The sequence below is a fragment of the Gilliamella sp. ESL0250 genome (assembly GCF_013345045.1).
GTDB classification, from domain to species: Bacteria; Pseudomonadota; Gammaproteobacteria; order Enterobacterales; family Orbaceae; genus Gilliamella; species Gilliamella apicola_H.
Genome location: NZ_JAAEDV010000012.1, coordinates 1 through 57,671 on the forward strand (window position 1 = coordinate 1; position 57,671 = coordinate 57,671).

General features: G+C 36.3%; 52 protein-coding genes (1 of these 52 running past the window's edge). 15 read left to right on the forward strand and 37 right to left on the reverse strand.

What is annotated here, in order from left to right; all coding sequences use genetic code 11:
- Positions 1-179 precede the first annotated feature (179 nt).
- Entirely contained in the window at positions 180-1,004 is an 825-nt protein-coding gene (murI, locus tag GYY69_RS09625; protein WP_174797480.1) for a glutamate racemase, read from the reverse strand.
- Positions 1,005-1,219: 215 nt separating this feature from the next.
- Here murI and metK point away from each other — a divergent pair, with 215 nt between their 5' ends.
- From metK to GYY69_RS09645, 4 genes are read left to right on the forward strand one after another with little or no spacing between them, the layout of a single operon-like run.
- Complete coding sequence (metK, locus tag GYY69_RS09630) at positions 1,220-2,371, forward strand: methionine adenosyltransferase (protein ID WP_174797481.1); 1,152 nt, start codon at positions 1,220-1,222, stop codon at positions 2,369-2,371.
- Positions 2,355-2,858 carry a SprT family zinc-dependent metalloprotease gene (locus GYY69_RS09635; RefSeq protein WP_174797482.1) on the forward strand — a complete coding sequence of 168 codons (504 nt, stop codon included), beginning with the start codon at positions 2,355-2,357 and terminating at the stop codon, positions 2,856-2,858. The genes metK and GYY69_RS09635 overlap by 17 nt, the downstream gene beginning before the upstream one ends.
- 14 nt (positions 2,859-2,872) lie before the next feature.
- On the forward strand, positions 2,873-3,484 hold the full coding sequence (locus tag GYY69_RS09640) for a hypothetical protein (RefSeq protein WP_174797483.1): 612 nt from the start codon (positions 2,873-2,875) through the stop codon (positions 3,482-3,484).
- Positions 3,484-4,326: a 23S rRNA (adenine(2030)-N(6))-methyltransferase RlmJ gene (locus GYY69_RS09645; RefSeq protein ID WP_174797484.1), complete on the forward strand. Its 843-nt coding sequence runs from the start codon at positions 3,484-3,486 to the stop codon at positions 4,324-4,326. The genes GYY69_RS09640 and GYY69_RS09645 overlap by 1 nt, the downstream gene beginning before the upstream one ends.
- A gap of 57 nt (positions 4,327-4,383) precedes the next feature.
- Here the strand turns inward: GYY69_RS09645 and GYY69_RS09650 are convergent, their stop codons facing one another.
- From GYY69_RS09650 to pgk, 29 genes are all read right to left on the reverse strand, one after another.
- Positions 4,384-4,752, reverse strand: a complete 369-nt coding sequence (locus GYY69_RS09650) for a diacylglycerol kinase (RefSeq protein WP_194240631.1) — start codon at positions 4,750-4,752, stop codon at positions 4,384-4,386.
- Positions 4,753-4,772: 20 nt separating this feature from the next.
- Positions 4,773-5,732, reverse strand: a complete 960-nt coding sequence (gene accA / locus GYY69_RS09655; protein WP_174797485.1) for an acetyl-CoA carboxylase carboxyl transferase subunit alpha — start codon at positions 5,730-5,732, stop codon at positions 4,773-4,775.
- 240 nt (positions 5,733-5,972) lie between these two features.
- Complete coding sequence (gene dnaE / locus GYY69_RS09660; protein ID WP_174797486.1) at positions 5,973-9,452, reverse strand: DNA polymerase III subunit alpha; 3,480 nt, start codon at positions 9,450-9,452, stop codon at positions 5,973-5,975.
- A gap of 189 nt (positions 9,453-9,641) precedes the next feature.
- The gene (fabF, locus tag GYY69_RS09665) at positions 9,642-10,886 is read right to left on the reverse strand and encodes a beta-ketoacyl-ACP synthase II (protein WP_174797487.1); all 1,245 of its coding nucleotides are present in this window, start codon (positions 10,884-10,886) and stop codon (positions 9,642-9,644) included.
- A 160-nt stretch (positions 10,887-11,046) separates the two neighbouring features.
- Entirely contained in the window at positions 11,047-11,280 is a 234-nt protein-coding gene (gene acpP / locus GYY69_RS09670) for an acyl carrier protein (RefSeq protein ID WP_034910452.1), read from the reverse strand.
- 150 nt (positions 11,281-11,430) lie between these two features.
- Positions 11,431-12,165 carry a 3-oxoacyl-ACP reductase FabG gene (gene fabG / locus GYY69_RS09675; RefSeq protein WP_174797488.1) on the reverse strand — a complete coding sequence of 245 codons (735 nt, stop codon included), beginning with the start codon at positions 12,163-12,165 and terminating at the stop codon, positions 11,431-11,433.
- Positions 12,166-12,183: 18 nt separating this feature from the next.
- On the reverse strand, positions 12,184-13,119 hold the full coding sequence (gene fabD / locus GYY69_RS09680; protein ID WP_174797489.1) for an ACP S-malonyltransferase: 936 nt from the start codon (positions 13,117-13,119) through the stop codon (positions 12,184-12,186).
- 36 nt (positions 13,120-13,155) lie between these two features.
- A complete protein-coding gene (locus tag GYY69_RS09685; protein ID WP_174797490.1) occupies positions 13,156-14,109 on the reverse strand; it encodes a beta-ketoacyl-ACP synthase III in 954 nt (317 codons plus the stop codon).
- A gap of 4 nt (positions 14,110-14,113) precedes the next feature.
- Complete coding sequence (gene plsX, locus GYY69_RS09690) at positions 14,114-15,160, reverse strand: phosphate acyltransferase PlsX (protein WP_174797491.1); 1,047 nt, start codon at positions 15,158-15,160, stop codon at positions 14,114-14,116.
- 33 nt (positions 15,161-15,193) lie between these two features.
- Positions 15,194-15,361, reverse strand: a complete 168-nt coding sequence (gene rpmF / locus GYY69_RS09695; protein WP_025316508.1) for a 50S ribosomal protein L32 — start codon at positions 15,359-15,361, stop codon at positions 15,194-15,196.
- Positions 15,362-15,365: 4 nt separating this feature from the next.
- Complete coding sequence (yceD, locus tag GYY69_RS09700) at positions 15,366-15,875, reverse strand: 23S rRNA accumulation protein YceD (protein WP_174797492.1); 510 nt, start codon at positions 15,873-15,875, stop codon at positions 15,366-15,368.
- A gap of 235 nt (positions 15,876-16,110) precedes the next feature.
- Positions 16,111-18,030, reverse strand: coding sequence for a BglG family transcription antiterminator (locus GYY69_RS09705; protein ID WP_194240632.1), 1,920 nt, complete (start codon positions 18,028-18,030; stop codon positions 16,111-16,113).
- Positions 18,030-18,773, reverse strand: a complete 744-nt coding sequence (gene dagF / locus GYY69_RS09710; protein ID WP_174797493.1) for a 2-dehydro-3-deoxy-phosphogluconate aldolase — start codon at positions 18,771-18,773, stop codon at positions 18,030-18,032. The genes GYY69_RS09705 and dagF overlap by 1 nt, the downstream gene beginning before the upstream one ends.
- A complete protein-coding gene (locus GYY69_RS09715; protein WP_174797494.1) occupies positions 18,773-19,912 on the reverse strand; it encodes a DgaE family pyridoxal phosphate-dependent ammonia lyase in 1,140 nt (379 codons plus the stop codon). Before GYY69_RS09715 ends, dagF begins: the two co-directional genes overlap by 1 nt.
- Positions 19,890-21,044, reverse strand: a complete 1,155-nt coding sequence (locus tag GYY69_RS09720) for an amidohydrolase/deacetylase family metallohydrolase (protein ID WP_174797495.1) — start codon at positions 21,042-21,044, stop codon at positions 19,890-19,892. The genes GYY69_RS09715 and GYY69_RS09720 overlap by 23 nt, the downstream gene beginning before the upstream one ends.
- Positions 21,045-21,095: 51 nt before the next feature.
- The gene (locus GYY69_RS09725; protein WP_174797496.1) at positions 21,096-21,749 is read right to left on the reverse strand and encodes a DUF4310 family protein; all 654 of its coding nucleotides are present in this window, start codon (positions 21,747-21,749) and stop codon (positions 21,096-21,098) included.
- A gap of 14 nt (positions 21,750-21,763) precedes the next feature.
- The gene (locus tag GYY69_RS09730; protein ID WP_174797497.1) at positions 21,764-22,516 is read right to left on the reverse strand and encodes a DUF4311 domain-containing protein; all 753 of its coding nucleotides are present in this window, start codon (positions 22,514-22,516) and stop codon (positions 21,764-21,766) included.
- A gap of 20 nt (positions 22,517-22,536) precedes the next feature.
- Positions 22,537-22,833, reverse strand: coding sequence for a DUF4312 family protein (locus GYY69_RS09735; RefSeq protein WP_174797498.1), 297 nt, complete (start codon positions 22,831-22,833; stop codon positions 22,537-22,539).
- Positions 22,834-22,846: 13 nt separating this feature from the next.
- Positions 22,847-23,215, reverse strand: a complete 369-nt coding sequence (locus tag GYY69_RS09740; RefSeq protein ID WP_174797499.1) for an SFCGS family glycine-rich protein — start codon at positions 23,213-23,215, stop codon at positions 22,847-22,849.
- A gap of 46 nt (positions 23,216-23,261) precedes the next feature.
- Positions 23,262-23,591: a transcriptional antiterminator gene (locus tag GYY69_RS09745; RefSeq protein ID WP_174797500.1), complete on the reverse strand. Its 330-nt coding sequence runs from the start codon at positions 23,589-23,591 to the stop codon at positions 23,262-23,264.
- Positions 23,592-24,921: 1,330 nt separating this feature from the next.
- The gene (locus GYY69_RS09750; RefSeq protein ID WP_174797501.1) at positions 24,922-25,236 is read right to left on the reverse strand and encodes an antibiotic biosynthesis monooxygenase family protein; all 315 of its coding nucleotides are present in this window, start codon (positions 25,234-25,236) and stop codon (positions 24,922-24,924) included.
- Between the two features lie 81 nt (positions 25,237-25,317).
- Positions 25,318-29,535, reverse strand: a complete 4,218-nt coding sequence (rpoC, locus tag GYY69_RS09755) for a DNA-directed RNA polymerase subunit beta' (RefSeq protein ID WP_174797502.1) — start codon at positions 29,533-29,535, stop codon at positions 25,318-25,320.
- Positions 29,536-29,625: 90 nt separating this feature from the next.
- Positions 29,626-33,654, reverse strand: coding sequence for a DNA-directed RNA polymerase subunit beta (gene rpoB / locus GYY69_RS09760; RefSeq protein WP_174797503.1), 4,029 nt, complete (start codon positions 33,652-33,654; stop codon positions 29,626-29,628).
- A gap of 246 nt (positions 33,655-33,900) precedes the next feature.
- Entirely contained in the window at positions 33,901-34,269 is a 369-nt protein-coding gene (gene rplL, locus GYY69_RS09765) for a 50S ribosomal protein L7/L12 (protein WP_034884317.1), read from the reverse strand.
- A gap of 59 nt (positions 34,270-34,328) precedes the next feature.
- Positions 34,329-34,826, reverse strand: coding sequence for a 50S ribosomal protein L10 (rplJ, locus tag GYY69_RS09770; RefSeq protein ID WP_065638973.1), 498 nt, complete (start codon positions 34,824-34,826; stop codon positions 34,329-34,331).
- A gap of 231 nt (positions 34,827-35,057) precedes the next feature.
- Positions 35,058-35,759 (reverse strand): 50S ribosomal protein L1, encoded by a 702-nt coding sequence (gene rplA, locus GYY69_RS09775; protein WP_065638974.1) that lies wholly within the window; start codon positions 35,757-35,759, stop codon positions 35,058-35,060.
- Between the two features lie 3 nt (positions 35,760-35,762).
- Positions 35,763-36,191 (reverse strand): 50S ribosomal protein L11, encoded by a 429-nt coding sequence (rplK, locus tag GYY69_RS09780; protein ID WP_034884321.1) that lies wholly within the window; start codon positions 36,189-36,191, stop codon positions 35,763-35,765.
- A 186-nt stretch (positions 36,192-36,377) separates the two neighbouring features.
- Entirely contained in the window at positions 36,378-37,457 is a 1,080-nt protein-coding gene (gene fbaA / locus GYY69_RS09785; protein ID WP_065638975.1) for a class II fructose-bisphosphate aldolase, read from the reverse strand.
- Between the two features lie 73 nt (positions 37,458-37,530).
- Positions 37,531-38,694: a phosphoglycerate kinase gene (pgk, locus tag GYY69_RS09790; RefSeq protein WP_174797504.1), complete on the reverse strand. Its 1,164-nt coding sequence runs from the start codon at positions 38,692-38,694 to the stop codon at positions 37,531-37,533.
- A gap of 224 nt (positions 38,695-38,918) precedes the next feature.
- On the opposite strand from pgk, the gene rpsT reads away from it, so the two are divergent.
- From rpsT to dtd, 4 genes are all read left to right on the forward strand, one after another.
- Positions 38,919-39,182 (forward strand): 30S ribosomal protein S20, encoded by a 264-nt coding sequence (rpsT, locus tag GYY69_RS09795; RefSeq protein WP_065638977.1) that lies wholly within the window; start codon positions 38,919-38,921, stop codon positions 39,180-39,182.
- Between the two features lie 120 nt (positions 39,183-39,302).
- On the forward strand, positions 39,303-39,917 hold the full coding sequence (locus GYY69_RS12970) for an SPOR domain-containing protein (RefSeq protein ID WP_174797505.1): 615 nt from the start codon (positions 39,303-39,305) through the stop codon (positions 39,915-39,917).
- 10 nt (positions 39,918-39,927) lie between these two features.
- Entirely contained in the window at positions 39,928-40,770 is an 843-nt protein-coding gene (locus GYY69_RS09805) for a virulence factor BrkB family protein (protein WP_174797506.1), read from the forward strand.
- A gap of 7 nt (positions 40,771-40,777) precedes the next feature.
- Entirely contained in the window at positions 40,778-41,212 is a 435-nt protein-coding gene (dtd, locus tag GYY69_RS09810; protein WP_174797507.1) for a D-aminoacyl-tRNA deacylase, read from the forward strand.
- A 219-nt stretch (positions 41,213-41,431) separates the two neighbouring features.
- Here dtd and metA read toward each other — a convergent pair whose 3' ends face one another.
- The 6 genes from metA to rne form a co-directional block, all read right to left on the reverse strand.
- Positions 41,432-42,364, reverse strand: a complete 933-nt coding sequence (gene metA, locus GYY69_RS09815; protein WP_174797508.1) for a homoserine O-acetyltransferase MetA — start codon at positions 42,362-42,364, stop codon at positions 41,432-41,434.
- Positions 42,365-42,575: 211 nt separating this feature from the next.
- Positions 42,576-43,388, reverse strand: coding sequence for a peptide ABC transporter ATP-binding protein (locus tag GYY69_RS09820; protein WP_174797509.1), 813 nt, complete (start codon positions 43,386-43,388; stop codon positions 42,576-42,578).
- Positions 43,389-43,403: 15 nt separating this feature from the next.
- A complete protein-coding gene (locus tag GYY69_RS09825; RefSeq protein WP_174797510.1) occupies positions 43,404-44,399 on the reverse strand; it encodes a peptide ABC transporter ATP-binding protein in 996 nt (331 codons plus the stop codon).
- A 2-nt stretch (positions 44,400-44,401) separates the two neighbouring features.
- Positions 44,402-45,262: an ABC transporter permease subunit gene (locus GYY69_RS09830; protein ID WP_174797511.1), complete on the reverse strand. Its 861-nt coding sequence runs from the start codon at positions 45,260-45,262 to the stop codon at positions 44,402-44,404.
- The gene (locus GYY69_RS09835; protein ID WP_174797512.1) at positions 45,255-46,190 is read right to left on the reverse strand and encodes an ABC transporter permease subunit; all 936 of its coding nucleotides are present in this window, start codon (positions 46,188-46,190) and stop codon (positions 45,255-45,257) included. The genes GYY69_RS09830 and GYY69_RS09835 overlap by 8 nt, the downstream gene beginning before the upstream one ends.
- A 71-nt stretch (positions 46,191-46,261) precedes the next feature.
- Positions 46,262-48,940: a ribonuclease E gene (gene rne / locus GYY69_RS09840; protein WP_174797513.1), complete on the reverse strand. Its 2,679-nt coding sequence runs from the start codon at positions 48,938-48,940 to the stop codon at positions 46,262-46,264.
- A 739-nt stretch (positions 48,941-49,679) separates the two neighbouring features.
- Here rne and syd point away from each other — a divergent pair.
- From syd to GYY69_RS09875, 7 genes are all read left to right on the forward strand, one after another.
- A complete protein-coding gene (syd, locus tag GYY69_RS09845) occupies positions 49,680-50,213 on the forward strand; it encodes a SecY-interacting protein (protein ID WP_174797514.1) in 534 nt (177 codons plus the stop codon).
- 129 nt (positions 50,214-50,342) lie between these two features.
- Positions 50,343-51,518: an amino acid aminotransferase gene (locus tag GYY69_RS09850; protein WP_174797515.1), complete on the forward strand. Its 1,176-nt coding sequence runs from the start codon at positions 50,343-50,345 to the stop codon at positions 51,516-51,518.
- Between the two features lie 1,057 nt (positions 51,519-52,575).
- Entirely contained in the window at positions 52,576-53,937 is a 1,362-nt protein-coding gene (gene purB / locus GYY69_RS09855) for an adenylosuccinate lyase (RefSeq protein ID WP_174797567.1), read from the forward strand.
- Complete coding sequence (locus GYY69_RS09860; RefSeq protein WP_174797516.1) at positions 53,934-54,458, forward strand: GNAT family N-acetyltransferase; 525 nt, start codon at positions 53,934-53,936, stop codon at positions 54,456-54,458. The genes purB and GYY69_RS09860 overlap by 4 nt, the downstream gene beginning before the upstream one ends.
- Complete coding sequence (locus GYY69_RS09865) at positions 54,455-55,237, forward strand: amino acid ABC transporter substrate-binding protein (protein ID WP_174797517.1); 783 nt, start codon at positions 54,455-54,457, stop codon at positions 55,235-55,237. Before GYY69_RS09860 ends, GYY69_RS09865 begins: the two co-directional genes overlap by 4 nt.
- Positions 55,234-55,905 (forward strand): amino acid ABC transporter permease, encoded by a 672-nt coding sequence (locus tag GYY69_RS09870; RefSeq protein ID WP_174797518.1) that lies wholly within the window; start codon positions 55,234-55,236, stop codon positions 55,903-55,905. Before GYY69_RS09865 ends, GYY69_RS09870 begins: the two co-directional genes overlap by 4 nt.
- 11 nt (positions 55,906-55,916) lie before the next feature.
- Positions 55,917-56,669, forward strand: a complete 753-nt coding sequence (locus GYY69_RS09875; RefSeq protein ID WP_174797519.1) for an amino acid ABC transporter ATP-binding protein — start codon at positions 55,917-55,919, stop codon at positions 56,667-56,669.
- Between the two features lie 41 nt (positions 56,670-56,710).
- Here the strand turns inward: GYY69_RS09875 and GYY69_RS09880 are convergent, their stop codons facing one another.
- Positions 56,711-57,671: the 3' portion of an MmgE/PrpD family protein gene (locus tag GYY69_RS09880; RefSeq protein ID WP_174797520.1), read on the reverse strand. 398 nt of this gene lie beyond the right edge of the window; the window shows 961 of its 1,359 coding nt (coding positions 399-1,359); the start codon falls outside the window, past its right edge — the gene reads right to left on this strand; it ends in the stop codon at positions 56,711-56,713.

Genomic DNA, 57,671 nt, shown 5'->3' on the forward strand with positions numbered 1-57,671 from the left:
TGCGTATATTACGCTACACTTTTTTATTCGTCAAGATCTTTTTTTCAAATTTTCGATCTTATTTTTAACTCACTCACCGCCTGCTTGTCGCTGACTGCGTGTCAGTGGATGCGCATTATAGGGGCTTCTTTTTTTTTAGCAAGCAAAAAAGATTAAATATTTATTCGTTAGCGCAATATTCAAACATCAGAAACTTTAATAGTATGATATTTATTAAGATTATAATCAGATAATTTTTTAATCAATTTTTCTACAGACTGATTATAGTTGGTACTCAGTACAATATTTTCAGATGCAGATAAAGGTTTTTGATTCAGAACGTATTTATCATTTAACAAATTATAAACTCTTGTTGCAATCGCATTGCCTGAATCTATAAAGGTAGCTTGAGGAAAAATCATCTGTAATTCTTTTTTAATAAAAGGATAATGCGTACAACCAAGCACTATTGTATCGGGGATTGTTTGTAATTCAAGCCAAGGTTGCATTAATTCTTTCAGTTGTTGCATATCTACAGTACCACCTTGTAATTTATTTTCGGCTATAAGTGCTAATTCTGAGAGGCCTAACAACTGAACAGTACAATGCGTTGCAAATTGCCGGATTAAATCTATTATATACGTTCTTTTAATTGTAGCTTTGGTTGCTAATAACCCTATACATTTATTTTTAGTAAGCAAACTAGCTGGTTTAATCGCAGGTACAACACCAATGATAGGAAACGAAAATTTAGAGCGCAAACTAGGCAAACAGATAGTGCTAGCAGTATTACAGGCAATGACCGCTAAATCAATTGAGTAAAATTGAGTAACAGCTTCAATGACCGAATTTACTCTATTAATTAACAATTCTGACGATTTATCTCCATAAGGAAACATTTCATTATCGAATGCATAAATATAATGTACATTAGGTATTTTATTATAGATTTCATTATAAACAGATAAACCACCAATACCTGAATCAAATACTAAAACTGAAGGAAATTGTTTTGTGATGCTCATTTTTAGCTATAGGTTATTAAATAATAAATTAGAAACGCGCAATATCGTAAATTGATTAAAAATTAAAGCAAGTAATTTTAGCTAAACCACAATGCTGCATTTTTTTCGATAAATTATAAGCTAGACGTCTAGATGGTAAAACTGCTAAAATAAATACATTAAAGTTGAATTTTATATTTCAATCATTATGCAAAATTAATTTAAGGAAAGTATCCATGTCAGAATTTTTATTTACTTCAGAATCTGTTTCAGAAGGTCATCCAGATAAAATTGCCGATCAAATATCTGATGCCGTACTTGATGCAATATTAAAGCAAGACCCAAAAGCGCGTGTTGCTTGTGAAACATATGTAAAAACGGGTATGGCTTTAGTTGGTGGTGAAATCACGACTTCAGCTTGGGTAGATATTGAGGAATTAACTCGAAAAACCATTAATGATATTGGTTATACCAGTTCTGAAATGGGATTTGATGCAAATTCATGTGCGGTGCTGAATGCTATTGGCAAACAATCTCCTGACATCAATCAAGGTGTCGATAGAAAAGATCCACTAGAACAAGGGGCGGGCGACCAAGGCATTATGTTTGGTTATGCGACCAATGAAATGCCAAATTTTATGCCTGCAGCCATAAGTTATGCTCATGATTTAATGCGCCGCCAAGCGGAAGTCAGAAAAAATGGCACACTTCCTTGGTTAAGGCCCGATGCAAAAAGCCAAGTCACATTAATTTACCAAGACGGTCAAATAAAAGGGGTTGATACTATCGTTTTATCTACACAGCATTCAGAAGCCATTGAACAAAAAGCATTACATGAAGCTGTTATGGAAGAAATCATTAAACCTACATTACCAACCGAATGGTTAACTTCAAGGACAAAATACTTTATTAATCCAACTGGACGCTTCGTTATTGGCGGTCCAATGGGAGATTGTGGGTTAACTGGCCGCAAAATTATTGTAGATACTTATGGCGGAGCCGCACATCATGGCGGTGGTGCTTTTTCAGGAAAAGATCCGTCAAAAGTTGACCGTTCAGCAGCTTATGCTGCACGCTATGTTGCCAAAAATATTGTTGCGGCTGGACTTGCTGACAGATGTGAATTACAGATATCTTATGCAATTGGTATTGCCAATCCTACATCAATTTATATTAATACTTTTGGCACTGAAAAAATCGAGCACCATAAAATTGTTTCACTTATCAAAGAATTTTTTGACTTAAGACCTTATGGATTGATTCAGATGCTTGACCTCATTCAGCCAATTTACCAACAAACTGCAAGTTATGGTCATTTTGGGCGAGATATCTTCCCTTGGGAAAAAACCGATAAAGCAGCACTACTTCGAGATGCAGCAGGATTATAAACGCATCCCAATTTATTTACATAATCAGGTAATGGCTTGTTTAAGAACTCACTTAATACAAGCCAATCAACTTCTACATACTCAATATAAAGAACCTAAAATTGTCTATAAGCCCAAAGGTAGCATTGCAGGTAGTGCCTTTTTAATACGTTGGGAAATTCAACTTAATTCAATAATGTTGTTAGAAAATGGTACACATTTTATTGAGGAAGTTGTACCTCATGAATTGGCACATCTAATTGTTTTTAAGGAATTTGGAAAAGTAAAGCCACACGGTAAACAATGGCAATATATTATGTCCAAAATATTAGGCAAAATCCCAACTACAACTCATCATTTTACAGTTCAACGCAATACTTATTTATACAACTGCAAGTGTCAACAACATCACCTAACATCTATAAGACACAATAAAATTCAAAATAATAAAGCTAGTTATTTATGTCGTAAATGCGGTACTATACTCAAACTTAAACGTGCTAATTAATATTAAAATATTATATGTGTAAATTAGATTTCCATTTTTACAAAAGTTCCTTATCGATTGTTATTCTTGGTATTATTCTTTATATTATAGGTAATTTCTTTATACCTTTATATAATGGACTTACCGTTACTCTTATTGAACATGTTCAATCACTCTTTTTATTATTTATGTGCTGCTATACCTATTGTTATGCAAAAAAAATAGCTGAACATTCAGAGCGATATAAATTTTGGATTTGGACAATATTTTGGTGGTTGATGCTTTTTGGTCGGGGAATTAGTTGGGGGCGAGACTTTTTTCCTGAAGTACCGCGTTTTTACTATAAAATTATTGCTAGTTTTTTAATAGCACTTCCAATACTCAGTATATTTTTACCTACAATTCGCCGAGAAATTGTTCGTCGCTACAAATTCGAAAAAATTCCAGTTTGGCATATATTTTTAGCTTTTTTATTCTTGGGTATAGCTGATATTGCAGAACACCGCCGCATTGGCCATGAATTATTAGTTATAACAAGGGATCGAAAAGATTTAATAGAAGAATTAATGGAAATTCCCTGCCTTCTTTGTTTAGCTTTAACGACCTTTTATATGCAAAAAAATGAACAAAAGAAGGAGAATTTATAATGTTAAGCTATCGTCATAGTTATCATGCTGGTAATCATGCGGATGTATTAAAACATATTGTTTTAACATTCTGTATTGAATCATTAAAAGAAAAAGAAAAACCTTTTTTATATTTAGATACACATTCAGGCGCTGGCCGATACCTATTAAAGAGTGAACATGCTGCAAAAACAGGTGAATATTTATTAGGAATTAATTTGATTTGGCAACAATCAAATATCCCTCAATTGCTCAATACCTATATATCGGTACTAAGACGATATAATCCTTTTGATGAATTAAAATATTATCCTGGCTCACCATTAATTGCTAAGCAATTATTACGTGAGCAAGACAAGCTCAATCTCACCGAATTACATCCAACCGATTATCCTTTATTAAAACAAGAATTTAATAAAGATAAACGAACAAGAGTATTACGTGAAGATGGCTTTTCTCAATTAAAATCGAAGTTACCACCAAATTCACGCCGTGGGATAATATTGATCGATCCTTCCTATGAAATAAAAGACGATTATCAAAGAATACCTACAGCACTGTTTGAAGCCTATAAGCGTTTTGCTACTGGTATCTATTTAATTTGGTATCCTGTAGTATCTCGTAGTCAAACGCAAAAAATGATTGATGGCATTGTGAATTTAGGTATTAAACGAATTTCACAGTTTGAGCTAGCAATAAAACCAGACAATAACCAAAAAGGCATGACCGCATCAGGGATGATAGTAATTAACCCACCATGGAAATTACATGAACAAATGAGTATAGTTATGCCATGGCTAAAAACAACGTTAGATAGTGAAAAGACTGGAAGTTTTATTATTAAAGAACTCGTTTCTGAATAGTTTTATTAGTTATCTATTGTCAAAAACTTTCAGGAAAGTATATGTTTCAATAAAAAATCACGGAAAAAAGTGACAAGAAAATAAATAAATCCATAAGATCACAGTCAATAATAACGATAAAAATACAGCTGCTGAACCATAATCCTTCGCTCGGCCAGATAGCTCATGTCTTTCATGGCCGATACGATCAACAACACACTCAATTGCACTATTAATTAACTCGGTGATCATCACAACACCGATCGAACCAAGTAATAAGATGCGTTCATAAATAGAAAAATCAACCAGCATTACAATGACATAAGCCAAACCCAATACAATTAACTCTTGACGAAATGCAGCCTCATGTTTAATGGCTGATTTTAAACCTTTTAAAGAGTATTTCGTCGCATTAAAGATACGAAGTAATCCTGTCGATTTTTTCATTATACTGTCCCTGATTTAAATTATCTTACATAACCATAGTTCATCAAACGTTGAAATCTTCTTTCTAGTAATACAGATAAATCCATACTTTCAAGTTCATCAAGATCACTAAGTAGCTGGGTTTTGAGTGAAACAGATATAGCGGTATAATCTCGGTGAGCCCCACCAAGTGGCTCAGGCACGATTGAATCAATCAAATTTAACTTTAATAAATTATCTGCTGTCATATTCATGGCTTCAGCAGCAACAGGAGCTTTATCAGCACTTTTCCACAAAATAGAAGCACAGCCTTCTGGTGAGATCACAGAATAAGTACTATATTGAAGCATGTTTACTTTATCTGCTACACCAATCGCTAGTGCTCCCCCAGATCCACCTTCACCAATGACTGTACAAATGGTGGGCACTTTAAGGCGTGACATTTCTCTTAAATTACGTGCAATAGCTTCTGCTTGACCCCGTTCTTCAGCACCAATACCAGGATACGCCCCAGGAGTATCAATAAAAGTGATAATTGGTAATTTAAAACGTTCGGCTAATTGCATTAACCGTAAAGCTTTACGATACCCCTCTGGGGCTGGCATACCAAAGTTTCGATAAATCTTCTGTTTAGTTTCACGACCTTTTTGATGACCAATAACTACCACTGTCCGTCCATCGATACGTGCAATGCCACCAACAATTGCTTTATCATCAGCATAAGCCCTATCACCGGCTAATTCATCAAAATCAGTAAAAATTTCTTTTATATAATCCAATGTATAAGGACGATTTGGATGTCTAGCTAGTTGTGCAATTTCCCAAGGGGTTAAATTAGCAAATATTTTTTTTGTTAATTCACGGCTTTTTTTATGTAATTGCTTAATCTCTTTATCTAAATTAATATCTAATTCAACTTGTTGTGAATCAATATTCTTTAAGGAATTAATTTTTGCTTCTAATTCCGCGATCGGCTTTTCAAATTCCAAAAAATTGTTCATAACGTTTGTAATTGCCTCTTAATTCATTCGGTACTTTAAAAAATACACTATTCAATAGTATACTGACTAATTCTGAAGATAAAATTAAACCAATTCTACTATGTAATACTCATTGAAGTCACCTATATTTATATTAATAGGCTTCAACTTTTCCAAAATTTAGCTACATAAACTTAATAGAAGCAGTTTTTTTATTCACCAATGTTAATAATCAAACTGCTATTCATAAGTTTATTTAAATTATTCAAAATCAAATTCAATACGGTCAATACCAAGTAATGTCTTTAACTCAACTATCAAAGCATCTTCAGGAATGATCCTCCATGTCGTGCCAAATTGAATCCTAACAACTAAATCATCTCGATGATAATATAAGTTAACTGGCACACTGCCATGCCGATAAGGTTCAAACAATTGTTGTAAACGCTGCAATATTGCTTGATTTGTTTCGCTTTCAGTTAAAGTAATCGACAATCCTTTTACATATTTAGCTCGAGCATCTTTTAGATCAACAATATCGCGCACTGATATTTTAAAACCACCATTAAAATCATCATTACTAACTTGACCGGTAACAATTAAGATCTTATCTTTTACAAGTAAATGCCCGAAATTATCTAAAGACTCCGCAAAAAGCATACCGTCAATACGCCCAGAACGATCGTCCAAGGTGAACAAACCGATTTTTTTACCTTTTTTAGTAATGCGAACCCGAGCATCAGTAACAATACCAGCAAAAGTAACCATCTTACCCCAACCCGTTGGAGAAGCTTCACTAATTCTCAGTCCTCCGGTATAACGGTTTAATTCTTTTAAATATTGTGTTACTGGATGCCCCGTTAAATAAAGTCCTAACGCTTCACGTTCGCCATCAAGCAAAACTTGATCGGGTAATTCGGGAACTGCAGCATAAGCATGCTCAACTTGTTCAGGCTCTTCCGCCAAAACACCAAACATATCTTCTTGACCAATATCTTGCGCTTTAGCATATTGATCTGCCGCTTGCATTGCATCATTAATGCTATGCAATATAGCCGCTCGATGCGGTCCTAATTTATCAAAAGCTCCTGCCATAGTGAGTTTTTCAAGTACTCGACGATTGATCTTCTTCATATCAGTTCGAGCACAAAGTTCGAAAATATTTTTGAAATATCCCCCACTGTTACGTGCTTCAACAATTGCCTCAATAGGCCCTTCACCGACACCTTTTATAGCTCCAATACCGTAAACAATCTCACCTTTATCATTTACATGAAAGTGATACAGGCCACTATTGATATCAGGAGGATTGACTTTTAACCCCATCCGTAAACATTCATCAACCAAACCAACAATTTTATCAGTATTATCCATATCGGCAGTCATAACCGCAGCCATAAATTCGGCAGGATAGTGAGTTTTTAACCATAAAGTTTGATAAGAAACAAGTGCATAAGCTGCCGAGTGAGATTTATTAAAACCATATCCGGCAAATTTTTCAACCAAATCAAATATTCGCATCGACAGCTCACCATCAACGCCTTGTTTTTCAGCACCTTCTTTAAAAATAGAACGTTGCTTTGCCATCTCTTCAGGTTTTTTCTTACCCATAGCTCGGCGCAATAAATCAGCACCTCCCAGTGTATAACCTGAAAGAGTCTGTGCGATTTGCATAACTTGTTCTTGATATAAAATAATACCATAAGTGGGTTCTAAAATAGGTTTTAATGAGTCGTGTTGGTACTTAATATCAGGGTAAGAAACCTCTTCTCGTCCGTGTTTTCGGTCAATAAAATTGTCGACCATACCTGATTGTAGGGGACCTGGACGGAATAATGCGACTAAAGCGATCATATCCTCAAAACAGTCAGGCTTTAAACGTCTTATTAAATCTTTCATGCCACGGGATTCAAGTTGGAACACCGCTGTAGTTTCAGCTTTTAATAATAATTCGAAAGATTTTTCATCATCTAAAGGAATTCGAGTAATATCGACTTTTTCTTTACCCTCTCGCAGCTGACGTTCATTAATCATTTTGATTGCCCAATCAATAATGGTTAATGTCCGTAAGCCTAGAAAGTCAAATTTCACAAGACCTGCATATTCCACATCATTTTTATCAAATTGAGTAACAGGATGATGGCCTTCTGGATCACAATAAATTGGCGAAAAATCAGTAATCTTAGTTGGTGAGATCACAACACCACCGGCATGCTTACCAGCATTTCGAGTTACACCTTCCAATTGCCGTGCGATGTCGATTAATGATTTGACTTCTTCATTATTATCATATAACTCTTGTAACTGAGGCTCAATTTCAAAAGCTTTGGTTAGTGTCATACCTGGATCTAAAGGTATTAATTTTGAAATACGATCGACAAACCCATAAGGATGCCCAAGCACTCTTCCAACATCTCGGATTACTGCTTTAGCTGCCATGGTACCAAAGGTTATAATTTGAGAAACCGCATCTCGTCCATACATATCAGCGACATGATCAATAACCAGATCGCGTTTTTCCATACAGAAATCAACATCAAAGTCTGGCATTGAAACACGTTCTGGATTTAAAAAACGTTCAAAAAGTAAATCAAACTCAAGTGGATCCAAATCGGTAATTTTCAAAGCATACGCAACTAGCGAGCCAGCACCAGAACCTCGCCCTGGCCCTACTGGAATATCATTATCTTTTGACCATTGTATAAACTCCATGACAATCAGAAAGTAACCAGGAAAACCCATTTGGTTAATTACTGTTAATTCGGTTTCTAAGCGCTCGTCATATTCTGGTCGTCTTTGCTTTCTAATTGCTGGATCAGGAAATAAAAACGCTAGCCTTTCTTCTAACCCTTCACGTGATTTATGCACTAAAAAGTCTTCAGTAGACATATCGCCGGTTGGAAATTTAGGTAGAAAATATTCGCCTAATCGGATAGAAACATTACAGCGTTTAGCTATTTCAACACTATTTTCCAGTGCTTCAGGAATATCAGAAAATAGTTCGCACATTTCCTGTTCTGAACGTAGATATTGCTCTGCCGAATAGTTTTTAGGTCTAGAAGGATCTTCTAGCGTATTACCATCATGAATAGCGACACGAATCTCGTGAGCATCAAAATCAGAAGATTTCAAAAATCGAACATCATTAGTTGCAACAACGGGTAACGAATATTGTTCAGCCAAATTCACAGCTCGATGAATAAATAGCTCTTCATTGGTTCGTTTAGTGCGTACTAATTCAAAATAAAAATGCTTACCAAAATTTTCAAGATAAAAATTAATAGCATTATCAACGATTATTTGATTATTACGAACAATACCGATCCCAATATCACTTTCTCGCCCTGCTAATACAATTAATCCAGCTCGGTGCTCAATTAGCCAGTCATTATCAACAACTGGCAAATCACCGACATATCCTCGCTGATAAGCTTTAGAAATCAACAAAGTAAGATTTTGATATCCTTGATTATTAGCTGCTAAAAGAGTTAAACGATAAATATCATCAGGCATTTGAGAACTTCTAATAGCAAGATCTGCACCAATGATCGGTTTAATACCTTTTGACATTGCTGAACCATAAAACTTAACTAATCCACAAAGATTAGTAAAATCTGTGATCGCAAAAGCCGGCATCTGTAACTTGCTCACTTCATTTACTAATGTGCCAACTTTCGCAATTCCATCAACCATCGAGAAATCACTATGCAAATGAAGATGAATAAATTTAGGTTCCGCCATAATTACCAGAAGTGAAGCTATAAAGTGATTGTGAAATTATAACACAAGCAAGTGGGATATTCTTATTCTCTTTAATTGTTAGTTCAAACTGAGAAAAGATAAAGGTTCTTTTCATGATAAGATTTATAAGTGAAAAATCATTTATTAAAGATATTCCGCCAATAGATATTATCGGCGGATAGCAAGAAATTAGATTTTCTTAAATAATACTGAACCATTGGTTCCACCAAAACCAAAAGAATTACAAAGTGCGTATTCTAAATTCTTAACTTGACGTGCTGTATGCGGAACATAATCAAGATCACAACCCTCATCAGGATTATCAAGGTTAATTGTTGGTGGCACAGCTTGATCACGCAGTGCAAGTACAGTGAAAATAGATTCAACCGCTCCAGCAGCACCCAATAAATGACCTATCATTGATTTAGTTGAACTAACCATAACTTTGTTGGCATTTTCTTTAAAAATACTTTTTACGGCTTCAGTTTCAGCTTTATCGCCAGCAGGTGTCGATGTACCATGAGCATTGATATAGCCAACCTGCTCATGGTTAATGCCTGCATCACGCAGTGCACATTGCATTGCTAAAGCCGCACCACTGCCATCAGCTGGAGGTGAAGTCATATGATAAGCATCACCACTCATACCAAATCCAACCAGTTCAGCATAGATTTTAGCTCCTCGCTTTTTGGCGTGTTCATATTCTTCTAAGAACATAATACCAGCACCATCACCAAGCACAAAACCATCACGATCTTTATCCCATGGACGACTTGCACCTTTAGGATCATCATTATTGGTCGATAATGCACGAGCAGCACCAAAACCACCAATACCAAGTGGAGTACTAGCTTTTTCTCCCCCACCAGCTAACATCGCATCTGCATCACCATAAGCAATCATACGTGCAGCATGACCAATATTGTGCACACCAGAAGAACATGCTGTTGCTATAGTAATACTTGGCCCTTTTAATCCATAAATAATGGATAAATGACCAGCAATCATATTAACAATTGTTGATGGTACAAAAAAAGGACTGATTTTACGCGGTCCACCATTGACTAATGCACTGTGGTTCTCTTCAATCAATCCAAGTCCACCAATACCTGAACCTATAGCACAGCCAATACGTTTTGCGTTTTCTTCCGTGATCTCAATGCCAGCATCTTGCATTGCTTGCATACCCGCAGCGATACCATATTGGATAAAATAATCCATTTTACGCGCATCTTTGCGTGAAATATTATAATCTTCGCCATTAAAGTTTTTAACCATCGCTGCGAAGCGCGTTGCGAAAGGGGCAGTATCAAAGTGCTCTATGAGTTCAACGCCACTTTGTCCAGCTAATAAAGCTTGCCAAGTGGATTCAACTGTATTACCTACAGGAGATATCATGCCCATTCCAGTAACAACAACTCTGCGTTTAGACACATTGTCCTCCAGGAAAGGATTGAAATGAAATTTGAATCATTGAAAATTTTATTTCGAGTTTTCTAAGGATTTATATCAAGTTTTCTTTAGTTTAAAAATTATAAACACAAATACAAACTAGGCGATCATTTGACCGCCTATTATGAAAACTCTGCTAACCTTATTGATTTGCAGTAATATAATCGATTGCTGATTGAACAGTTGTAATTTTTTCAGCTTCTTCATCAGGAATTTCAGTATCAAATTCTTCTTCTAAAGCCATAACTAATTCAACCGTATCAAGAGAGTCAGCGCCAAGATCTTCAATGAAAGAAGATTCGTTTTTAACTTCTTCCTCTTTTACACCAAGTTGCTCAACAATAATTTTCTTAACTCGCTCTTCAATAGTGCTCATACTCTTTTTTTTCCTATAAAAATCGCCGAAAGTGGCGGTGAATGTAAGTTTATAAAATGTTGAAAAAGATGCCAATCATTTTTCAACCCAATTGCTTATTTCTTATTCAAAACATCAAAGTGTTGGCTCATTTTACACTATTCTAGCCAATTACACCATATACATGCCACCATTGACATGTAAAGTTTCACCAGTAATGTAAGATGCTTCATCTGAAACCAAAAAGGCAACCGCATTAGCGATTTCTGTTGGCTCACCTAAACGCCCTGCAGGAACTTGCGCTAATGTTAACGCTTTTTGTTCCTCAGTCAATGCATCAGTCATATCAGTTGCAATAAAACCAGGTGCAACAACATTAACCGTAATACCACGAGATGCCACTTCGCGAGCTAATGATTTACTAAAACCAATTAATCCTGCTTTCGCAGCCGCATAGTTAGCTTGGCCGGCATTCCCCATTGTACCAACTACTGAGCCAATAGTAACAATTCTGCCATGGCGTTTTTTCATCATTGCACGCATTAATGCTTTAGATAAACGAAAAACGGATGTTAAATTAGTATCTAAAATATCTTGCCATTCATCTTCTTTCATTCGCATTAATAAATTATCACGCGTAATACCTGCGTTATTGACTAGAATGTCAATATCACCAAATTCAGCTTTTATTGCACTAATCACAGATTCAATTGATGTTTCATCTGTTACATTTAAAGTAAGGCCTTTTCCATTTTTTCCTAAGTATTGGCCAATCGCTTCAGCACCTTTTTCTGTTGTGGCTGTACCTATAACCGTTGCACCACATGCAACTAATTTTTCTGCTATTGCTTTACCAATTCCTCGACTTGCACCGGTAACTAAAGCAATTTTTCCTGATAGATTCATAACTACCTCTTTTATCCTTTACTTTGTGTTTTCTAATGCCATTTCTAATGATGCTTTATCATTAACTGCCAAACCAGAAAGTGTATCTACAATACGTTTAGTTAAGCCAGTTAACACTTTACCTGGCCCCATTTCAACTAAAAGTGTTACATCTTGTTTTGCTATATATTCAACAGTTTCTGTCCAACGTACAGGGCTATAAAGCTGAGAAATCAATGCCGTTTTGATTTTTTCTGCTGATGTTTCAACTTTAACATCGACATTATTAATAACCGCAAACTTTGGCGTGCTAAATGCTATCTCGTTTAACGTCGTTGCTAATTTATCAGCAGCTGGTTTCATCAATGCGCAGTGTGATGGCACACTGACAGCAAGTGGTAATGCACGTTTTGCACCAGCTTCTTTACATAATGCGCCAGCACGTTCAACGGCTTCTTTATTACCTGCAATAACAACTTGCCCCGGAGAATTAAAATTTACAGGAGCAACTATTTGATCTTGTGCTGCTTGTTCACATGCTTTGCTAATGGATGCGTTATCCAATCCAATAATGGCATACATTGCCCCCGTGCCACTTGGTACTGCTTCTTGCATCAGCTTTCCACGTAATTCAACCAATTTAATTGCATCTTTGAAATCAATCACACCAGCGCAAACTAATGCCGAATATTCACCCAAACTATGACCTGCCATAAAATCAGGTTGAGCACCATTAACACTTTGCCACACTCTAAATATTGCAACAGATGAAGCAAGTAGAGCAGGTTGTGTTTGCCAAGTTTTATTTAACTCTTCTGTTGGACCTTTTTGTACTAAATCCCACAAATCATAAGCAAGCATTTCAGAAGCTTCATCAAATGTGGATTTCACAATCGAGAAATCATCAGCAAAATCTTTTAACATGCCGACAGCTTGTGAGCCTTGTCCTGGAAATACCATTGCAAATTTGGTCATTATTTAAATCCTTGATCATTAAAAATACATCGTAAACTAAAATCTAACTAGCGCAGAACCCCAAACAAATCCACCGCCAAAGGCTTCTAATAAAATTAGGTGACCCCGTTGAATTCGACCATCTCGCACGCCAGCATCTAAAGCACAAGGCACAGAAGCAGCAGAGGTGTTACCCTGCTTATCCAATGTGACAATGACCTTACTCATATCCATATCTAGGCGTTTTGCAGTTGCTGAAATAATTCTTAAATTAGCTTGATGTGGTACTAACCAATCTAAATCAGCTTTGTTAAACGCATTCTCAGTTAAAAGTTCATCAACCAAATTTGAAAGCTCTTTAACCGCCACTTTAAACACTTCATTGCCATGCATGGTCATGTAAACTGGATCATTTATATCACGGCGATCAACATATGGATATTTTAATAAGTCACCATAACGACCATCAGCATGAAGATGTGAAGCAATAATACCCGGCTCTTCTGATGCACCAACAACAACCGCTCCTGCACCATCACCAAAAATGATAATAGTCCCTCGGTCATTTGGATCAACACCACGAGTTAACATGTCTGAACCAATAACTAAGGCATTCTTAATTGTACCACTTTTAATATATTTATCGGCAATATCAAGCGCATAAACAAATCCAGAGCAAGCGGCAGATACATCGAATGCAACAACATCACTAATACCTAATTTCGCTTGTAATTCTGTTGCTGAACTTGGAAATGCATTGGCCGAAGTTGCCGTTGCAACAATAATCATACCAATTTCTTCTTTAGCGATATTGGCCATTTCAATTGCATTTATAGCAGCTTCATAAGCCATACTCGTTACAGTTTCATTTAGCTCTGCAATCCGTCTTTCTTTGATACCAGTACGTGTTGTGATCCATTCATCACTAGTATCGACCATTTTTTCAAGATCTGCATTAGTTCTTATCTGTTTTGGAAGATAACTTCCAGTTCCTAATATCTTTGTATACATCTAATTATTCGCTCTTGGGTAGTGCGGAAGAAAGGCTCATTGCTATCTTCTCAGGTATATTTGTTTGTATAGCCAAAATAGCTTGTTCAATTGCTGCAAAAAATGATTTTTGATTGGCACTACCATGACTTTTGATCACAATACTTCGAAGTCCAAGCAAACAAGCACCATTATATCGTCCAGGTTCCAAATAACCAAAATTTTTTGAGAACTTTCTCTGTAACCATTTACTTAATAGTTTCATTAATAATGAATTATTACCAAGGGACAACTTAAATGAAGACATGAAAATTTTAACTAAGCCTTCGACTGTTTTTAACGTCACATTGCCAACAAAGCCATCACATACTAATACATCTGTTTTGCCGGTTAGAAGCTCATTACCTTCTAAATAGCCGATATAATTAATCTGATCATTTGATTTTAAAATAGAAGCAGCTGCACGTATTTTATCCAATCCTTTGATGTCTTCTTCACCTATATTAAGTAAGGCAACCCGAGGAGTTTCAATTTTTAGTACTGTTTTAGCTAATATTTCACCCATTATGGCAAATTGTACTAGCATATCACTATCACATTCAGCATTAGCACCTAAATCCAGCACCACCGTACTTTGATTATTTAATGCAGGAATAGTGGCAACTAAGGCAGGGCGATCAATGCCGGTTAAAGAGTGCAATAAAAGTTTAGACAACCCCATCAATGCGCCAGTATTGCCAGCACTTACACAGGCTTGAGCCTTGTTATCTTTAACCAGTTCAAGCGCTATTCTCATTGATGATCCTTGACTATGGCGAATCGCATAAGCAGGCTTCATATCATTAGCTATAACGGTAGTCGATTCGGTCAAAATTAACCGCCCCTTTTGCTGATATTGAGAGACAAGTTTTACATTTTCTTTTGACAAAAAAAGACTAATTTCTGCTGGATCGCCCACCAGAAAAATAGAAAGGTTTGGATAACAATTTAGCGCTTGTATTGTAGCAGGAACAACAACACGAGGACCGAAGTCCCCGCTCATAGCATCTAACGCAATGGTTAGATTATCCAAAATGTCACCTGAGGATTTCTAATTAGGTAATAATTATTTAGAAATCACTTTACGACCACGATAATAACCATCTGCGGTTACATGATGACGTAAATGTGTTTTACCTGATTCATCAACTGAGATATTAGCAACAGTTAATGCATCATGAGAACGACGCATACCACGTTTTGCACGAGTTTTACGATTCTGTTGAACAGCCATGGATTTACCCCTTATTCTTTAAACTAACTAAAATTGCAAATGGATTCGGTTTTTCATTCTCACTTGGAATGTCACCAAATACCATATCAGCCTCTGACACTTCGCAGTGTTTACTATCATGTACCGGCGCAATTGGCAACGAAAGAATAATTTCGTCCTCAAGTAACGCTAATATATCTACTTCGCCAAACTCGTTGATTAAAACGGGTTCATAATGTTCCGGTAGCGCCTCTGCTTGAGCATCGCTCTTAACAGGACTAAATTTATTCATCACATGAACTTCAGTGATAAAAGGTTTAAAACAACGTTGACAAACTTGCTCTAACGTCATTTTTGCATCAATTGTAATAATACAAAGCCGTTGCTCATCAAATTCAAAAGACAAGCTGCACTCTAGATCACTTTGCGGACTTTCAACCCTAGTTACACTTTTAGCTGGATAATATCCAATATAATCAAGCCTTTTTTGTGCCGCTTTAATTGGATCAATTGTTAATGGCAATTTATTTTGCATAAAATATGCATGCTACCTTAAAAATTTATGTAGTGTAGCTAAAAACTACACAATGCCGTAAGGCGCGCATATTACCTTTAAATCATGATTTCGTCAATGGGCACAAACAAGATAATTCGTTTTACTCATTGATTATTACCCTAATATTCATTCTGAATATTTTTTTACTTTTGTAAAAAAGTTTCGGTAAAAATAAGATTTACGTCTAAAAACAATAAATATGCTTATCCACCAATTATGGCAGTCGACCAAAGCTATCTTTAACGATTGCACAAAAATCATCAAACGTTTTACTATCTAATAAACGCTTAGTTGATCTTTCTTTGACAAAGTTTACAAATAAATTATAAATGCGCATTGCATTTTCATATTCATCTTTACTGATTGCCAATAAAAAAATAACATGAGCGATTTTATTCTTATCCCATACGATACCTTGTGGAGCTAATATAGTCGTTACTATGGTTTTTTTAGCCAGCAACCCGACAGAGTGGGGAATAGCAATATTTTCACCTAATAGTGTGGACACTATTGACTCTCGTTCAATGACTGACGGATAGAAATCTACATCTACATACCCCGCTTGCTTAAGTTTTTTACAAACATTTTTTAAAAGGTCTTTTTGTGTCATTGATTGTTCAATAATGAAAAAAAACTTTTCATTAAAAAAATGCTCAATAATATAAGGCATTGTTCTATCAATCATTGCCAACCGCCCCAATTGTTCAAGCTGATAAGGCGTCGGAAATGGTGAAATTTTAACTATTTGCTTATTTTTTTCTGTTAAACGAATGGTTGAAACAACAAAATCTTCTTTAATGTTTGCCAGTTGCTCGTATTCTCTATAAGAAAGGATTCGATTTATTTTAATATGTGGAAAATCCCGTTTAATTTTTGATTCAATCATACGCAAAGCTGCATTACCAAGTTCACTTACAAGTAAAATTTGTGCATATCTTTCATGTCCTGCACTATAATTACGCTCTAAGGCTACACCAATATGTACAGCTAAATAACTAATTTCGTCTTCCGTCATTTTGGATTCAGTATATTGTTCAGTGTTAGTAAGCGCAGATAACGTAATATCATAAGCAAAAGGATAATATTGTTTTATCTCCCGTAATAAAGGATTCGTTGTGCGGATTTGATATTTAATTCGCGACAACATTGATGAAATATGAATTAATATATCTTGACGTAACTTTTTATCTTCCCATAAATTATAATGATAAGTATTATTAATATAAGATAATATATGATTAATCAATGCCAAGCTTTTTGACTGATTTGGCGAATCCATAATAGTGCGAGAATAAATCTGAGCACATAAATAATTAAACTCCGCATCAGAAAGCACGCCACCTAAAAAATAGGAAATATCTTCAGATATTTCAGTCACTGCGCTGATAACAGTGGTATTAATTTTATCAACTTGATACTCAAGTAACTCATGCCCTTGGGTAATTCGTGTAATTGAAACAGCACAACTATAAAGTAAATACCCTCGCCCTTCTGCACTCAATTTTAATTCAAAACGTTCAAGTTGATTTCGAAGAATTTTTTCAAGATACTCTAAATCAATATTATTTAAAATCGTTTTGCGCAATCTATTAACTGTAATGAGATCTTCAGCCATATAGCGTTGCCATAAAATATCGGTTAAACATGCACGTATAGACGACTCTTCGCCAATTAGCCGCATGCCATAATAAGGTCGATTTTCGAGAAATAAATTATATTTATCTAAATATTGTTTAACTTCAATAATATCATTTTGCAATGTACTACGGCTTAAAAACCATTCGCCGGCTATATCATCTAACTTTACAGAATTAGATTGAGTTAAAAAAGCAATCAATAAAGCCGAAACTCTTTCTTTACTAGTTCGTGGAACTTGTTCAATCACTTGAGTGATAGGTAATGTGGCATAACGAATAGGATCAGTTACCACAAGTTGGTAACCAATATTTTTGGTATAATCAACTTGGGCGCCATAATCACCTAAAATATCGTTAAGTGCTGAAATATCGGTACGAATTGTGCGAGTAGAAACCGAAAAACGATTGGCTAGCTCTCGTTGAGGTAGTGTTTCGTTTTTTATGGTATCAAATAAATACGCTAATCGCTGATAATAAAAAAGCACTTTAGATGCCATTATTTATCCACTAGTTTTTGTGTAATAGCTAACAGTTGTTTGACATCACTAATACGTGTTGCACCTGTTGCTTTATCAATGATAGAACTATAGATATGTGGAATAATTCTCTTCACACCTGCATCTAAAGCAATTTTTAAGATTGCCTCATAATTGTCTAAGTCAATACCGCCTGTTGGTTCAAGATAGAAATCATGCTCAGCACAACATTTAGCCACATACTCAAATTCATCTTTATGCTTTAAACCGCTCATAGGGAAATATTTTATTGAACTTCCTCCCATATCTTTCAATAAAGCAATTGCGGTTTCAACAGGAACGATAGCTGCTGGCAACTTTGAACTTATAGAACCAGTTGCAATATTCACTAAACCTACTTCCCCCGTTGGCGAAACTAATCCATTAATGATAGTTTCTTTTTGACCTAATAATGCGCGACTTGCCGCAACTCCAGTAAACACTTGATTAACATGTTGTGGCTGAAGCACGGCTGATATCTCTGAAACCATTGTTGATTGATTAGGATCACCCGCACCAAGTCCTACAGAGATAGCATTATCAATAGCTGCTGCATATTTTTTCATATCAGCAATCGCTGCTTTATTATCAGAATAGTTTTTAGATAAAATACCCACAACCACATGGGTTTGCGCAGCTTCATAAATTGCTTTTGCATTGTCTATTGAATTCGCAAGTACATTTAAACAAACACGCTCATTATAATAATTTGGACTCAGTTGCATTATTTTGCTCCTTGAATAATATTTTTAATTTTATTGTAAATAATATCAAGTTGTGCTGATGTCACACTACGCACATCGGCATCGACTTTGCCTTCATTGGCTTTATATTCTCTAAAGTACACTGCAATTTCGCCTTGTTTCATCAGGTCAATCATTTCAATGGCGGTTTTACCTATCACGCTTGCATCAAACACTATTTCTGCGCGCGCAATATCGCGTCCTGCTCCATCCCAAACGACTTTGGCCGATATGCCATCAAGTGTATTTAGACTTTCAATAAATGGTGTCATTTTAGTCACCATCTGTTGTCCTGTTTCCGGTTTGGGGCTGCGAACATAAAGCTCAATAGCTTGAGTTAATCCTAAAATGCCTTCTTTACCTACTTTCATAGGGCGGCCAATACCTTGTGACTGTAGTTTTAACCACTCCACCGCTTGATGACGACCAATGACTAAACCACTAGTTGGTCCTTCAATGGCTTTAGCTCCACTATAAATAACTAAATCAGCACCTTGTTGATAATAAATTTGTAAATCTTCTTCCGCTGCTGCATCAACAATCAATGGAATATTATATTTTTTAGCAATTACAGCCGTTTGTGCGACTGATAACATACTTTTTTGTACACAATGATGTGACTTAACATATAAAATTGCGGCAGTATCTGGATTAATTAGTGATTCAATATGCTCAGGTTTACACTCATTGGCATATCCAGCTTCAACCATAGTCCCACCACCTAAAGCAACCATTGTACCAATTGGTGCACCAAAATTAACGTTATGACCTTTAGGAACAATAATTTCACGAGGAACATATTTGTCTGATGAATGTAAATTAAATAACAGTTCACGATCATCTTTGATAATTAAACCTGCAACCGCTTGTACAATGCCAGCAGAAGCGCACGATACTACTACTGCATTTTCAACTTTGAGTAATTTAGCAATATATTGCCCCGTTTTATCCACCAGATCTTTAATTTCAAAATATTCATTTAGTCCATGTAATACTGTGTCAATCACTTCTGGTCTTGGCGTTGAGACACCTAAAATTGTCATTCGCCCTGACGCATTAATTACCCTTTTTAAGTTATATTTAATGTAAACATCTTTTTCAGTTTGAGATTCTGAGCTCATTTTTACTACCTTCTTCTGTTATTTCAATGCTTATTGAATGTTTTGCAGCATCAGCCACAATCGATGCCAAAGGGATAAACTGCTCACCACTTTTCCTAATTCCACCTTCTGAATCTAATAACGAAACAGCCTGCTGTTTGATATCAAAAATAGTCAAATCCGCATCATAACCAACCGATAAAACGCCTTTATTTTTAAGATGCAAAATCTGTGCCGCATTTTGTGTTACACTATCAATAATTCTTTTTCGACTATAACCAAGGCAGATAAACTTTGTCATCACATTGGCCAAACTAAAAACGGGACCTTGTAGTCGATTTTTAGAATAGATATCAGAACTGATCGTGTTAGGATAAACACCTAAACATTTAGCGCGTTCTGCCACGGCAAAACTGAAACTTTCACCGCCATGACCAATATCCAAAATTACCCCTCGCTCGATTGCTCGTTTGATTGATTCTCGCAGATTATTCTCTTTATCCAAGATCTGATTAGGTTTACCATTAAAACAATGTGTAATAATGTCACCTTTAGTTAACAAATTGGCAATTTCATCAAGCTCTGGGGGATTATTACCAACATGAATCATCAAAGGTAAACCACTATTTTTTTGTATTTCTTTGGCTTTCACTAATGGTTCGATGCCATTGTCACCCACCACACTACGACTCATTCGCACTTTGATACCAATAATAAAATCGGGATACTTAGCTAGTGTTGCATCAAATAAAGGCATATCAATATTTTGTATGTCAGCAAGCTCGTTTTGTCTTAATAGCCCGATTTTAGAAATATTTAAAAAAGAATAAACATGCGTATTAGCTTGCTGAGCTAATTGATAAAACTCATCAGCATCAATAGCCCCAACGCTACCGGCATCCACAACAGCGGTAACACCAGCTTTAACCCCAATCAAATCTGGTTCATCATGATAAATGGGCGAATGAGCAAAACAATGCGTATGAGAATCAATCCATCCTGAACTAACATAATGTTTAGTTTTTAGATCCAAAACACGTCGAGATTGCCCCGTAATAGTATTGGCAATCGCAATAAGCTTGCCTTGCTCAATAGCAATATCGGTGACTGATTCATCAATGAGTTTGGCATTTTTTATAATTAAATCATACATAAGTTATTCCACTCCCTATGTAATTTATTAAATTATATAGGGTAATTAATATTATAGAATTGGGAACAAACCACCAAAAATCATAGCGCCTAAAACAGCCCCACCCGTGATAGGCTTTTTCCATACATAAAAAAGTAATGCTCCCAATAACGAACCGATACCAATAGGAATTGAAGCAACCATAGCAGATAAAATAATCATTGGACCAAGGAATCTTCCTGAAGCATTGCCTGCGCCCATCATAACGTCTGCACCAAAAGTTGAACCTGTACCGCTATTAACTGTAAATTTACGGATCAAAATAATCATTAAACCAATTAGCATTCCCAATACTAAACCAGTAATTAATGCAACAAAAAAGTTTTCAACAGGTAATGTATAGCCACCGGCGAGTAATAACGCAGGTACACCTAGTCCAATACCGGTTTGTAGTGCACCACCAATATCCAATATACCAACTAATGAACCTTCAATAACGCGGGCAAATAAAAAGCTAGCACCAAAGGCCGCAACAGCACCATAATCACCAGTCGTCATACCTGATTTAAGCATGGCAACGAATGCGATTTCGTTAAATGCGCCAATACCATACACATAAAAAGTATGCGTTCCTGCAAAAATACCGGCAGATAGCAGTCCACAAATAATAGGGAATGACCAATCACCATACCAAAAACTTTTATTGATTATTGCTTGTGTATTCATAATGTGTTCCCTATTTATTTACACCAATAAGATAGACCATCCCTAAATGAGTTAATCATCTTCATATCAAAACCACGGAAATATCCACTTATTACAAAGAGAATAATGACAGCCGCTAACATGATTTTCATCACACGATTCCAGCCACTATCATCTACGCCTTTTCCAATCAATATACCTAATACTAATCCAGGCACCGCATTGCCCATAATCAACTGCGCAAGCCCACCAAATAACGTGCCCCAAAAGCCACTACGACGCCCTGCATCTAATGCAGCTAACCAAAAAATAACAGGCATCACAGTTGCAACCAGTAAATTTGCCGCTGGAACAAGTACTTTAGTTGCAGTAATTTTTAGCGAATCGGGAATCACTGACGTAGTTGTATTTAAAAACAATACAACAATCACGCCGGTAAATGCGCAAGCAAATGCCATTTTTTTAGGATCATGCAAAGTTTCAGCAAGATGACGATTTTTTATCATCAATAAAGCAGCCCCCCAGTTTGGAATAATTCGATGATCGACATCTTGGGTGAAAGAGCCGGCAGCAACTGATGAAGCCCATGCATTAAAAAAGAACCCTAAACCAAATGAAAAGTGCGCCGCAGGATCACCTTCACACGCGTTAAGCTCACCTAATGTACGAAACGCTCCCATACCTTGATACGTTGGCGCATGAAACATTCGAGCAGCCCCTGTACCAACCCCAAAACCACAAAGTCCACCGATGATAATAGACTTAAATGCAATAATTAAGATTTCCATAACTTCCCTTTCACATTATGTTATTCAGTGAGAAATTTAATATCACTTAAATCAACAAAAGTTACATTAACAGACACATCAAGTGTGATTTCATAAAAAGTCTTTTTTCTTGGCAAAAAAACAAACAAAAAACGTTCTATGGTTGTCTTTTCTATTGCTGATACAACTTGAATATCAATCGGATCAATTCGCAACATAATATTATTGGTATTTTTAAATACCTCTTTCTGAACCTGACTTAACGCAATAGAAAATGCTTGCTGTTTAGCATCACCATGACCTTTAACTCTTACAAGTATCTGCTCTTTTTTTTTCATGCTGATTTTCCGCTTATGAGCGTGGATATTTTTTCAGAAATGCTTTTGCAACACGTTGCCCTAGCTCTTCTGTGTCCATAAAGCCAAAACCGAGAACTTTACACCCATCATTGATGGCTGTTTCGCCCTCTTCAATTGATCGCATACCATGCCGTTGTGAATAACCATATTTATTTTGTGCCGTAATAGCACCAGCTCCACCACTACCGCAAAAAGAAAGCCCTAAATCGGCATTTTCGCTATTCATTACATCGCCTAGCTTCATATCTGCTGCCATACCAGAAATGACAATTGCACGACACCCCTCTACAGAATTAATGCCTTCTGCAATTTTTTGCCCTTTTCCCATTCTATCGCCAATAACAATGACTACGTCAGCCATAATATTTCTCCTATTAATTATTGTTTTTTACTTGTCTAATAAACTTTTAATTTGCTTTAGCAACTTCATAATGAACTGCCAATAAATACGATTCCTCTATCGGTAAATTATCAAATAAATTCACTGTCTTGCGTGCGAGCGCTAAAGATTCTTCTGAAAGCTCATCAAATAATGCAGGGTCAACTTCAGGTAATTTTTCTAACGTTTTTGCCCGCTCAACCATTGCTTTTACATGTGAAAACAGCATCGCTTTTTGAACATCATTTTGAGTAATTTGATGCTGTGCTAACCAGCTATTGATAAGGTTAATGGTTTGTTTTGTGACTAACTCTGGTTCAAGATTATCTTCAATCATTCGAAATTTTATTTGAGTCATAGCAAATACTCATCTCTTATTGTTTTGAATTAGATGTTTTAAGCGTAAATCAAACAAGAGGTAATGTGGATAGAGAATTTTTCCATCAGCAAGAGGAAATTTGTTATAAAATGAGTTAAACGCATTAACAAATTGGGAGTGTGGTTATCAATACAAGGGGGTATTAGTTATAATCCATATTCAATTTTGTGAGTTAGATCATAAAATTCGATCCTGATAAATATATTAAATAAAAATTATTGCTATAAATTTCTTAATTAGATGATGTGTAGGGAAACGCCAATTTGTTGACACTTGATAATTAAAATAAACTTCTAAAAATTCATAAGGTGCTTTATACAAAAGTGTTTTATGCAGTTTAACCATATAATAAACGTTAATAAATCACCAAAACTTTTGTTTTATTTATTTTTAATCTTTGAATATTTGCTGATTATGCCGCATATCCATTAAAGTGCGCATCACTTTTTCTGTTTTACCATTTTTTTGAAGTATTTTTTTAAAAAATTAATTTATAATATTTTTATTGTACTGCTTTAACAAATAGATGTTTGTCTATACCTTAATATTCGTATCCGTTATCTCAATAGGCACATTCAATGGCGTAAAGACATTGGGATAATGCTGCGTTTTGTAGAAACTGTACCGAGCTAAATTGTGATTTATTTGGATAAATACTCGCAGCTGTCGTAAAAAATCATCAATACCGACGAATAAACATTCTATAGTATGCTATCTTCTTTCATTTGTAAGTAACGGTGAATTTTTCGTCTCTACCTATAACATTTTTCCCCGATAGGTTTTGTTATAGTATTTAACTAAATTGATGACGGTTATTTTCTTTATGATGTCATAGCCCTCTCTTGCTAGTGATAAGATGTTAGTTATGTATTTTATGTATATTCATTAGCGTTACTCCTCAAATTACTGTAAATAGTGCGAGTAATTCCTACAGATGATGCCATTATTCAAAGAGCATAATGCCTATTTCTTTAACTTTTATTTTACTCATAGAGATGAACGATAGTTGCGTTTATATCGAGAATGATGATAACGGTAAACTGAGGATGTTAAAAAAGAACTGTTTATTTTCTGCAAAAAACACTCTGATAGGTTATTAATATTATTTAATTCTTATGTTTATATTTTAAACAAAATCAATCCATTATGCGGTAATTATTTTTTTAACTCAGCCAAATTCCAGATATCTTGTATTTTTGTTATTATGCTCTTTACGTTCAAATCGTTTTATTATTGCTCACAATACTTATGAATTATTGAGTGATGAATATTTAGCTTTATTGCTTTTTCATCATACTTAATATCGCATTTATTCAAGTATGACTTCGAAACACTCTAATTGTGCCGGTTCTAAGTAAATATCACTGCTATTTGGTCGGTTATTCGTATTACGGTGGGTATGCTTAAAGTGTTCAGAATTAACCCAAGCTTCAAAATCAGCCTTAGATTGCCACTCAGTAAATGAAGAAAATAGTGTATAATTTTCTTCTGTTTTTCCTTGTAAAAAGTAAAAACGGTTAAACCCTTTCATTTCTTTCAGATGGCTATCACGATTTCGCCATATTTCAATAAATGTATCTTCGCGACCCCGTTTAATTTTAAAACGGTTCATTACAATATACATACCAATCTCCTTTTATAGTTTTAAGCATAGCAAAAAAATAGCACGCCATGCGTGCTATTTTGTAAATTAAACCTAATGAGACTATTGATTCTCTTCAGCAGAGTTTAGTAATTCAGCTAAATTAGCAGTTGCTTCTTCCGCTGAAATTGTTGTTTGAACCTCATCAGTTGATGGCATTGCGCGTTTACGTAAGCGTTCTTTATGGTAAGCATAACCCGTACCAGCTGGAATTAATCGACCTACAATTACGTTTTCTTTTAAACCACGTAATTCGTCATTTTTACCAGCCACAGCTGCTTCGGTTAAGACGCGAGTTGTTTCTTGGAACGAAGCCGCAGAAATAAACGACTCAGTCGTTAGTGATGCTTTAGTAATACCAAGTAAATCGTGTAAATAAACAATTGGTTCTTTACCTTGCGCTTCAAGTTCACGGTTGATAATCTTCAAACGTGAAACTTCAAGTTGTTCACCTTCAAGTAGGCGTGAGCCACCCGGATGAATAACCGTTGCTTTACGTAACATTTGGCGTACGATAACTTCAATGTGTTTATCGTTAATTTTTACACCTTGTAGACGATAAACTTCTTGAACTTCGTTAACAATATATCGAGTTACCGCATTAACGCCACGTAGACGTAAAATATCATGCGCAGATTCAGGACCATCAGAAATCACATCACCACGGCCAACTTGTTCGCCTTCAAACACGTTAAGTTGACGCCATTTTGGAATCATCTCTTCATATGGTTCACTACCATCTAATGGCGTGATAATTAAGCGACGTTTACCTTTTGTCTCTTTACCGAATGAAATGATACCGTCAATTTCAGCCAAGATAGCCGGTTCTTTTGGCTTACGTGCTTCAAATAAATCAGCAACACGAGGTAAACCACCGGTGATATCTTTGGTACCAACAGATGCTTGTGGAATACGAGCAAGTGTATCACCAATATTGATTTCAGCACCATCTTCTAACTGTACTAATGCTTTACCAGGTAAAAAGTATTGCGCAAGCATTTCTGTACCAGCAAGATAGATATCATCACCTTTAGCATCAACAATTTTGATGGCTGGACGTAAATCTTTACCTACACCTGTACGTTCTGCTACATCTAATATTGCAATAGATGATAAACCAGTTAATTCATCAGTTTGACGAGTAATAGTTTGACCATCAACCATATCCACAAAACGAACAAAACCTTTAGTTTCAGAGATAACTGGCATAGTATGTGGATCCCAGTTAGCCACTGTTTCACCCGCATCAACCGCAACACCATTACCTTTACTTAAAATCGAACCATAAGGCACTTTGTAGGTTTCTTTCATTCGACCTAAGTCATCAATAATGGTTAATTCAGCATTACGTGAGGTAATTACCAGTTTCTTGTCTGGGTTAGTTACAAATTTAGCATTAGTTAATTTAATGCTACCTTTGTTTTTAACTTGAACACTTGATTCAGCAGCCGCTCGCGATGCCGCACCACCAATGTGGAACGTACGCATGGTTAACTGTGTACCTGGCTCACCGATTGATTGCGCCGCAATAACACCGATCGCTTCACCTTTATTGACCAAGTGACCGCGTGCTAAGTCACGACCATAACATTTTGCACACACACCAAAATCAGTATCACACGAAACCACTGAACGCACTTTAACGCTATCAACAGATTCTGCTTCAAGTAAGTCACATTTACTTTCATCAAGCAATGTGTTACGTGGGATTAAGATATCTGCACTACCAGGTTTTAATACATCTTCAGCCGCGACTCGACCTAACACTCGTTCACGAAGTGGCTCTTTAACATCACCGCCTTCAATAACAGGTGTCATCACCACACCCTCTAAGGTGCCACAGTCATCTTCAATCACCACTAAATCTTGTGCCACATCAACTAAACGTCGAGTTAAATAACCTGAGTTCGCTGTTTTTAAAGCAGTATCCGCAAGACCTTTACGCGCACCATGCGTAGAGATAAAGTATTGAAGTACGTTTAATCCTTCACGGAAGTTCGCAGTGATAGGCGTTTCGATAATCGAACCATCTGGTTTTGCCATCAAGCCACGCATACCAGCAAGCTGACGAATCTGTGCTGCAGAACCACGCGCACCAGAGTCGGCCATCATGTAAATGCTATTGAAAGAAGATTGAACTTCTTCTTCGCCTTCACGGTTAATTACTTTTTCAGTTGATAAGTTATCCATCATCGCTTTAGCAACGCGTTCATTAGCGGCAGCCCAAATATCGATAACTTTGTTATAACGTTCACCTGCAGTTACTAAACCAGATTGGAATTGCTCTTGAATTTCAGCAACTTCGATTTCAGCTTCGTTGATGATTTGTGATTTCTTCGCTGGAATTTCCATATCATCAATACCAACTGATACACCTGAACGCGCCGCATAAGCAAATCCAGTGTACATGATTTGGTCAGCTAAAATAACCGTATCTTTCATGCCTAACTGGCGATAACAGATATTTAAAATTTTAGAAATCGCTTTTTTACCCAAAGGTTGATTGATAACAGAGAAGCTCATTCCTTTTGGCATAATTAACCATAAAATTGCACGACCAACCGTTGTATCAACAACCGAGGTAGTATCTTCCCACTCGCCTACACTGTTACGTTGGCTTTCAGTAATACGGACTTTAACCTTGGCATGCAATTCAACTAGACCTAAGCGATATAGCTTTTCAGCTTCTTTAGGACCGGTTAATATCATGCCTTCACCTTTGGCATTGACTTTATCACGAGTCATATAGTAAAGACCTAAAACCACGTCCTGTGAAGGAACGATAATAGGCTCACCACTTGCCGGTGAAAGAATATTGTTGGTTGACATCATTAACGCACGAGCTTCTAATTGTGCTTCTAACGTTAATGGAACGTGAACCGCCATCTGGTCACCATCGAAGTCAGCATTAAACGCTGCACAAACTAATGGGTGTAATTGAATGGCTTTACCTTCAATTAGAATCGGCTCAAATGCTTGAATACCTAATCTATGCAATGTTGGTGCACGGTTTAGTAATACTGGATGTTCACGGATAACTTCATCTAAGATATCCCATACAATTGCATCTTCACGCTCAACCATTTTCTTCGCTGCTTTAATGGTTGTTGCATAACCTCGACGCTCTAATTTACCGTAAATAAATGGTTTGAATAATTCAAGAGCCATCTTCTTCGGTAAACCACACTGATGCAAATGTAAGTATGGACCTACAGTAATTACAGAACGACCAGAATAGTCAACACGTTTACCTAATAAGTTTTGACGGAAACGACCTTGCTTACCTTTAATCATATCAGCAAGTGACTTCAATGGACGTTTGTTTGAACCAGTAATTGCACGACCACGACGACCATTATCTAATAACGCATCGACAGATTCTTGTAACATACGTTTTTCATTACGTACAATGATATCCGGTGCAGCCAAGTCCAATAAACGTTTTAAACGGTTATTACGATTAATAACTCGACGATAAAGATCATTTAGATCTGATGTTGCAAAACGTCCGCCATCAAGTGGAACCAATGGGCGTAAATCTGGTGGCAACACAGGTAATACGTTCAGAATCATCCATTCAGGTTTATTTTCTGATTGAATAAATGCTTCAATAATCTTAATACGTTTGGTCAGCTTTTTACGCTTAGTTTCAGAATTAGTGGTAGCGAGTTCATCACGTAGTGCTTCACATTCTGCTTGCACATCAATATTACGTAATAACTCTTGGATAGCTTCTGCCCCCATGCGAGCATCAAATTCGTCACCAAACTCTTCTAACGCATCTAAATATTGTTCTTCAGTTAAAATCTGACCACGTTCAAGGTTCGTCATACCACCATCAAGAACCATAAATGATTCAAAATAAAGCACTCGCTCAATATCGCGAAGAGGCATATCAAGTAATAAACCGATACGAGATGGTAATGATTTTAAAAACCAGATATGGGCAGTTGGTGATGCTAGTTCAATGTGCCCCATACGTTCACGACGTACTTTAGCTTGAGTTACTTCAACTCCACATTTTTCACAAATTACACCACGGTGTTTTAAACGTTTATATTTTCCACATAAACACTCATAATCCTTTACTGGTCCAAAAATACGCGCACAAAACAATCCATCGCGCTCAGGTTTGAACGTACGATAATTGATTGTTTCAGGTTTTTTAACTTCACCAAAAGACCATGAACGAATCATATCAGGAGAAGCAAGGCCTATCTTGATAGCATCAAAATCTTCTGTTTTTGTTTGTGCTTTTAGAAACTTTAGTAAGTCTTTCACAATTGACTCCTATGGAGTTAAACCAATTAGATAACTTATTATTGCTAATAAGTTATCCCTATAAATAGAAATCATTTAAGTTAGCAAAAATTATTCTTCATCTAACTCGATATTAATACCTAGCGAACGGATCTCCTTTAATAGTACATTAAATGATTCTGGGATCGCAGGCTCCATACGATGATCACCATCTACAATATTTTTATACATCTTAGTACGGCCGTTTACGTCATCTGATTTAACGGTTAACATTTCTTGTAAGGTATAAGCTGCACCATATGCTTCAAGTGCCCATACTTCCATCTCACCAAAACGTTGACCACCAAATTGAGCTTTACCGCCCAATGGTTGTTGAGTAACCAGACTATATGAACCAGTAGAGCGGGCATGCATTTTGTCATCAACTAAGTGATTCAATTTAAGCATGTACATATAACCTACAGTAACAGGACGTTCAAATTGTTCACCTGTACGACCATCATACAACGTAATTTGACCAGAAGTTGGCAAATCACCCAGCTCTAGTAAGGCTTTAATTTCTTGCTCTTTGGCACCATCAAACACTGGTGTTGCTAGTGGCATACCATTACGCAAGTTTTGCGCTAAATTCATGACTTCTTGATCAGTAAATTCTGCTACATTAACTTTTTGTGCAGCCCCTAAGCCAAGATCATACGCTTTTTGAATAAACTCACGTAATTTAGCTAACTCTTGCTGTTCTTTTAACATCGCATCAATCTTTTGACCAATACCTTTAGCAGCCATACCCAAGTGAGTTTCTAGGATCTGTCCAATATTCATACGAGACGGAACACCTAGTGGATTTAATACGATATCAACAGGACGACCTTTGTCATCATATGGCATATCTTCAATTGGGTTAATTTTAGAGATAACCCCTTTGTTACCATGACGACCAGCCATCTTATCACCTGGCTGAATTTGACGTTTAACCGCTAAGTAAACTTTAACAATTTTGAGCACACCCGGTTGTAAATCATCACCTTGTGTGATCTTCATGCGTTTAGCTTCAAGTTTTTTATTAAATTCAGCTTTGATTTCTTCGTGCTGTTCAGCAAGCTGTTCTAATTGAGCTTGTTTATCTTCATTTGCAATACCGATTGTTAACCATTTTTCACGCGGTAAAGCATCTAATTTATCAGCTTTGATTCCACCTGAAATCAGTACATCACGAATACGAGCAAACAATGCAGCTTCTAAGATTTTAAGTTCTTCAGTTAAATCTTTTCTTGCCTGTTTAAGTTGCATCTCTTCGATTTCAAGCGCACGTTTATCTTTTTGTACACCGTCACGAGTAAACACTTGAACATCAATAACTGTACCTGAAACACCATTCGGTACGCGCAATGAAGTATCTTTAACATCAGATGCTTTTTCACCAAAAATTGCACGAAGCAATTTTTCTTCTGGCGTTAATTGTGTTTCACCTTTAGGAGTTACTTTACCGACCAGAATATCGCCACCTTGAACTTCAGCACCGATATAAACAATACCTGATTCATCAAGTTTAGATAATGCTGCTTCACCAACATTTGGAATATCCGCAGTAATCTCTTCTGCGCCTAACTTCGTATCACGAGAAATACAAGATAATTCTTGAATATGGATTGATGTAAAACGGTCATCTTGTACCACTTTTTCAGAAACTAAAATAGAATCCTCAAAGTTGTAACCATTCCATGGCATGAAAGCCACTCGCATGTTTTGACCTAATGCCAATTCACCTAAGTCAGTTGATGGACCATCGGCAAGCACATCGCCACGTTCAACTTTCTCGCCTAATTCCACACATGGAATTTGATTGATACAAGTGTTTTGGTTAGAACGGGTGTATTTAGTTAAGTTATAAATATCAATACCGGTTTCACCCGCATATATTTCATCAGCGTTAACATTAACCACAATACGTGAAGCATCAACATATTGAACTGTACCACCACGGCGAGCAACAGCCGTTACCCCTGAGTCAACAGCCACTGCACGTTCCATTCCCGTTCCAACAAACGGTTTTTCCGCTTTTAACGTTGGTACTGCCTGACGTTGCATGTTCGCACCCATTAAGGCACGGTTCGCATCATCATGTTCAAGGAATGGAATTAATGATGCACCAACTGATACGATTTGCTGGGTTGATACGTCCATATAATGAACTTGTTCTGGACTATACAAGCCTGATTCACCATTTAAACGACAAGTTACTAAATCTTCTTTAAAACGGCCATCTTCATCAAGGTTTGAGTTTGCCTGAGCGATTACAAATTCACTTTCATCAATCGCTGATAAATAATTAATTTCGTCAGTTACGACACCATCAATCACTCGACGGTATGGTGTTTCTAAAAATCCATACTCATTGGTACGAGCATAAACCGCTAATGAGTTAATTAAACCGATATTTGGGCCTTCAGGCGTTTCGATTGGACATACACGACCATAATGCGTTGGATGTACGTCACGTACTTCGAACCCTGCTCGTTCACGCGTTAAACCACCTGGACCTAATGCTGAAATACGACGTTTATGCGTAATTTCAGATAATGGATTGTTTTGATCCATAAATTGAGATAGCTGACTTGAGCCAAAAAATTCACGAATCGCTGCTGAAATTGGTTTAGCATTAATCATATCTTGTGGCATTAGTGAATCAAGATCACCTAAAGATAAGCGCTCTTTCACTGCTCGCTCAACACGAACTAAACCAATACGGAATTGGTTTTCTGCCATTTCGCCAACACTACGAATACGACGATTACCTAAATGGTCGATATCATCGACTTCACCGTGACCGTTACGAATAGCGATTAATTTTTTCATTACGTCAACGATATCATCTTTCGTTAAAACGCTTTCGCCTTCAATATCATCACGCCCTAAAGAACGGTTGAACTTCATACGCCCAACAGCGGATAAATCATAACGTTCGTCAGAGAAGAATAAATTATCAAATAGCCCTTCAGCGGCTTCTTTTGTTGGCGGTTCACCCGGACGCATCATGCGATAAATTTCAACTAACGCACCTAGTCGATCACGAGTTGAATCCACATTTAATGTTTCAGAAATAAATGCACCATGATCTAAATCATTGGTGAATAAGGTTTCTATTTTTTTATATCCAGCATTGGTTAATTGAAGTAATAGCTCTAATGAGATTGGTGTATTAGCAAAAGCAATAACCTCTCCCGTAGCTTCGTCAACATAATTTTTAGCAAGAACTTTATTAACGATATATTCAACTGGTACATCAATTTTGCTAACTTTGTCTTTTTCTAATTCACGAATGTGACGAGCTGTAATACGTCGGCCTTTTTCAGCATAAATTTTACCTTTTGATTCAATATCAAATAGCGCTGTATCGCCACGTAAACGCTCTGGAACAAGATCCATCTTTAACTTAGATTTGCTAACTTCAAAAATAGTTTTTTCAAAGAAGATATCTAAAATTTCTTCTGTTTCATAACCTAACGCACGCAAAATAATTGTTGCTGGAAGTTTACGACGACGGTCAATACGAGCAAAAAGATTATCTTTTGGATCAAATTCAAAATCAAGCCAAGAGCCACGATAAGGAATAATTCGAGCATTATATAAAACTTTACCAGAAGAGTGTGTTTTACCTTTATCACTATCAAAGAACACACCAGGACTACGATGTAATTGTGATACGATTACACGCTCTGTACCGTTAATCACAAATGTACCATTATCCGTCATTAAAGGGATTTCACCCATGTAGACATCTTGCTCTTTAATATCTTTAACTGTTCCTTCTGGCGCATCTTTATCATAAATAACTAAACGTAATTTTACGCGCAACGGTGCTGAGTAAGTGATCCCTCTAATTTGACATTCTTTAACATCAAACACAGGTTCGCCCATCTTAAAGCTCACGTATTGCAACTCAGCGTTACCACTATAACTTTTTATCGGAAATATTGAACGGAACGCAGCTTCTAAGCCATATTGACCCTCTGGATCTTGCTCAATAAATTTCTGGAACGAATCAAGTTGAATAGAAAGAAGATACGGTATATCCAAGACTTGTGGACGCTTACCAAAATTCTTACGAATTCGTTTTTTCTCGGTATAAGAGTAAACCATTAGTTCCTCAACTTGCTTATCTGCTATTCTAGCATGATTAAATATTCATCAGGCGTACTATCGCTAACTGATGGCACCTGACACCTCATCGAAAATATCTATAAATATCAATTGATTAGGCTTAATAAATATACTATTTCTATATTACTTTTATTGATAATCTTCAAATAAAATTCTTTAACTTATTATAGCGCAAAAAGGCTGGAGGTATAAAACCCCCAGCCATTTATCGTATTATCGATAAACTTATTTAAGTTCGACAACTGCACCAGATTCTTCAAGTGCCTTTTTAAGTTCATCTGCATCAGCTTTGCTAACGCCTTCTTTAACTGTTGCTGGAGCTGATTCAACAAGATCTTTAGCTTCTTTTAAGCCTAAACCTGTTGCACCACGAACAGCTTTGATAACAGCTACTTTATTAGCACCAACATCTTTTAAGATTACATCAAATTCAGTTTTTTCTTCTGCTGCTTCAGCTGGACCTGCTGCTGCAACTGCAACTGCTGCGGCTGCAGAAACGCCAAATTTTTCTTCCATCATTGATACAAGCTCAACAACGTCCATAACAGACATTTCAGCAACTGCATCTAAAATTTGTTCTTTAGTGATAGACATAATATAGTTTCCTAAATTTACATTTTTTTAATTGATAATATTCATAATCAAACTGACAATTAAGCAGCTTCTTTTTGATCACGAACCGCCGCAAGAGTGCGAACCAATTTGCCAGCTGCGGCTTCTTTCATGGTTGACATCAAGCGAGCTAATGCTTCTTCATAAGTAGGTAATGTTGCTAAGCGATCAATGTTCGCTGCAGTAATTAACTCACCTTCAAAGGCTGCGGCTTTAATCTCAAATTTGTCATTTTCTTTCGCAAACGCCTTAAAAAGACGCGCTGCAGCACCTGGGTGCTCATTTGAAAATGCAATTAGAGTTGGACCAACAAACGTATCTTTTAAACACTCGTATTGAGTACCCTCAACAATACGGCGCAATAGCGTATTACGAACAACACGCATATAAACACCCGCTTCACGAGCAGATTTACGTAATGCAGTCATTTTTTCTACAGTCACGCCACGAGAATCAGCGACAACTGCAGATAGCGCACCTTTGGCGATTTCATTAACTTCAGCAACAATTTCTTGTTTATTTTGAAGATTTAGTGCCATTGGTATTGCTCCTGGATTATACTAGGCAAAAGCCTAGACTAATTTTCACTAGCTACAAATGTAACTAGCACAACCACGATGAGCAGAATCCTTCTATATATATCTTATCAGGTTCTGTCACCGTCTACGTAGGAAAATTAAGTAGTTAAACTTCAACCACACCTACGGTCTTGGACGGGGTCTGGTTAAGGCCAGACACCAACCGATTTCTTTGTTTAACGATAAAAATGATTAAACAGTTGCATTTAATGTTGCTTGATCAATAGCAACACCAGCGCCCATTGTAGTTGAAAGACTCACTTTCTTAACAAATACACCTTTAGAAGATGCTGGTTTTGCACGTTTTAACGCAACAAGTAATGCTTCTAAATTTTCTTTAAGCTTATCTGCATCAAAATCAGCTTTACCGATAGTTGTATGGATAATACCATTTTTATCATTACGGTAACGAATCTGACCCGCTTTAGCATTTTTTACAGCTTCAGCAACGTTAGGGGTAACAGTCCCAACTTTAGGATTTGGCATTAAACCGCGCGGTCCTAAAATTTGACCTAATTGACCAACAACACGCATAGCGTCAGGTGATGCAATAACAACATCAAAATCCATTTCGCCTTTTTTAATTTGATCAGCAAGATCGTCCATACCTACTAATTCAGCACCCGCTTCTTTAGCTGCTTCTGCATTTGCGCCTTGAGTAAAGACAGCAACGCGCACACTGCGTCCAGTACCATGTGGCAGTACAATTGCACCACGAACATTTTGGTCTGATTTACGTGAATCAATACCTAAATTAACGGCAACGTCAACACTTTCTGTAAATTTAGCGGTAGCGAGTTCTTTTAATAACGCGATAGCTTCATTAATTTCATATTGCTTAGTCGCATTCACTTTTTCGCGGATAAGTTTAGCTTTCTTAGATAATTTAGCCATTGATTAACCCTCCACTTCCAAACCCATTGAACGAGCTGTTCCTTCAATAGAACGCATCATCGTTTCAATGGTAGCACCATTCATATCTGCAGCTTTTAATTCAGCGATTTCGCGAATTTGCGCACTTGTCACTTTACCTACTTTCTTCTTGTTAGGTTCGCCTGAACCAGATTTGATTTTAGCGGCTTTCTTTAATAAAACTGCAGCTGGAGGCGTTTTAGTTACAAATGTAAATGAACGGTCTGAATATACTGTAATTACAACAGGGATTGGTAATCCTTTTTCCATGCTTTCTGTTTTTGCATTAAACGCTTTACAGAATTCCATGATATTAACACCATGTTGACCAAGAGCTGGACCAACTGGTGGACTAGGATTCGCTGCACCAGCTGCAACTTGCAACTTGATGTAAGCTTGTACTTTTTTTGCCATTTTTAGTTTCCTTTGCTCGGGTGCAAACGCCTCTATTAATAATAACTATTAATAAATAGACAGCTCCCCTAAGTTAAATGAGGGCAAGATTATCCTATAACCCAAATAAAAAAGCAAGATTTATTTAAGAATGGATAAATTAAAAGCAAGGCTAATACCTTGCTTTTAGTCTTAATACCAATAATGTTAAAGAACGTTAACTGCGTTAAGCTCTTTGAATGCAAGTTCTAAACGAGCAATTAAAGAATCTTGACCTTTGCGTAGCCATACACGTGGATCGTAGTATTTTTTATTTGGAGCATCAATACCTTCTGGATTGCCTAATTGACCTTGTAAATATGCCTCATTTGCTTTGTAGTAATCTAAAACACCTGCCCAGTTAGCCCATTGGGTATCTGTATCAATATTCATTTTGATTACACCATAACTGACTGCTTCAGCAATTTCTTCTGGCGTTGAACCTGAACCGCCATGGAAAACAAAATTCAATGATTTTGCAGGTAAGTTAAACTTTTCTGATACATATTTTTGTGAGTTATCTAGAATTTTTGGTGTTAATTTAACATTACCTGGTTTATAAACACCATGCACATTACCAAATGACGCAGCAATAGTAAAACGAGGACTAATAGCACTTAAACGCTCATAAGCATAAGCCACATCTTCTGGTTGAGTATAAAGCGCTGAGCTATCCATATGACTATTATCAACACCATCTTCTTCGCCGCCAGTACATCCTAATTCTAACTCCAATGTCATTTTCATTGCAGACATACGAGCAAGATATTGACAACAAATATCAATGTTATCTTTTAGTGACTCTTCTGAAAGATCAATCATATGGGAAGAAAACAGTGGTTTACCTGTTTTTGCAAAGTGCGTTTCACCAGCGTCAAGTAATCCATCCACCCATGGTAGTAATTTTTTAGCACAATGATCAGTATGTACAATAACTGGCACACCATACTTTTCAGCCATAAGGTGAACATGTTTTGCACCAGAAATCGCACCTAAGACTGCACATTCTTGTCCTTCAAGTTTTAGGCCTTTACCTGCAATAAACTGAGCGCCACCATTTGAAAATTGAACAATGACTGGTGATCCAACTTTAGCAGCAGTTTCAATAACCGCATTGATTGTATTTGTATCAACACAGTTTACTGCTGGTAATGCAAAGTTATTATCACGAGCGATTTGAAACACTTTTTGAACATCATCACCAGTCACAACACCAGGTTTAACAACATCAGAAATCTTAGTAGCCATTTTATTACCTATAAATTTATTTAAAAAAATTAAAGGATGAGTAATTGACTCATCCTTTTACTGAACTTAAATACTACGCTTTCGCTCTCGCTTCCAACATTGCAACAGCAGGTAGCTTTTTACCTTCAACAAACTCAAGGAAAGCACCGCCACCAGTTGAAATATAAGAAATCTTGTCTTCAATACCAAATAGATCAATTGCAGCTAATGTATCACCACCACCAGCGATTGAAAATCCTTCGCTATCAGCAATCGCTTTGGCAACAATTTCAGTTCCACGACGGAAGTTAGCAAATTCAAAAACACCGACAGGGCCATTCCATAAAATGGTTTTTGCATTTTTGATGATATTTGCTAATACCTCTGCCGATTTATCACCTAAATCAAGAATTTGTTCATTTTCTTTAACATCTTGAACTGATTTTTCAGTAGCTACTGCTGTTTCACTAAATTCAGTTGCAACACGCACATCGGTTGGAACTGGAATTTCACAATTAGCCATTAATTTTTTAGCTTCTGGGATTAAGTCTGCTTCATAAAGAGATTTACCTACATTATAACCTTCTGCGGCAATAAAGGTGTTCGCAATACCACCGCCCACAATAATTTGGTCAGCAATTTTTGATAGCGAATCAAGCACAGTTAATTTAGTTGATACTTTTGAACCAGCAACAATCGCAACCATTGGGCGAGCAGGATTATCAAGGGCTTTACCTAAAGCATCAAGTTCTGCCGCTAGTAATGGTCCGGCACAAGCAACTGGAGCAAATTTACCCGCACCATGAGTAGATGCCTGAGCGCGGTGAGCAGTACCAAATGCATCCATCACATAAATATCACAAAGAGCTGCATATTTTTTAGATAAAGTTTCATCATCTTTGCTTTCACCAACATTAAAACGGACGTTTTCAAGAACAACTAATTCACCTTCTTTAACATCAACACCATCTAGGTAATCTTTTACTAAGCGAACAGGGAATGACACATGCTCTTTTAAATAATCAACAACAGGTTGTAAAGAGAAATCTGGGTTATATTCGCCTTCTGTTGGTCGACCGATATGAGAGGTAACCATTACCTTAGCACCTTTTTTGATGGCATCTTCAATAGTAGGTAATGATGCTTTGATACGCGCATCGGAAGTGACCTTACCATTTTTAACCGGCACATTAAGATCTGAGCGAATGAATAAACGTTTTCCTTTTAGATCAAGATCTTGCATTCTAATAATAGACATGATACTTCCTCTTATAAAATAGAATAAAAATAAAACTTTCGATATTCTAACATAAAATTTCTTTTTAGGTTATAGGCTTTATTGGTCGAATAGTAAACATTTATTATAGAGATAAAAATTACCGATCATATTTTTTATGCAACAGCATTGACAAAAGAGAGAAAATCAGGCATATTTTGCCACCTTATTAATATGTAATTTTTATACAAACTTGGGAGTTGACTTTGGCTAATATCAAATCAGCTAAGAAACGTGCGGTTCAATCCGAAAAACGTCGTAAACATAATGCTAGTAACCGTTCAATGATGCGTACTTATATTAAAAAAGTTTACGCCGCTGTTGCAGCTGGTGATAAACAAACAGCTGAAGTAGCATTCAAAGACATGCAAGCAGTTGTTGACCGTCAAGCGGCTCGTGGCTTAATCCACAAAAATAAAGCAGCACGTCATAAAGCGAATTTAATTAAACACATTAAAGCATTAGCTTAATAGTTTTATCTGTTAACTATCATAGTTAAAGAAAATGACAAAAAGTGGTGTAAGCCACTTTTTTTATTTGTATACTAACTGTTTATGCAATGTTAATAAAATAATAGAAGAGAGTCTATTGTGGTTCAGCGTGATTATGTGAGAAAAAAGAGCCAACCTAAAAAAAATAAGTCACGAAACAAGCCTAATTTGATGATATTCTTGGCGATTATTGTCATTATTCTATTTTCCGCGATTCTCTATTTTGTTGTAAATAATGCCCCTAAAAAAAATGTTAAACCACCAAAAGCAAAAACTCAGCCTCCAGTGATAACATTACCCGAACAACCCCAAGAGCGTTGGACATATCTTAAAGAATTAGAAACGCCTAATGCAAACTATGGTTCCACATCAAGTTCAATTGCTAGAGAAAGACAACAAATCTTAGATAGCTTTGTCAATAGCACTCGTACAATTACACCTTCCTCGCAAGAAAATACAGCGACGAAAAATCAGTCATCAAATGCCACATCACAAACTATGACTAAATGGCTACTACAATGTGGCGCATTTAAGGATAAATCCAATGCTGATACACTAAAAGCTAAACTTGCAATGACAGGCTTTAGTGGCAATATATCTCCAGGTCAATTATATCGAGTCACAGTAGGGCCATATAGCAGTAAACAAGAAGCAAATAAGGTATTAAACTCATTAAATAGTAATGGGATTAATGATTGTGTTATTTCTAACTAGAAAAAAGACAATGAAAGCACTTCAGCAAATACAACTTTTTACGAAAATGTTATGGACTCGTATTAACCAAGATCGTCTAACAACCTCTTCTGCAGGACTTGCTTATACGACGGTACTTGCACTAGTACCACTCATTACCGTTATTTTTTCTTTATTGTCTGCGTTTCCAATGTTTAATGAAATTAGTCATTCATTAAAACAATTAATTTATAATAATCTTGTCCCTACCGCCAGTGATACTATCCAAAATTATCTAGAACAATTTATCACCAATACTAAACAAATGACATTTGTTGGCATAATAGGGTTGATTGTGACCTCACTATTGCTTATCAACTCAATTAATACAGCACTTAATCATATCTGGAAAACCAAACGAAAACGCGCTTTCATGTACAATCTAACTATGTATTGGACGATACTAACCTTAGGTCCTATTTTAGTTGGATCTAGTGTGGCCGTAAGCTCTTACATCTTTTCAATGCAATGGCTATCAACGGCAGCAACGGGTAATATACTACTTAATTGTTTACCATTTTTCATTTCTGTGGTTGGATTTTGGTTACTCTATAGCATTATTCCTACCGAATCTGTACCTTTTAAAGAATCAATGATTGGTGCTATTATCGCTGCAATATTATTTGAATTAGGTAAACGAGCATTTGCGTTATATGTTACTTCATTCCCTACTTATCAAATCATTTACGGTGTAGTATCATCCATTCCCATTATGTTAGTTTGGATCTACTTTTCTTGGTGTATTGTTTTGTTCGGTGCCGAGTTTGCAGCAACCTTAACTGACTATAATCGACGAAAAAAGCCTGTTGTTGATAATCCCCCTTTACCGGAGTAATTAATTTATGATCGCCTTAATTCAACGAGTAAAACAAGCAAGTGTTGCAGTAGATAATAACATTATTGGACAGATTAATCAGGGGTTGCTGATTTTACTCGGTGTTGAGCAAGATGATGATGAACAAAAAGCAATTCGTTTATGTGAAAAAGTAATAGGCTATCGCATTTTCAGTGATAATGACGGAAAAATGAATCTAAATGTGAACCAAGCTAATGGCGAAGTATTAGTTGTGTCTCAATTCACTTTAGCTGCCGATACCAAAAAAGGGATGCGCCCAAGTTTTACTAAAGGCGCTAAACCTGATGAAGCAAAAAGACTTTATCAGTTTTTTGTCAAGCAATGTCAACAAAAAATAACCACTCAAACGGGTGAATTTGCCGCCGACATGCAAGTATCATTAATTAATGATGGTCCTGTGACATTTTGGTTACAAGTTTGATTCTATAACTGAAAAGGCATTCTGATCATCTGTCATCAATTATTGCAATTTTTTATACCCACTATTGGTTACATTCAGAAATCCTATTTATCAAGCCTATCAGCATAGTTCAGCCTTAATAGCCAATAATAATATTATCAATATTATTATTGGCTATTAAGTTATCCGCTAAACTTATCACATCCGACAATAATGAGATAGAAAAAAGCAGTGGATGAATTAATCATCAATGGTCAAATTACGGGTGGTCAAATCATATGGTGTTAATTGATAAACATAATAATTAAGCCAATTACTAAATAATAGATAAGCATGGCTACGCCACGTTGCTTTTGGCTCAACATCGGGGTTATTATCAGGAAAATAATTATACGGGATATCTGGATTAATACCTGCCTTCAAGTCACGAAAATATTCATTAGCTAATGTAAATGAATCATATTCAGGATGCCCTGTCACAAAAGCCATACGTTTATCAGGAGTTGCCATTAAGTAAGGCCCTGTAATATCAGACGTTGCTAAAATGGATAAATCTGTGTAACTTCTAATTTTATCAATTGGGAAATCAGCATAACGCGAATGAGGTGCTAAAAAGGTATCATCAAAACCACGCGTTAAAATAGCATTAGGTTGAACAATTTGATGCTGATAAACACCTGATAACTTATGTGCTCGAGTGAATTTAGGTAAATCGTATAAGACATTTAATGCAGCTTGAACCGCCCAGCAAACAAACATAGTTGAGGTGACATGATCTTTTGCCCAAGCAATAATTTCGGTTAATTTAGGCCAATATACAACATCTGAAAAAGCCACTTTTCCTAGTGGAGCACCGGTTATAATTAGTCCATCAAAATTCTGTTCACGAATATCATCAAAATCACAATAAAAACTGTTTAAATGTTCAACGGGTGTATTTTTTGACTCACGTTGATCAATACGCAATAACTGAATATCAACTTGTAAAGATGAATTAGAAAGTAAGCGTAAAAATTGATTTTCAGTCTCTATTTTTTTAGGCATGAGGTTTAGAAAAAGAAGCTTTAGTGGACGAATTTCTTGATTATTAGCTCGTGATGAGGTCATAACAAATACATTTTCATTACGTAACACATCAACAGCGGGTAATGAGTCAGGAATACAAATAGGCATAACAAAAGCTCCTAAAAACGATAAATTAGTTTTAACACAAAATAGACGTCTAGAAATCCATATAGCTAAATATAGTGCCTTTTAGTTTATTTGTCGAGATTTTTTATTTAACAAAATCATTATAATAATCAGATTAAAAACAGGTGCATAATCCAAAGAAAGTGATCATTACCCCACACGCTAAAATGCAAATAATAGCTAAGTTTATGAGCTAAAAAGTGCGCGTATCAGTCCGCCATGTATCAGCAGTCAACGCCTCACCAAAATAGCTATTTATCAATTTTTGGGTAATATCACTTAATGGTGAAGCCAATACTTCAGCAGTATTGCCAGACTCAACAAGATCACCATTGTGCATAACTAAAATATCATCACTAATATGTTTCATCATACCAATATCTTGTGTTACATAGACATAAGAAATATTTTGTTGAGCTTGTAATGACAGCATTAAATTAACAATTTGCGAGCGCATCGAAATATCTAACGCGGCCAAAGCCTCATCAAGAATAATGACCTTAGGCTTTAAAATTAGAGCTCTTGCTAATGCTACACGTTGCTTTTGACCTGCTGCCATCACAGAAGGATAATAAGAGGCATGCTCAGGCAATAATCCAACTTGCTTTAATACACTACTAATTAGCTTTTCACGCTCATGAGCATCATAATTGGTATTATATTTAAGTGGAATTTCTAACAATTGTCCAATACGCAGCCTTGGATCAAATGAACTTTCAACATGCTGAAAAATCATTCGAATCAGTTGACAACGATGACTATAATCGCCGTATTCAACTTTATTACCAGCAATCCAGATATCACCACTATCGGGTTTTATCATACCAACTAACATTTTAGCCAAGGTCGATTTTCCTGATCCATTCTGCCCAATAATCGCCAAAGTCTTACCTTCATTTAATGAAAATGATATTGGATTAACCGCATTAATTTGTAAATGGCCAAAAAGCCCTTTAGCTATTTTAAATTGCTTTGATAAGTTACGTACTTTTAATATTGGATTCATTTTTATGCCTATTATTTATGGTAACTCATCAATATTTAACGGAAAATGGCAAGCAACAGAACGATCTTTTATCGGTAGTAATTCAGGTGCTTGAATACATTTTTTTTGTGCATAAGGACATCGTGGTCCTAATCGACAGCCTATTGGTAAATGCTCCAATGATGGAATCACACCGGGTAAGGTATTTAACGGACTTTTATGTGGCATTGCTTTGCCAAAATCAGGGATTGCATAAATCAGCGCCTGAGTATAAGGATGATAAGGTGATTTAATTAAATCTTCGCTATTAGCAACTTCAACGGTTTGTCCACAATATAGGACATTGATACGGTCAGTCCATCTGGTTACCATTTGCAAATCATGGCTGATAAGCAAGATAGTAGTCCCCATATTTTGATTCATACTAGCGAGCAACCTAAAAATTTGTGCTTCGGTAGTGGCTTCCATTGCATTGGTTGGTTCATCAGCAATAAGTAGCTTTGGCTGATTAGCCAACGCAATAGCTATCATGACTTTCTGACATTCGCCTTCGGTTAATTCAAATGGATAGGACTTTAATATCTCCTTATGATTCTTAATTCCTACCCGATGCAATAACTCAATCGCTCGATGTGTACGCCAAAATAATCGCTGCCACCAATGCCCTTTAAATGTTCTTCTTGGAATTGCACTGATTAACTGTTGCCCAACTTTCATAGAGGGATCTAAACAAGATTGTGGTTCTTGAAATATCATCGAGATATTGGCACTAATCACTTTTCGGCGTTGTCTCGGCGTGAGTTTAAGTAAATCAATATCATTAAAATAAATACGATCGGCTGAAATCTTCCAGTTATGATTAGTTACCCCTAAAATAGCTTTAGCGATAAGGCTTTTTCCTGAGCCTGATTCACCAACCAAGCCTCGTATTTCACCTTCTGACAACTTCAAATTAACCCGATCAATTGCACGCAAAAGACCCTCTGGCGTAATAAACTCAATAGTTAAATTTCGAATATCTAATAATGCCATAATTAAGTTCCTGCTCGCCGGCCATATAATCCAAAGTTGAATAAATACACCAAAATAATTGTAGCTGAAACTGCAATTCCTGGAGATAAAAAGGCCAAATAATTAATAGCAATGATATCTTTCATTTGAAACATCATCATTCCCAAATCCGGTCGGGAAACATCATTAGCAAAGCCTAAAAAAGTTATTGTAGTAACTGACAAAATAACCGATCCAAATAAGGAAACAATTTCGGTCAAATAAATAGGTAAAATGTTAGGTAGAATATAATGATTTAAAATTGAAAACGAAGATAGTCCATCAAGTCTATAGGCCGTAATATACGTTTTATTCCATTCGTTGATAACACGTTGATGAATATTGTAAATAAAGCGTGGGGAATAAGATAACCCAATCACCAATAACATATTGGTAATATCATCTTTTAATAATAAGCTAATCACAATCACACCAAGTAACGGCGGTACAACCATACAGAATTTAAAAACAAACAATACAAAAGGGCGTATAAATGATATAAAAAACATTAAATAATTAATTACCCCACCAATGGCAACCACATAAAATACTGCTTTTAATGTCATTGACATGGTTGAACGATAACCAATTAACAAATAATTAAAAATATCTTGTCCTTTCGCGTTAGTACCGAGTATATGATTGATATCACCACTAGACCACCAAGCAGGTGGCAATAAAGCTGGGTAACTAGGGTTTAAATGAGCATGAAAAAACCATTGAGTTGATAAGGCTACAAATGTAATCGCCAATATGCCATAAAAGCCAACAATTAAGTAAAGATTGCTGTGCAACCGACTAAAGCTTAACTTTAGACCTTTTATTAACCTAGCTAGCCTAGACATAATGTTCCTTATGACGCAAAGGATAAATAACAACTGCCGAAATTTCACCTAATAGCGCTAATAAACTGATAACAGTGCCACAAGCTAGAATGGCAATAGAAATAATAAAATAATTGTGATGGTGATAAGCAATCATCACCCATTGCCCTAGCCCTACTCGATTAAATAAAATTTCAATAACCATAGTTGAAAACAACAGTGTTGTCGTATTATACGTCAATTGTGGAATGGTCGCAGGAATAGCATTAGGTAATAAGTGCCGACGTAAAATTTTAAATGGTGATCGTTCTCGAATAATTGCCATTTTGATAAAATTTTGCCGGGCGGTACTTTTTACATTTTGACTGACTAATTGAATAGTCATAATGCTTGGTTGAATGGCTAAAATCATGATCGGCAAAAGCAAATAGTGAAGCTGCTCAAATAATACCTGCCATTGAAATGTCTTTGATGAAACAAAAATATCCAATAACGAAGTACCGGCAACTGCTGGTGACACATCGAAATTCATCGATATCGACCAAGTTGGTGATAACCAATACATGACGATAATTACAAACATAACAATAGGACAAGAATATAATAATAAAGATCCTAAGCGAATCGTACTATTTAACCAAGTAAAATTACTAAGCCCAAGAAAAATACCCAAAGGTAATCCAATCAGTAAAGCAACAAATAACGCGAGAATACAAAGTTCAAATGTAGCCAATAATGTATGAAAAAACGGGACGGTTTCACCAGTTAATAATCTGAATTGGCCTTGTAGCAACTGCTTAAAAAAAACACTGTAGGCATCAATAAAACTTAGGTTGTTAAAGTTAAACGCTGAATGAGGGGTAAAATAGACTAAACAAAAGCTAATCTGAGCCAACACGCAGATAATAAACAAAAACGTGACTATTTTTTTGAAAATATAGATAATCATTGTTTATCTTTATCGATATTATAAGTAAATAAAACACGGCGACATAATCACATCACCGCGTTTTAATCTATTTATTGGTTATCCGGAATCACCGGTTTACTTGCTGCGGCATAAGCATGATCTTGAGCACTTAGGCCACCGGCATTACCTTTACCTTCAAAACGATAATTTAACTCTTCGCGTGATTTTATGGCAATAGCAGAAGTCACATATTCTGGCGCGGGTGCTTTAGTCATTACTGAAGAAGAATAACCTATTGATTGTGAATTAGTAATGACCAAATCAATATTCTGACTATTTTGCTGACTACCTTGAAAATCTTCTTTAGCATCAATCAATGACGAACTTTTTGATGCATCATCCACAATAACAGCGTCATTTAGGCTCGCTTCATTTTTAACAATGACAGGAAGTAAAAGTGAAGGGATGACAGGTACCACAATATTTGGTTCGTCATTCGTTATTTGACTGTAATCAACAGCAACTCGACCTAAGGCTAATTCTAATGACGCAGCAGCAAATGGTAACGGCATTGGCGACTGTTTTAGGTCGACATTACGAACACGGCGTTTATTATTACGTTGACCATTCATTCGTAAATGTCTTGACGCACGGCGTTGACGCTTCGGTTGAGATTCCGAAATAATAGTGTCTTTAGAGGGTTCAGAGACAATAATTGGTAATAACAAAGAAGGAATAATAACTCTTTCTTGTTCAACTTGCATCGTAGTATCAGCATTTTTGACACGAACACTTTTAGTTAAAGCGCGTTGTTGGCGTCTTGGTTTCGCTTCACGTTGCTTCGGTTGTACCGCTTCACCCGCAACTCTATCTGACTTAATATTATTTTCTGAGTTTGACAAATGAGTATTTGCATTATTATTTTGTTTAGCTCGGCGATTATTTCGACTTGACTCTTTGCTCTCCTCTGTAGAGCCTACAGTATTGCCTGCTACATTATTGTTTCTGCTATTGCGTTGACGTCGATTGTTGGAACGTTGATTATCTCGTCTTTTTACCGTTTTGGGTTTAACCTCTGGTTGAGGTTCTGGTTTTTCTGTCACAAACAATTTACGTAGCTTACCAAAGAATCCACTAAACAAACTGCCTGATTTTTTCGTTTTTGGCTCGACTTTTTCTTTTGGCGCTACACATGCTTCAACTTTAGGACCTGATAATACGGCTTGTTCAACAATAACTTCCACAGCTTGCTGTTCATCTTCCTCTTCTTCAAGTTCACGAATCAGTTTTGGAAGATTATAACTTAGTACATCCGTTTCTTCGCCTCTACGCTTACGAATCACTTTATAAAGCGGTGTTTCCATCTCTTCATCACCGGCAATCACAATTTTGACATCAGGATGCATGCTTTCAATATTAGTGATAGCGCGACGTTTTTCATTGAGTAAATAGCTTGCTATTGGTACTGGAACAATGACATCGATTTGTACAGTATTATCTTTCATCGCTTCTTCTTGAATTAATCGAAGAATCGATAAAGACAATGAATTACTATCACGAACCGTACCCGTTCCTTGACAACGCGGACAAATATGATGAGTTGCTTCGCGTAATGACGGGCTTAAACGTTGGCGAGACATTTCGAGCAAACCAAAACGAGAAATACGGGTCGTTTGGATACGCGCACGGTCAGTCTTCATCGCTTCTTTAAGGCGATTTTCTACTTCACGCTGATTGCGAATTGGTGTCATATCAATAAAATCGATAACAATCAAACCACCTAAATCGCGTAAACGCAGTTGGCGCGCGATTTCTTCGGCTGCTTCAAGGTTAGTATTAAATGCGGTTTCTTCAATATCGCTACCACGAATTGATTTAGCTGAATTAATATCAATAGCGGTGAGCGCTTCTGTCGCATCAATCACAATTGAACCGCCAGACGGTAAGCGAACTTCACGCTGGAATGCCGACTCAATTTGACCTTCAATTTGGAAATGATTAAATAATGGAACATCCCCTTCATAAAGTTTTAAGCGACTAACGTACTCAACACGCCCTAAATCAGCTAATCGTTTTTTAGCCATTTCAAGAACTTTAGGATTATCAATTAAAATATCGCCGACATCATCACGCAAATAATCACGAAATGCTCGCGTAATAATATCGCTTTCTTTATGAATTAAACTTGGCGCAGGATGCTTTTTGGCCTCATTTTGAATGGCAGTCCAATAGTTGACTAATGCGTCTAAATCTTGTTGTAACTCTTCTTGGCTTTTACCCACCCCAGCGGTTCGAGCTATCACGCCCATACCTTTAGGTTTTTCGATAGCATCAATAATACGTTTAAGATCGGCTCGTTCTTCACCTTCTATACGACGCGAAACGCCACCAGCACGAGGATCATTCGGCATCAAAACTAAATAACTACCAGCTAAGCTGATATAGGTTGTTAAAGCTGCACCTTTTTTGCCGCGAATCTCTTTTTCAATTTGGATAAGAACTTCTTGACCTTCTTGTAGATGTTTAATACTACGACGACCACTAATATTAGATGGGAAATAGCTTTCCGCAATCTCTTTTAAAGGTAAAAATCCATCACGTTCACCACCATAAGAAACAAAAGCTGCTTCTAAGCTTGGATTGATTTTAGTAATTTTACCTTTATAAATATTGGCTTTCTTTTGTTCATGACCAAGGCTTTCGATATCTAAATCATATAAGCGTTGACCATCAACAAGCGCAACACGCAGCTCTTCTTGCTGGGTTGCGTTGATTAACATTCTTTTCATTATTCTACACTCTTAATTAATCTTAATTAACTGTAGGTAGAATCTTATTATTGATAAGTGATTATTTTAACAATGATGAATAATGGTACTTAACTAAATATTCGTATACAGCATTCATTATTTTATTTATGTTATTTTTGTTATTATTTTATGTGAATCCGATACCGCTTACACCACATCAATATAATACATTAAGCAAAATATTAAATTAAAAAGCACTAAATACTTTACAAAAAACCTAATTGTATAATTTATTGACGCTATGAACATGGTTAATTTGCAACCCACAGTATTTTACCGATTTTGGCAAACAAACTAAATCTTTATGTAATTGTTTAAAATAAACATATTATCTAATTATAATGATTCTACTTACGCTATTTTATTTTGACAAACTGTAATGTCTAACGCCATTGCTGCATTACAAGGATAAAATTATCCCTCTCTATTATTAACGTTTCAGCCAAGGATAGCAAGCAAATTAAACTGGCTGTTTTACAAACAGTTAAGCGGTCATTTTTCACATTTTCAACTGTTGTGCCCACATAATAAATAACTTAATTGATTTGCTTAAATTTTTATACTAAAACGTCTATTTACCTAAAACAGCTTTACAAGCTTTCTTATAAATTACCCAATTTACAAAAATAAAACGTTGATGCGATTATGCATAGCAAAACTTAATCAGTATAATGACGATTAAATAACATGATAATTTGAATATGAGATATATTTGTTTATGAGCTCTACAGACAAAATCGCTTTACTTAATTTTACTACTCGTTGGATTAACCAATTCACCTTCGCACCAGCAAGCGAAGAATTACATGCTATCCCCTCGCCTTGCATTTTAAAAACGCAACAGCTTACGGTATATTGGCAACCATTTTTATTGGAGCCACCAAGAGATCTCACAATTGCTGAACAAGTCATTGGCATCACATTACACGCCTGCGCTCATTTTTTTTATGGCACACAATATGCTGGCAATATGACAGCTCAATTTGCCAATACCCATTTGACCTTAATTCAAGCATGGAATGATGATGATTTTGCAACGTTAGAACAAAATTTAATTGCTCATTTATCTCAACAAAAAAAATTAAAACGCATACCAACCATTTTTATCGCATCGACGAATGAAAGTACCGAAATAATTGCCATCAATAACTTAACAGGCGAAATTGTAAAAGAGGATTTGATTACCGGTGAATTAACTATCCTAGCGCACGATTTAACCACTTTTTTAGATAAGCTAATTGTTACATGTTAAACAATAGTCGTTTAGCAATAATACAATACTTGTATACACCTTTTGCAAAAGTAACGATTATCAAAATTGTATCTTACAAAATAATGTGTATATAATGCGTTGAAAGTCATTAGATCAGATAGGTGAATTATGTTTGAATATTTAACAGCAGCTCCAGCCGATCCCATTTTAGGGTTAGCCGATCTTTATAATAAGGATGAACGCACCAATAAAATTAATTTAAGTGTTGGTATTTACAAAGATGAAACCACCAAAACACCTATTTTAGAAAGTGTGAAAAAAGCAGAACATTTTTTATTAAATGACGAAACAACCAAAAGTTACTTAGCTATTGATGGCGTCAACGCTTTCAATCTTGCAACACAAATTCTGCTTTTTGGTCGCGAAAATGAACGAGCAAGAACCGCACAAGCACCTGGAGGAACAGGGGCTTTACGCATCATGGCGGATTTTTTAGCTCGCCGGACCAAAGTAAAACGTGTTTGGGTAAGTAATCCAACTTGGCCAAATCACCGTAGTGTATTTCAAGCTGCTGGCCTTGAAGTCCGTGAATACCATTATTATAGTGCACAAACACACACTCTTGATTTTGATGCCATGATCAGTAGCTTAAACCAAGTTGTTGCTGGCGAAGCGGTATTGTTCCATGGCTGCTGTCATAACCCAACGGGTATCGATCCAACCCCAGAACAATGGCAAGCAATTTCGGATTTAGCCTTAAAAAATGGCTGGTTACCACTATTTGATTTAGCTTATCAAGGCTTTGGAACAGGTGTCGAAGAAGACGTTTACGGATTAAGATTATTTACGCAAAGCCACCCTGAATTACTGATTGCAAGCTCATATTCAAAAAATTTTGGTCTCTATAACGAACGCGTAGGCGCATTCACGTTAATTGCTGCAAATGCTGAAATTGCCGATCGTGCCTTTAGTCAAGTCAAAACAATTATTCGAGCTAATTACTCTAATCCACCTGCCCATGGAGCTAAAATTGTCTCTTACATTTTAAACAATGAAGAATTAAAAGAAGAGTGGATCGATGAATTAACTGGTATGCGACAACGCATTCACCGCATGCGGCAACTATTTGTAAAAACATTACAAGATAAAGGGGCTAATCAAGATTTTAGCTTCATCGCCAAACAAAACGGTATGTTCTCGTTCAGTGGTTTGAACGAAGAACAGGTGCTCAAATTACGCCATGATTATGGTATCTATATTGTTAATTCAGGGCGTATCAATGTGGCAGGTATGACTTTAGATAACATGTCCAGACTTTGCGAATCGATTGTTCAAGTGCTATAAAAATTGTAATAAACAAATACCAGAATATTGTTAATGCTATTTGTTTAAGTCACAAGAAAAACACTCAAATAACCAGAGTGTTTTTCTTTGGTCTTTTAAATTTGAGATGATTTTGATTATTAAAAAGCATTCATAAAAATCATTGATTTTATTTGTTTTTTATTTTTGATATTTTTTCAAATCCCTTGTCTATATAAAAGATAAACTGTAAGAATTACTTGCGTTGTTTACTGTAATTTGAAAAGCGACTGTAATGTATAGATATAACGCCGTATCCCAGATAAACAGTATTACGCCTACATTATAAAGAAAAATCACCGTCACCAATTTAACTAACCGCTTTAAGGTCAGTCCCATTTATCGCACCGAAAAACCTGATTAAGCATTAAATAACATAACTACCATTAAATATAAAACACGAAAATAGTTAGCGTCATTTTCTAGGTGAGTTGTGTGCTCGCTATGCGGTATTCATAAAACTATTCACGTTTTAGGCTATATTTTTTGTAAAAAATATTCAGGATTCTATACCGTTTCGTGATGAACTGAGAATTTTCAGCATCTCAATTTATAAAAACGAGTGATCGCCATCGTCTCAATTAACAATTCACCAAAGTTGCCAGCCCTAAAATAAATGGGTAAGTCGCGAGCGTGATACGTACCTTAATGGCGATGTAGCATAATTGGCAAATAATTAGCGATTCAAAAAACAAAAAATAAAAGTTTTTATTTTGGTTATTTTTTCTTAGCTTATCCTAATTTTTTAATTTTATTTTTAACTATTATTAAAACGATAGCTAACAATATGAAGCAAACAAAACAAAAAAACAAAATCAATTGTTTTATAGTGTTTTACAAAAAGATAAAGTTGTTTAGCGCACTCCACCCTCACGACTCAAAAAGTATCCTGATTATCACTCAAATCACCAAAATGCCCATTTCCATTAATCTTTTATTCCAATTAGTTATATCCATAGACAAACAGATTATTAGACGATCTCTCAATAATTACTAATAATTATTTAACAGGATAATAACCATGATTGAGGATAGTTGGGTGGCGTCACATATTTTAGATTTTTTAATTTTAGGCAATAACTTTGGTACAAGCGAGATGAGAGCGATTTGGTCAGAGCAAAATCGCTTGCAAAAACAAGTAGACGTCGAAGTCGCTTTAGCTAAAGCGGAAGGCGAGCTAGGCGTTATTCCAACCGAAGCAGCCAATGCAATCATAGCCAAAGCCGATGCATCTAAACTATCAATTGAACACATTGCCGAAGAAGCAGCTAAAGCCAAACACTCGTTAATGTCGACCATTAACGCACTACAAAAACAAGTCGGTGATGCTGGTCAATATATTCATTACGGAGCAACCACACAAGATATTGTCGATACCGCAACTGTTTTACAATTAAAACAATCATTTATAGTCATTGAACGCGATAGTAAACTAGTGGCACTTGAGCTAAAACGTTTGGCCAAACAATATCAATATTTACCCATGGTTGGCCGTACACATGGCATGCAAGCACTCCCTACAACCTTTGGTTTTAAACTTGCGGTATGGTTAGATGAATTTATTCGGCACTTACAACGTTTAAGTGAAATCAAACAACGGGTATTAGTCGGTAATATTAGTGGCGCAATTTGTACTTATGCATCAATGGGCAAGCTAGGACCACAAGTAGAATCGCGAGCATTAACGTTACTCGGACTAAATACCCCTAATATCGGTTGGCAAGCAGCTCGTGACCGTTTTTCTGAATATGCATCAGTCATCGCGCTAATCAGTGGTACATTAGGCAAAATAGGTAATGAATTTTATAACTTGATGCGTACTGAGATTAACGAAGTCGAAGAACCTTTCTCGACAGGAAAAATTGGCTCAACCACCATGCCACATAAACGCAACCCAGCAGCATTAGAAGGTCTAGCCAGTTTGACAGCTCCACTTTTAAAAAGCGTCGCGTTAATTCACGAATCAATGAAAGTTGAACATGAACGCGATGCCATGAGCTGGCGTGCCGAATGGATCGCACTACCCGAAATTAACCTTTACATTTCAGCGCAACTGCAAACAGCCCTTGCCGTGCTTAAAGGTCTTAAAGTCAATGCTGATCAGATGTTGGCCAATTTATCACTGCAAAATGGCTTGTTGTTATCAGAAAAAGTGATGTTCGAAATTGGTAAGCGATTAGGCAAACAAACTGCTCATCAGCTGGTTTATCAAAGCGCTATGAAAGCGTTTGAACAAAATCGACCATTTAAAGAGATATTATTAGAAGATCCAAGCTTGAACCAAACATTGACCGAATCGGAACTTGATTCTTGGTTAGATCCAATTAACTATCTTGGCTCTGCTCCTGAAAAAGTCGCACAAGTCATTCAATATGCTCAACAGTGTGGAGTATTAGCATGAGCTTTCGCTTAATGACTGATAAAGATATTCCAGCTTATCAGACACTGCTGCATAGTGCTTATCAAGCCACAACTCAATTAGGTATTCATTTTGCCGCAGCGACAGTCACGCAACCGCAGATTGCTGAGCATATTGCATCGAATGCCGTGTATCTATTTGAAAAAGAAGATGAGCTACTATCAACCTTAAGCATTCGCTTTCCGTGGGGCAATAACCCAGGACCTTATGGGTTACCCCATTTAGGTTGGTTTGCAACCGATCCACGTTATAAAGGTCAAGGTTATGGTAATGCATTATGGGATTTTGTTGAACAGCAAATTTTAATTAACCAACTAAAGTTACCCGCCGTCACGTTAGGCACTGCTGCAAATCATCCATGGCTTGCTCAAATATATATAAATAAAGGCTATAAAAAAATAGGGCAAGCGGATTTAACGCTTGATCATACCACGCTCTATTTTGAAAAAATCTTAAATCATAAAAGCTATACCGAATGGAAAAAAAGGAGTAATAAACAATGAAAAAAATAACCTCGTTACTATCCGCTCTATTATTAACTAGCCTAACCTTAATGGGTTGTGATAATCAATCCAACCATCAAGTCACAGATCAAAATATTATTAAAGTAGGTTCTACAGGGCAAAGCTACCCAAACGGTTATAAACAAGATGGCAATTTAGTCGGATTTGATGTTGAGGTTACCGAAGCGATTGCCAAAGAATTAGGCTATAAAGTCGAATGGGTCATTGCGGAATTTGGTGGATTGATGGGACAATTTGATTCTGGGCGGTTAGATACTATTGCCAATGCGGTTGCAATTACACCTGCTCGTCAAGCCAAATATGATTTTTCCAACACCTATAGCTTTTATGGTAGCCAAATTGTAACTCACAAAGATAACAATGATATCAATCAATTATCTGATTTTAAAGGCAAAACCATTGCTGGTGTGCTAGGCTCAAATCATATAAACAATCTAAAAAAAGCCTTTCCTAACAATGAAATCACTATCAAGACCTATGAAACACGAGATGGAGCAATGTATGACACGGAGTATCAACGAGTTGATGGCTATGTCAATTCAAAACCGATATTACTAGCTGAAATTAAGCGTAAAAATCTACCGTTCAAATTAGTTGGTGAACCCATTACTATTGAGCAAGTCGCATTTCCATTTAGTAAAGATGAAAAAGGTCAAGTACTGCGTGAAAAATTCAATCAAGCCCTCGAAAAGTTACGCACTAATGGCACATTGAAAAATTTGGCAATTAAATATTTTGGCGAAGATATTACCTTATGAATTTTAATGTAAACTATTTTTTAAATGTGTTTCCGCAGATATTGCCTTATCTGCCGGTTACCCTTTTTATTACCATCGTATCGATTATGTTTGCCATTATATTAGGGCTGGCAATTGCATTACTGCGTAGCAATAAAATAATCATTATCGATTCGATTTTTGCACTGTTTATTTCACTATTTCGAGGAATACCATCCGTTGTTTTACTGTTTATTATTTATTATGGGTTACCGCAGATTTTTCCTGTTTTAAAACAAATGGGCGCAACAACGGCAGCCATTATCTGCTTTAGTTTAAAATATTCATCCTATTTAGCCGAAATTTTCCGAGCAAGTTTAGAGTCGGTTGATCACGGGCAGAAAGAAGCGGGACTAACAGTGGGGTTAAGTAAAATACAAGTTTATCGCGGTATTATACTGCCTCAAGCCATGGTTAATGCTTTACCCAACACCGGTAATATGTTTATCTCATTACTTAAAGATTCGTCTGTCGCCTTTTTTGTTGGCGTGCAAGAACTATTAGCAGCCGGAAAAATGTTAACCGCTAACTTATTCTTCTACTTTGAAACCTATTTAGCTGTAGGCATTGTTTACTGGTTGACTGTTGTTATCTATTCTTGGATACAAAAACAGTTAGAACAGAAACTCACTGCCCCCTATCATCGTTAAGGAGAAGTGTTATGATTACGGTATCACATTTATCTAAACACTTTGCTAATAATGAAGTGTTAAAAGAGATCAACCTAAACATCAAACAAGGCGAGGTGGTTGCAATTATTGGACCTTCGGGATCAGGTAAATCGACTTTATTACGTTGCTTAAATTTATTAGAAAAACCGAACAATGGTACCATTCAAATTGGCACAGCAATGCTAGATGCTAAACATTATAGTAATAAAGAAGAAACCCATTTACGCAAGCAATCTGCAATGGTCTTTCAACACTACAATTTATTTAAAAATAAAACCGCATTAGAAAATATTACCTATCCATTAATTGTTGGACAAAAGAAAGATAAAAAAGAGGCCGAACAACTTGGCTTATCATTATTAGAACGCGTTGGTATGTTACCCTATGCTACACAATATCCCATCACCTTATCTGGTGGTCAGCAACAGCGTGTTGCTATCGCAAGAGCACTTGCGGTCAGACCCAAAGTATTATTATTTGATGAACCAACATCCGCACTCGATCCCGAGCGTGTACACGAAGTATTACAAGTGATGCTACAGCTAGCCAAAGAACATATCACAATGATTATCGTGACCCACGAAATGGAGTTTGCTAAGTATGTTGCAGACCGAGTTATCTTTATGGCAGATGGCGTAATTGTTGAAGAAGGGCCTGCAAAATCAATAATTGATAATCCAAAAAATGAAATAACACAACGTTTTTTGCGCCAATTGACCGATGAAATTGATTTTGAAATTTAACGATTAAAAACTGACTTAACCACAACATTAGTTTTTAATCGTTAAAGCGTAAAAAGATGTGACAATAAAAATGTATGCAAATCTAAACCGATTGCAAGCGCACGAATATCTTTCAATAAATTATCCGCTGTCTTTTGGTCGCCTACGGCTTTGACCATCTTCAATGATAATTCGCGCTGACTGTATGGATTTTTTGGCGAACCTTTTGGAATATCAATTCGTTGAATCAACTTTTCGCCGGTGCGATTAATAATTTCAACAACAACATAACGTTTATTGTACGCCTGTGGATGGGGTATAAGTTGTATTTGATAACTGCGTTTCATCTTCTGCATCAATTGTTTTATGCCATTTGAAATAGGCTTTGCTGAAAACTGTTCAAAACTAAGTGGCAATCCTAAAAGGGTTAATGCTAAAACATACTCAGCTGAAAAACGCCCTTGTTCAGCAAGCAAAGGCATTTGATAAATTAAAGCAGCATCACTTTGTGGTGGAGAAAAAAAGATAGTAATACTCTCAATCTTATCAACACTAAAGTTAGCATTCCGATAAAGCAATTGCCCCGCATCAGCAATATAAGCTGCAGCCGAACAATAAGAATAATTTTTAAACCATAATCCAGGATCTACAATCTTCCAAGTTTTGCCCCAATGACTTAAATCAAAACGCGTATTACCTTGCCCATAAATAGCCAAAAAACCTAATTTATCATCTAAAAAATCCTGATCGGCATGTATACCCGCTCTCAACCATTCAACCGCTTGTATGGCATGTTCGGCTGCGATCCCAGCATGCAAAAACTTAATCGGCGTACCCATTAATAAACGCATTCCCGATGCTTGAGTCGCAGCTAACGTTAATGCTTGTGATAAAAAAGGTTCATCATAGAGATAACAAATAGCCGCAGTCGCAGCAATCCCACCCAAAGTAATAGTTGTATGCCAACCTTTTTCATAATGCTGTGGATTGACACTTTGCCCCAATAAAGCCATCACTTCAATA

Coding starts and splice junctions, on each gene's coding strand:
- dtd (WP_174797507.1), top strand. CDS start 40,778: ATGATCGCCTTAATTCAACGAGTAAAACAAGCAAGTGTTGCAGTAGAT.
- GYY69_RS09860 (WP_174797516.1), top strand. CDS start 53,934: ATGAGCTTTCGCTTAATGACTGATAAAGATATTCCAGCTTATCAGACA.
- fabG (WP_174797488.1), bottom strand. CDS start 12,165: ATGAATCTATCAGGAAAAATTGCTTTAGTTACCGGTGCAAGTCGAGGA.
- GYY69_RS09685 (WP_174797490.1), bottom strand. CDS start 14,109: ATGTATACAAAGATATTAGGAACTGGAAGTTATCTTCCAAAACAGATA.
- GYY69_RS09635 (WP_174797482.1), top strand. CDS start 2,355: ATGCAGCAGGATTATAAACGCATCCCAATTTATTTACATAATCAGGTA.
- GYY69_RS09645 (WP_174797484.1), top strand. CDS start 3,484: ATGTTAAGCTATCGTCATAGTTATCATGCTGGTAATCATGCGGATGTA.
- pgk (WP_174797504.1), bottom strand. CDS start 38,694: ATGTCTATTATTAGAATGCAAGATCTTGATCTAAAAGGAAAACGTTTA.
- GYY69_RS09870 (WP_174797518.1), top strand. CDS start 55,234: ATGAATTTTAATGTAAACTATTTTTTAAATGTGTTTCCGCAGATATTG.
- GYY69_RS09725 (WP_174797496.1), bottom strand. CDS start 21,749: ATGAATACACAAGCAATAATCAATAAAAGTTTTTGGTATGGTGATTGG.
- GYY69_RS09650 (WP_194240631.1), bottom strand. CDS start 4,752: ATGAAAAAATCGACAGGATTACTTCGTATCTTTAATGCGACGAAATAC.
- rplA (WP_065638974.1), bottom strand. CDS start 35,759: ATGGCTAAATTATCTAAGAAAGCTAAACTTATCCGCGAAAAAGTGAAT.
- GYY69_RS09735 (WP_174797498.1), bottom strand. CDS start 22,833: ATGAAAAAAAAAGAGCAGATACTTGTAAGAGTTAAAGGTCATGGTGAT.
- GYY69_RS09750 (WP_174797501.1), bottom strand. CDS start 25,236: ATGTATATTGTAATGAACCGTTTTAAAATTAAACGGGGTCGCGAAGAT.
- GYY69_RS09865 (WP_174797517.1), top strand. CDS start 54,455: ATGAAAAAAATAACCTCGTTACTATCCGCTCTATTATTAACTAGCCTA.
- yceD (WP_174797492.1), bottom strand. CDS start 15,875: ATGCAAAATAAATTGCCATTAACAATTGATCCAATTAAAGCGGCACAA.
- dagF (WP_174797493.1), bottom strand. CDS start 18,773: ATGCAACTGAGTCCAAATTATTATAATGAGCGTGTTTGTTTAAATGTA.
- acpP (WP_034910452.1), bottom strand. CDS start 11,280: ATGAGCACTATTGAAGAGCGAGTTAAGAAAATTATTGTTGAGCAACTT.
- GYY69_RS09850 (WP_174797515.1), top strand. CDS start 50,343: ATGTTTGAATATTTAACAGCAGCTCCAGCCGATCCCATTTTAGGGTTA.
- murI (WP_174797480.1), bottom strand. CDS start 1,004: ATGAGCATCACAAAACAATTTCCTTCAGTTTTAGTATTTGATTCAGGT.
- GYY69_RS09720 (WP_174797495.1), bottom strand. CDS start 21,044: ATGTATGATTTAATTATAAAAAATGCCAAACTCATTGATGAATCAGTC.
- rplL (WP_034884317.1), bottom strand. CDS start 34,269: ATGTCTATCACTAAAGAACAAATTTTAGATGCAGTTGCTGAAATGTCT.
- dnaE (WP_174797486.1), bottom strand. CDS start 9,452: ATGGCGGAACCTAAATTTATTCATCTTCATTTGCATAGTGATTTCTCG.
- GYY69_RS09835 (WP_174797512.1), bottom strand. CDS start 46,190: ATGATTATCTATATTTTCAAAAAAATAGTCACGTTTTTGTTTATTATC.
- GYY69_RS09825 (WP_174797510.1), bottom strand. CDS start 44,399: ATGGCATTATTAGATATTCGAAATTTAACTATTGAGTTTATTACGCCA.
- GYY69_RS09640 (WP_174797483.1), top strand. CDS start 2,873: ATGTGTAAATTAGATTTCCATTTTTACAAAAGTTCCTTATCGATTGTT.
- GYY69_RS09875 (WP_174797519.1), top strand. CDS start 55,917: ATGATTACGGTATCACATTTATCTAAACACTTTGCTAATAATGAAGTG.
- syd (WP_174797514.1), top strand. CDS start 49,680: ATGAGCTCTACAGACAAAATCGCTTTACTTAATTTTACTACTCGTTGG.
- GYY69_RS09805 (WP_174797506.1), top strand. CDS start 39,928: ATGAAAGCACTTCAGCAAATACAACTTTTTACGAAAATGTTATGGACT.
- rpoB (WP_174797503.1), bottom strand. CDS start 33,654: ATGGTTTACTCTTATACCGAGAAAAAACGAATTCGTAAGAATTTTGGT.
- rplJ (WP_065638973.1), bottom strand. CDS start 34,826: ATGGCACTAAATCTTCAAAATAAACAAGAAATTGTTGCTGAAGTTAAT.
- GYY69_RS09740 (WP_174797499.1), bottom strand. CDS start 23,215: ATGGCTGACGTAGTCATTGTTATTGGCGATAGAATGGGAAAAGGGCAA.
- GYY69_RS09705 (WP_194240632.1), bottom strand. CDS start 18,030: ATGGCATCTAAAGTGCTTTTTTATTATCAGCGATTAGCGTATTTATTT.
- GYY69_RS09730 (WP_174797497.1), bottom strand. CDS start 22,516: ATGGAAATCTTAATTATTGCATTTAAGTCTATTATCATCGGTGGACTT.
- metK (WP_174797481.1), top strand. CDS start 1,220: ATGTCAGAATTTTTATTTACTTCAGAATCTGTTTCAGAAGGTCATCCA.
- GYY69_RS09830 (WP_174797511.1), bottom strand. CDS start 45,262: ATGTCTAGGCTAGCTAGGTTAATAAAAGGTCTAAAGTTAAGCTTTAGT.
- GYY69_RS09745 (WP_174797500.1), bottom strand. CDS start 23,591: ATGACTCAAATAAAATTTCGAATGATTGAAGATAATCTTGAACCAGAG.
- GYY69_RS09715 (WP_174797494.1), bottom strand. CDS start 19,912: ATGAGCTCAGAATCTCAAACTGAAAAAGATGTTTACATTAAATATAAC.
- fbaA (WP_065638975.1), bottom strand. CDS start 37,457: ATGGCTACTAAGATTTCTGATGTTGTTAAACCTGGTGTTGTGACTGGT.
- GYY69_RS09820 (WP_174797509.1), bottom strand. CDS start 43,388: ATGAATCCAATATTAAAAGTACGTAACTTATCAAAGCAATTTAAAATA.
- accA (WP_174797485.1), bottom strand. CDS start 5,732: ATGAACAATTTTTTGGAATTTGAAAAGCCGATCGCGGAATTAGAAGCA.
- metA (WP_174797508.1), bottom strand. CDS start 42,364: ATGCCTATTTGTATTCCTGACTCATTACCCGCTGTTGATGTGTTACGT.
- rne (WP_174797513.1), bottom strand. CDS start 48,940: ATGAAAAGAATGTTAATCAACGCAACCCAGCAAGAAGAGCTGCGTGTT.
- rpmF (WP_025316508.1), bottom strand. CDS start 15,361: ATGGCTGTTCAACAGAATCGTAAAACTCGTGCAAAACGTGGTATGCGT.
- fabD (WP_174797489.1), bottom strand. CDS start 13,119: ATGACCAAATTTGCAATGGTATTTCCAGGACAAGGCTCACAAGCTGTC.
- rplK (WP_034884321.1), bottom strand. CDS start 36,191: ATGGCAAAAAAAGTACAAGCTTACATCAAGTTGCAAGTTGCAGCTGGT.